The sequence below is a fragment of the Rhodobacteraceae bacterium D3-12 genome (assembly GCA_025916135.1).
Classification (GTDB): domain Bacteria; phylum Pseudomonadota; class Alphaproteobacteria; order Rhodobacterales; family Rhodobacteraceae; genus JAKGBX01.
In genome coordinates, this window is sequence record CP104793.1 from 2,633,049 (window position 1) to 2,689,911 (window position 56,863).

General features: G+C 60.8%; 60 protein-coding genes and 4 pseudogenes (2 of these 64 only partly in view). 8 read left to right on the plus strand and 56 right to left on the minus strand.

Annotated elements, in window-relative coordinates; genetic code table 11:
• From N4R57_12950 to N4R57_13160, 43 genes and pseudogenes are all read right to left on the minus strand, one after another.
• Positions 1–1,119: the 5' portion of a ribonuclease J gene (locus N4R57_12950; protein UYV35953.1), read on the minus strand. The gene continues 549 nt to the left of window position 1, outside the view; 1,119 of the gene's 1,668 nt are visible here — the first part of the coding sequence; it begins with the start codon at positions 1,117–1,119; its stop codon lies off the left edge, out of view.
• A complete protein-coding gene (locus N4R57_12955; protein UYV35954.1) occupies positions 1,116–1,895 on the minus strand; it encodes a type III pantothenate kinase in 780 nt (259 codons plus the stop codon). Before N4R57_12955 ends, N4R57_12950 begins: the two co-directional genes overlap by 4 nt.
• Positions 1,896–1,907: 12 nt before the next feature.
• Positions 1,908–2,651 (minus strand): biotin--[acetyl-CoA-carboxylase] ligase, encoded by a 744-nt coding sequence (locus N4R57_12960; GenBank protein ID UYV35955.1) that lies wholly within the window; start codon positions 2,649–2,651, stop codon positions 1,908–1,910.
• A gap of 109 nt (positions 2,652–2,760) precedes the next feature.
• Positions 2,761–4,200 carry an NADH-quinone oxidoreductase subunit NuoN gene (gene nuoN / locus N4R57_12965; GenBank protein UYV35956.1) on the minus strand — a complete coding sequence of 480 codons (1,440 nt, stop codon included), beginning with the start codon at positions 4,198–4,200 and terminating at the stop codon, positions 2,761–2,763.
• Between the two features lie 13 nt (positions 4,201–4,213).
• Positions 4,214–5,761: an NADH-quinone oxidoreductase subunit M gene (locus N4R57_12970; protein ID UYV35957.1), complete on the minus strand. Its 1,548-nt coding sequence runs from the start codon at positions 5,759–5,761 to the stop codon at positions 4,214–4,216.
• The gene (gene nuoL / locus N4R57_12975) at positions 5,761–7,908 is read right to left on the minus strand and encodes an NADH-quinone oxidoreductase subunit L (protein UYV35958.1); all 2,148 of its coding nucleotides are present in this window, start codon (positions 7,906–7,908) and stop codon (positions 5,761–5,763) included. The genes N4R57_12970 and nuoL overlap by 1 nt, the downstream gene beginning before the upstream one ends.
• 4 nt (positions 7,909–7,912) lie before the next feature.
• Positions 7,913–8,218 carry an NADH-quinone oxidoreductase subunit NuoK gene (gene nuoK / locus N4R57_12980; GenBank protein ID UYV35959.1) on the minus strand — a complete coding sequence of 102 codons (306 nt, stop codon included), beginning with the start codon at positions 8,216–8,218 and terminating at the stop codon, positions 7,913–7,915.
• A gap of 112 nt (positions 8,219–8,330) precedes the next feature.
• Positions 8,331–8,837 (minus strand): hypothetical protein, encoded by a 507-nt coding sequence (locus tag N4R57_12985; protein ID UYV35960.1) that lies wholly within the window; start codon positions 8,835–8,837, stop codon positions 8,331–8,333.
• Entirely contained in the window at positions 8,837–9,325 is a 489-nt protein-coding gene (locus tag N4R57_12990) for a hypothetical protein (GenBank protein ID UYV35961.1), read from the minus strand. The genes N4R57_12985 and N4R57_12990 overlap by 1 nt, the downstream gene beginning before the upstream one ends.
• Positions 9,322–9,930 carry an NADH-quinone oxidoreductase subunit J gene (locus N4R57_12995; protein ID UYV35962.1) on the minus strand — a complete coding sequence of 203 codons (609 nt, stop codon included), beginning with the start codon at positions 9,928–9,930 and terminating at the stop codon, positions 9,322–9,324. Before N4R57_12995 ends, N4R57_12990 begins: the two co-directional genes overlap by 4 nt.
• Positions 9,927–10,334 (minus strand): carboxymuconolactone decarboxylase family protein, encoded by a 408-nt coding sequence (locus tag N4R57_13000; GenBank protein UYV35963.1) that lies wholly within the window; start codon positions 10,332–10,334, stop codon positions 9,927–9,929. Before N4R57_13000 ends, N4R57_12995 begins: the two co-directional genes overlap by 4 nt.
• A gap of 69 nt (positions 10,335–10,403) precedes the next feature.
• A complete protein-coding gene (gene nuoI / locus N4R57_13005; protein ID UYV35964.1) occupies positions 10,404–10,898 on the minus strand; it encodes an NADH-quinone oxidoreductase subunit NuoI in 495 nt (164 codons plus the stop codon).
• 2 nt (positions 10,899–10,900) lie between these two features.
• Complete coding sequence (gene nuoH, locus N4R57_13010; protein ID UYV35965.1) at positions 10,901–11,941, minus strand: NADH-quinone oxidoreductase subunit NuoH; 1,041 nt, start codon at positions 11,939–11,941, stop codon at positions 10,901–10,903.
• A gap of 7 nt (positions 11,942–11,948) precedes the next feature.
• A complete protein-coding gene (locus tag N4R57_13015) occupies positions 11,949–12,308 on the minus strand; it encodes a hypothetical protein (GenBank protein ID UYV35966.1) in 360 nt (119 codons plus the stop codon).
• A 43-nt stretch (positions 12,309–12,351) separates the two neighbouring features.
• Entirely contained in the window at positions 12,352–14,379 is a 2,028-nt protein-coding gene (nuoG, locus tag N4R57_13020; protein ID UYV35967.1) for an NADH-quinone oxidoreductase subunit NuoG, read from the minus strand.
• Positions 14,380–14,385: 6 nt separating this feature from the next.
• Positions 14,386–14,796, minus strand: coding sequence for a DUF5333 domain-containing protein (locus N4R57_13025; GenBank protein ID UYV35968.1), 411 nt, complete (start codon positions 14,794–14,796; stop codon positions 14,386–14,388).
• A gap of 155 nt (positions 14,797–14,951) precedes the next feature.
• Positions 14,952–15,314, minus strand: coding sequence for a hypothetical protein (locus N4R57_13030; GenBank protein ID UYV35969.1), 363 nt, complete (start codon positions 15,312–15,314; stop codon positions 14,952–14,954).
• Positions 15,314–16,609, minus strand: a complete 1,296-nt coding sequence (nuoF, locus tag N4R57_13035; GenBank protein ID UYV35970.1) for an NADH-quinone oxidoreductase subunit NuoF — start codon at positions 16,607–16,609, stop codon at positions 15,314–15,316. Before nuoF ends, N4R57_13030 begins: the two co-directional genes overlap by 1 nt.
• 7 nt (positions 16,610–16,616) lie before the next feature.
• Positions 16,617–16,841, minus strand: coding sequence for a DUF5337 domain-containing protein (locus N4R57_13040; protein UYV35971.1), 225 nt, complete (start codon positions 16,839–16,841; stop codon positions 16,617–16,619).
• A 10-nt stretch (positions 16,842–16,851) separates the two neighbouring features.
• Positions 16,852–17,607, minus strand: a complete 756-nt coding sequence (locus N4R57_13045; GenBank protein ID UYV35972.1) for an NADH:ubiquinone oxidoreductase — start codon at positions 17,605–17,607, stop codon at positions 16,852–16,854.
• A 53-nt stretch (positions 17,608–17,660) separates the two neighbouring features.
• On the minus strand, positions 17,661–18,881 hold the full coding sequence (locus tag N4R57_13050; protein UYV35973.1) for an NADH-quinone oxidoreductase subunit E: 1,221 nt from the start codon (positions 18,879–18,881) through the stop codon (positions 17,661–17,663).
• Positions 18,881–19,165, minus strand: a complete 285-nt coding sequence (locus tag N4R57_13055) for a hypothetical protein (GenBank protein ID UYV35974.1) — start codon at positions 19,163–19,165, stop codon at positions 18,881–18,883. Before N4R57_13055 ends, N4R57_13050 begins: the two co-directional genes overlap by 1 nt.
• Positions 19,162–20,385 carry an NADH-quinone oxidoreductase subunit D gene (locus N4R57_13060; GenBank protein ID UYV39576.1) on the minus strand — a complete coding sequence of 408 codons (1,224 nt, stop codon included), beginning with the start codon at positions 20,383–20,385 and terminating at the stop codon, positions 19,162–19,164. Before N4R57_13060 ends, N4R57_13055 begins: the two co-directional genes overlap by 4 nt.
• Entirely contained in the window at positions 20,385–20,996 is a 612-nt protein-coding gene (locus N4R57_13065) for an NADH-quinone oxidoreductase subunit C (GenBank protein ID UYV35975.1), read from the minus strand. Before N4R57_13065 ends, N4R57_13060 begins: the two co-directional genes overlap by 1 nt.
• A gap of 51 nt (positions 20,997–21,047) precedes the next feature.
• Positions 21,048–21,572 (minus strand): NADH-quinone oxidoreductase subunit B, encoded by a 525-nt coding sequence (locus N4R57_13070; protein UYV39577.1) that lies wholly within the window; start codon positions 21,570–21,572, stop codon positions 21,048–21,050.
• Positions 21,569–21,934, minus strand: coding sequence for an NADH-quinone oxidoreductase subunit A (locus N4R57_13075; GenBank protein ID UYV35976.1), 366 nt, complete (start codon positions 21,932–21,934; stop codon positions 21,569–21,571). Before N4R57_13075 ends, N4R57_13070 begins: the two co-directional genes overlap by 4 nt.
• Positions 21,935–22,415: 481 nt before the next feature.
• Positions 22,416–24,083: a VWA domain-containing protein gene (locus N4R57_13080; GenBank protein UYV35977.1), complete on the minus strand. Its 1,668-nt coding sequence runs from the start codon at positions 24,081–24,083 to the stop codon at positions 22,416–22,418.
• Positions 24,084–24,312: 229 nt separating this feature from the next.
• A pseudogene (locus N4R57_13085) lies at positions 24,313–25,093 on the minus strand (crotonase/enoyl-CoA hydratase family protein).
• Positions 25,086–25,589: a hypothetical protein gene (locus N4R57_13090; GenBank protein UYV35978.1), complete on the minus strand. Its 504-nt coding sequence runs from the start codon at positions 25,587–25,589 to the stop codon at positions 25,086–25,088. Before N4R57_13090 ends, N4R57_13085 begins: the two are co-directional and overlap by 8 nt.
• On the minus strand, positions 25,586–26,449 hold the full coding sequence (locus tag N4R57_13095) for a hydroxymethylglutaryl-CoA lyase (protein ID UYV35979.1): 864 nt from the start codon (positions 26,447–26,449) through the stop codon (positions 25,586–25,588). Before N4R57_13095 ends, N4R57_13090 begins: the two co-directional genes overlap by 4 nt.
• A gap of 54 nt (positions 26,450–26,503) precedes the next feature.
• Complete coding sequence (locus N4R57_13100; GenBank protein ID UYV35980.1) at positions 26,504–27,175, minus strand: glutathione S-transferase family protein; 672 nt, start codon at positions 27,173–27,175, stop codon at positions 26,504–26,506.
• Between the two features lie 347 nt (positions 27,176–27,522).
• Positions 27,523–29,468, minus strand: a pseudogene (locus N4R57_13105) (biotin/lipoyl-binding protein).
• 141 nt (positions 29,469–29,609) lie between these two features.
• Positions 29,610–30,098 carry an O-acetyl-ADP-ribose deacetylase gene (locus N4R57_13110; protein ID UYV35981.1) on the minus strand — a complete coding sequence of 163 codons (489 nt, stop codon included), beginning with the start codon at positions 30,096–30,098 and terminating at the stop codon, positions 29,610–29,612.
• A 169-nt stretch (positions 30,099–30,267) separates the two neighbouring features.
• Entirely contained in the window at positions 30,268–30,729 is a 462-nt protein-coding gene (locus tag N4R57_13115; protein ID UYV35982.1) for a thermonuclease family protein, read from the minus strand.
• 18 nt (positions 30,730–30,747) lie between these two features.
• The gene (locus tag N4R57_13120) at positions 30,748–31,710 is read right to left on the minus strand and encodes a nitronate monooxygenase (GenBank protein ID UYV35983.1); all 963 of its coding nucleotides are present in this window, start codon (positions 31,708–31,710) and stop codon (positions 30,748–30,750) included.
• Complete coding sequence (locus tag N4R57_13125) at positions 31,707–32,522, minus strand: SDR family oxidoreductase (GenBank protein ID UYV35984.1); 816 nt, start codon at positions 32,520–32,522, stop codon at positions 31,707–31,709. The genes N4R57_13120 and N4R57_13125 overlap by 4 nt, the downstream gene beginning before the upstream one ends.
• The gene (locus N4R57_13130; protein ID UYV35985.1) at positions 32,515–32,883 is read right to left on the minus strand and encodes a nuclear transport factor 2 family protein; all 369 of its coding nucleotides are present in this window, start codon (positions 32,881–32,883) and stop codon (positions 32,515–32,517) included. The genes N4R57_13125 and N4R57_13130 overlap by 8 nt, the downstream gene beginning before the upstream one ends.
• An 11-nt stretch (positions 32,884–32,894) precedes the next feature.
• Positions 32,895–34,501, minus strand: a pseudogene (locus tag N4R57_13135) (methylcrotonoyl-CoA carboxylase).
• On the minus strand, positions 34,498–35,034 hold the full coding sequence (locus tag N4R57_13140) for a hypothetical protein (protein ID UYV35986.1): 537 nt from the start codon (positions 35,032–35,034) through the stop codon (positions 34,498–34,500). The pseudogene N4R57_13135 and the gene N4R57_13140 overlap by 4 nt, the downstream one beginning before the upstream one ends.
• 11 nt (positions 35,035–35,045) lie before the next feature.
• Positions 35,046–35,543, minus strand: coding sequence for a DUF1311 domain-containing protein (locus N4R57_13145; GenBank protein UYV35987.1), 498 nt, complete (start codon positions 35,541–35,543; stop codon positions 35,046–35,048).
• A complete protein-coding gene (locus N4R57_13150) occupies positions 35,540–36,703 on the minus strand; it encodes an isovaleryl-CoA dehydrogenase (GenBank protein UYV35988.1) in 1,164 nt (387 codons plus the stop codon). The genes N4R57_13145 and N4R57_13150 overlap by 4 nt, the downstream gene beginning before the upstream one ends.
• 344 nt (positions 36,704–37,047) lie before the next feature.
• Positions 37,048–37,416: a hypothetical protein gene (locus tag N4R57_13155; protein UYV35989.1), complete on the minus strand. Its 369-nt coding sequence runs from the start codon at positions 37,414–37,416 to the stop codon at positions 37,048–37,050.
• Between the two features lie 39 nt (positions 37,417–37,455).
• Positions 37,456–37,770: an arsenate reductase gene (locus N4R57_13160; protein ID UYV35990.1), complete on the minus strand. Its 315-nt coding sequence runs from the start codon at positions 37,768–37,770 to the stop codon at positions 37,456–37,458.
• A gap of 190 nt (positions 37,771–37,960) precedes the next feature.
• On the opposite strand from N4R57_13160, the gene N4R57_13165 reads away from it, so the two are divergent.
• On the plus strand, positions 37,961–38,167 hold the full coding sequence (locus tag N4R57_13165) for a cold-shock protein (GenBank protein UYV35991.1): 207 nt from the start codon (positions 37,961–37,963) through the stop codon (positions 38,165–38,167).
• Between the two features lie 367 nt (positions 38,168–38,534).
• Here N4R57_13165 and N4R57_13170 read toward each other — a convergent pair whose 3' ends face one another.
• From N4R57_13170 to thyX, 3 genes and pseudogenes are all read right to left on the minus strand, one after another.
• Complete coding sequence (locus N4R57_13170; GenBank protein UYV35992.1) at positions 38,535–38,813, minus strand: hypothetical protein; 279 nt, start codon at positions 38,811–38,813, stop codon at positions 38,535–38,537.
• 556 nt (positions 38,814–39,369) lie between these two features.
• On the minus strand, positions 39,370–39,717 hold the full coding sequence (locus tag N4R57_13175) for a hypothetical protein (GenBank protein UYV35993.1): 348 nt from the start codon (positions 39,715–39,717) through the stop codon (positions 39,370–39,372).
• Positions 39,714–40,642 (minus strand): annotated as a pseudogene (thyX, locus tag N4R57_13180) (FAD-dependent thymidylate synthase). The gene N4R57_13175 and the pseudogene thyX overlap by 4 nt, the downstream one beginning before the upstream one ends.
• Positions 40,643–40,844: 202 nt before the next feature.
• Here thyX and N4R57_13185 point away from each other — a divergent pair.
• The 3 genes from N4R57_13185 to N4R57_13195 all read left to right on the plus strand — a co-directional run bounded on the left by N4R57_13185 (position 40,845) and on the right by N4R57_13195 (position 43,787).
• On the plus strand, positions 40,845–41,852 hold the full coding sequence (locus N4R57_13185) for a thymidylate synthase (protein UYV35994.1): 1,008 nt from the start codon (positions 40,845–40,847) through the stop codon (positions 41,850–41,852).
• A 5-nt stretch (positions 41,853–41,857) separates the two neighbouring features.
• Positions 41,858–43,288, plus strand: coding sequence for a hypothetical protein (locus tag N4R57_13190; GenBank protein UYV35995.1), 1,431 nt, complete (start codon positions 41,858–41,860; stop codon positions 43,286–43,288).
• A 70-nt stretch (positions 43,289–43,358) separates the two neighbouring features.
• Positions 43,359–43,787, plus strand: coding sequence for a VOC family protein (locus N4R57_13195; protein ID UYV35996.1), 429 nt, complete (start codon positions 43,359–43,361; stop codon positions 43,785–43,787).
• Positions 43,788–44,307: 520 nt separating this feature from the next.
• Here the strand turns inward: N4R57_13195 and N4R57_13200 are convergent.
• The 3 genes from N4R57_13200 to N4R57_13210 all read right to left on the minus strand — a co-directional run bounded on the left by N4R57_13200 (position 44,308) and on the right by N4R57_13210 (position 45,635).
• The gene (locus tag N4R57_13200; GenBank protein UYV39578.1) at positions 44,308–44,760 is read right to left on the minus strand and encodes a winged helix DNA-binding protein; all 453 of its coding nucleotides are present in this window, start codon (positions 44,758–44,760) and stop codon (positions 44,308–44,310) included.
• A 199-nt stretch (positions 44,761–44,959) separates the two neighbouring features.
• Entirely contained in the window at positions 44,960–45,187 is a 228-nt protein-coding gene (locus N4R57_13205) for a succinate dehydrogenase assembly factor 2 (GenBank protein UYV39579.1), read from the minus strand.
• Positions 45,188–45,230: 43 nt separating this feature from the next.
• Complete coding sequence (locus N4R57_13210; protein UYV35997.1) at positions 45,231–45,635, minus strand: helix-turn-helix domain-containing protein; 405 nt, start codon at positions 45,633–45,635, stop codon at positions 45,231–45,233.
• Between the two features lie 102 nt (positions 45,636–45,737).
• On the opposite strand from N4R57_13210, the gene N4R57_13215 reads away from it, so the two are divergent.
• Positions 45,738–46,940 (plus strand): pyridoxal phosphate-dependent aminotransferase, encoded by a 1,203-nt coding sequence (locus N4R57_13215; GenBank protein UYV39580.1) that lies wholly within the window; start codon positions 45,738–45,740, stop codon positions 46,938–46,940.
• Between the two features lie 77 nt (positions 46,941–47,017).
• On the opposite strand, the gene N4R57_13220 is transcribed toward N4R57_13215, so the two are convergent.
• Positions 47,018–48,007: a hypothetical protein gene (locus tag N4R57_13220; protein UYV35998.1), complete on the minus strand. Its 990-nt coding sequence runs from the start codon at positions 48,005–48,007 to the stop codon at positions 47,018–47,020.
• 142 nt (positions 48,008–48,149) lie between these two features.
• Between N4R57_13220 and N4R57_13225 the strand changes: the two genes are divergently transcribed.
• Complete coding sequence (locus N4R57_13225; GenBank protein ID UYV35999.1) at positions 48,150–48,548, plus strand: hypothetical protein; 399 nt, start codon at positions 48,150–48,152, stop codon at positions 48,546–48,548.
• A gap of 299 nt (positions 48,549–48,847) precedes the next feature.
• On the opposite strand, the gene N4R57_13230 is transcribed toward N4R57_13225, so the two are convergent.
• The 3 genes from N4R57_13230 to N4R57_13240 form a co-directional block, all read right to left on the minus strand.
• On the minus strand, positions 48,848–50,209 hold the full coding sequence (locus N4R57_13230; protein ID UYV36000.1) for an MATE family efflux transporter: 1,362 nt from the start codon (positions 50,207–50,209) through the stop codon (positions 48,848–48,850).
• A gap of 228 nt (positions 50,210–50,437) precedes the next feature.
• Positions 50,438–51,430 (minus strand): hypothetical protein, encoded by a 993-nt coding sequence (locus N4R57_13235; protein ID UYV36001.1) that lies wholly within the window; start codon positions 51,428–51,430, stop codon positions 50,438–50,440.
• Positions 51,412–52,038, minus strand: a complete 627-nt coding sequence (locus tag N4R57_13240) for a DUF1007 family protein (protein ID UYV36002.1) — start codon at positions 52,036–52,038, stop codon at positions 51,412–51,414. Before N4R57_13240 ends, N4R57_13235 begins: the two co-directional genes overlap by 19 nt.
• Positions 52,039–52,286: 248 nt before the next feature.
• On the opposite strand from N4R57_13240, the gene N4R57_13245 reads away from it, so the two are divergent.
• Together N4R57_13245 and N4R57_13250 are read left to right on the plus strand one after the other, a co-directional pair.
• Positions 52,287–52,964 carry a nitroreductase gene (locus N4R57_13245; protein UYV36003.1) on the plus strand — a complete coding sequence of 226 codons (678 nt, stop codon included), beginning with the start codon at positions 52,287–52,289 and terminating at the stop codon, positions 52,962–52,964.
• 776 nt (positions 52,965–53,740) lie between these two features.
• Positions 53,741–55,114, plus strand: a complete 1,374-nt coding sequence (locus N4R57_13250; GenBank protein UYV36004.1) for an aspartate aminotransferase family protein — start codon at positions 53,741–53,743, stop codon at positions 55,112–55,114.
• A 200-nt stretch (positions 55,115–55,314) separates the two neighbouring features.
• Here the strand turns inward: N4R57_13250 and N4R57_13255 are convergent, their stop codons facing one another.
• From N4R57_13255 to ppk2, 3 genes are all read right to left on the minus strand, one after another.
• Entirely contained in the window at positions 55,315–56,178 is an 864-nt protein-coding gene (locus tag N4R57_13255) for a TerB family tellurite resistance protein (protein UYV36005.1), read from the minus strand.
• Position 56,179: 1 nt separating this feature from the next.
• Positions 56,180–56,659 (minus strand): hypothetical protein, encoded by a 480-nt coding sequence (locus N4R57_13260; protein UYV36006.1) that lies wholly within the window; start codon positions 56,657–56,659, stop codon positions 56,180–56,182.
• A 94-nt stretch (positions 56,660–56,753) separates the two neighbouring features.
• Positions 56,754–56,863, minus strand: the 3' end of a protein-coding gene (gene ppk2 / locus N4R57_13265; protein ID UYV36007.1) for a polyphosphate kinase 2. It continues 862 nt past the right edge of the window; only the last 110 of its 972 coding nucleotides appear in the window; the start codon falls outside the window, past its right edge — the gene reads right to left on this strand; its stop codon occupies positions 56,754–56,756.

Below are 56,863 nucleotides of genomic sequence, written 5' to 3' on the forward strand. Positions count from 1 at the left end.
CCGGTTGGCGTGGCCCGACACGTGATAGAAGCCGGCGTTTTCATCGACCACATCAACGCCCATCTCGGAAAACTGGTTCATGATGCGGATCACGCCACGTTCGTTCCCCGGAATGGTTTTTGATGAAAAGAGGAACATATCCCCTTCCTTCATCGTGATCCCGTTAAACTTGCCCCGCGCCAGTTGCGCGCTCGCCGCGCGCCGCTCCCCTTGCGAGCCGGTCACCAGCAAACACAGGTTCTCGCGTGGCACCGAAACGGCATCTTCCGGCGCAATCACCTTGGGAAAGCCGGTCAAAACGCCGGTTTCCACCGCCGCCTCGATCATCCGGCGCATCGCCCGCCCCAGCAAACAGATTGAGCGCCCAGCCCGCTCTGCCGCCTCTGCCAGCGTTTTCACCCGCGCCACGTTTGACGCGAATGTCGTCGCCACGACCATGCCCTTGGCGCTGGAAAACAGCGCCTCGATTTCGCCGGGTAATTCAGATTCCGAGCGCCCCTCTTTGGTTGAAAATACGTTGGTTGAATCACACACCAACGCCCGAACACCCGGCTTGGCAATCTCCTGCCACATCGCCTCGTCAAAGGGTTCGCCCACGATCGGCTCGTGATCGACCTTGAAGTCACCCGAATGCACGATCCGCCCGTCCGGGCTATCAATAACCAGCCCCGCACTCTCCGGGATCGAATGCGACACCGGCGCAAATGCAACCGTAAACGGCCCCGCCTGCACGGTTTCGGGCCATGGCGAAACGGTCTTGATCTTCTTGGGATCCTGCCCCGCCTCTTCCATCTTCAAACGCGCCAAATGCGCGGTAAAGGCGCGGGCATAGACCGGCACATCCAGCAGATCGGGAAAGCGCGACACCGCCCCGATGTGATCCTCATGTGCGTGGGTGATGAAAATCGCCTCAAGCCGATCCTTACGCTCAATCAGCCAACTCATGTCCGGCAGGATCAGATCAACCCCCGGCGTGCTGTCCATATCCGGGAAGGTGACCCCCAGATCGATAAGGATGAACCGCTCCTTCCCCTCTGGCCCATAGCCATAGACATAGGCGTTCATGCCAATTTCCCCGGCACCGCCAAGGGGAAGATAAATCAATCGGTCGCGGCTCATATATTGCCCTGCTCTTTGTTATAATTGTGGATCACGGTCAGCCCGTGCATGGTCAGATCATCTTCGAACGCATCGAACAGATCCTCGGATTGCTGGAACAATGGCGCCAGCCCGCCTGTTGCTATCACTTGCATGTCGCGGTCGCGCTCGGCTTTGATACGTCCGCATACCTCTTTGACAAGGCCGACATACCCCCAAAACACGCCGGATTGAATACACGCCACCGTGTTCGTGCCAATCACCGACTGCGGCTTGGCAATATCTACATGCGGCAGCGCAGCGGCGGCCATATGCAACGCCTCAAGGCTCAGGTTCACACCGGGAGAGATCACCCCACCGATATAGGCCCCGTCCTTTGCCACCACATCAAATGTTGTCGCCGTGCCGAAATCCACCACGATGATATCACCGCCATGCCGGTCAAACGCCGCCGCCGTGTTCACCAATCTGTCCGGCCCCACGATCGTGCCCTCATCCACCCGCGGCGCATGCGGCAACAGACAGTCGGGCTTGCCCACAACCAAGGGACGCGCGCCAAAAAACCGGTCGGCAAAAACCCGAAGGTTGAACACAACCCGCGGCACCGTGGACGAGATGATCACCTCGGTGATATCCACCTCCACCCCGTAATGTTTGACCAAGGTGGAATACCAGGTGAAATAGGCATCCGCCGTGCGGGCATGATGCGTCGATGTCCGCAAGGTGCAGAGAAACGTCTCGCCGTCCCAAATCGAAAACACCGTATTCGTGTTGCCGCAATCAATGCACAGAAGCATGCCCGCTCCCTTTCAAAAGAAAATATCCGCAGCAGCAATCGCCACCCGGCCCTTGGGCGTGGATAGAACAAGATTGCCCACCTCGTCCACCGTCTCAAAGGTGCCGGTCGTTTCATCCTTCGTGGTGCGCGCCGTGATCACTTCGCCCAACCGCGCCGCCCGCGACAGCCACGCCTCGCGGATCGGCTGAAAACCATAGGTCTGAAACGCCGCCTCACGCTTGGCAAATGCCGCTGCCAACTGGTCAAGAAACAGCTCCGGCGTGACCTCAACCCCCAACGCCTGCCTAAGCGAGACCGGCGGCACCGCGCCCTCGTCGACCGTTTCTGGCACATGCGACAGGTTCACACCGATCCCGATAAAAAGATGCGTTTGCCCGCCCATTTGCCCCGAACTTTCAAGCAATATCCCGGCCAGCTTGCCACCGTTCAACAGCACATCATTGGGCCACTTCAAGGCAAAGCTCTCGGCCCGACCGGTCACCGCAACGCAGGCATCAAACAACGCCAGCGCCGCCACAAAAGACCGCAATGCCAACTGCCCCGGCGGATCATCTCGCCGCAGTACCAACGTCGCTGCGAAATTCCCGCCCGGATCGCGCCACGCCCGGCCGCGCCGCCCCCGCGCTGCCACTTGCCGCCGCGCCAAAATCCACTCCGGCCCGCTAAGCTCCGATACAACCCGCGCGGCCACGGCCATGGTGCTGTCCACCTCGTCCAACACCCGCCGCCCATATCCGTCCGGCCAACCGTTCATACCCGCTCCTGCGCTTTCATCTTGCCCAAAATACTCAAATTCCACCGGTTCCAAAAGCAAAACGCCCGCCAATCAAAGCGGGCGTTCGCCTCTTTACACCTGTGCAAGATCAGTTAACCAGCGCCGCCGCCGCGCTCTGCGCCACAGCCTCGATGCCGAACAGGTTCACAACCCCCACCAGCATCGCCGCCGCGCTCGCCATCAACAGCACCCAGCTGACCGATGCGCGCCCCTTATCGAGCCCGTCACCCTCTTCGCCGAAATACATGTAATAGACGATGCGCAGGTAATAGAACGCGCCAATCACCGAGGCGACCACCCCGGCCACAGCCAGCCACGCCAAACCGCCCTCATAGGCCGCGCGCAGCACATAGAACTTGCCGAAAAAGCCCACCAACGGCGGCACACCCGCCAGCGAGAAGAGCAGGATCAGCATCGCCAAGGCCCGGCCCGGCTCGCGCTTGGCATATTGGTTGAGCGCAGCGATCTCCGTCACCGGCTGACCATCACGCTCCATCGACATGATAAAGGCAAAGGTGCCCACGTTCATGGTCACGTAAATCGCCATATAGATCAGCATCGCCTGAACGCCCAACGCCGTCCCCGCAGCCAGCCCCATCAGGGCAAACCCCATATGCGAGATCGACGAATAGGCCATCAGCCGTTTGATGTTGGTCTGCCCGATCGCCGCCACCGCGCCGACGAACATGCTCAGCACCGCCAACAGCGCCAGAACCTGGCTCCAATCGCCGCTCACGCCGCCAAAGGCGTCGTGCAACACGCGCGCAAACAACGCCATCGCCGCCATCTTCGGCGCTGTGGCAAAAAACGCAGTCACCGGCGTGGGCGAGCCTTCGTAAACATCCGGCGTCCACATGTGAAACGGCACTGCGCTCACTTTGAACGCCAGCCCGGTCATCACAAAGATCAGCCCCAGCAGCAATCCAATCGGTGCATGCCCCTCACCCGCCGCTTCGATGATCCCGCTAAACAGCGTGGTCCCGGCATAGCCATAGGTCAACGACGCGCCATAAAGCAGCAAGCCCGAAGACAGCGCGCCCAGCACAAAGTACTTCAGCCCGGCCTCGGTCGAGCGCACACTGTCGCGCCGCATCGCCGCCACCACATAGAGCGCCAGCGATTGCAACTCGAGCCCCATATAAAGCGCCATGAGGTCGCCCGCCGACACCATCATCATCATCCCGACCGAGGCCAAAGCCACAAGGACCGGATACTCAAACTTCATCATGCCACGCTTGGCCATGAAGTCTTGTCCCATGACCAAAACCGCCGCCGCGCTCAGCAAAATCGTGACCTTGGCAAACCGGGCAAAACCGTCGTCATTGAACATGCCGCCAAAGGCCGTTCTGGTCCCCGTTCCGGTCATCCCGATCCAGATACCAAGCACCGCCATCAACGCCGCCGTCGCCCAGATCAGCGGCGCGGCAAGCTTGTCCTTGCCAGTATAGACCGCCAGCAAAAGAGCGCCCATCGCATAAAGCGAAAGAACAATCTCGGGCAGGATAATGTTCAGATCAGCCTGGATCATCTCTCAAACTCCGTCAGTGCGAGGCCGCGGCGACTTTGGAGGATGCACCTGCATCCGCCAGCGCGGTTTCATAATTGCCAATCAACGCCTCGACCGAGGGGCTGATGATGTCTGTCACAAGCGCGGGATAGACCCCCAACAGCAACGTCATGGCGACAAGCGGCGCAAAGATCGCCTTCTCGCGCCCATTCATGTCTTTGATGGTTTTCAGGCTCTCTTTGATCAGATCGCCAAACACCACCCGACGATAGAGCCACAGCGCATAGGCCGCCGACAGGATCACGCCCGATGTCGCCACCGCCGCCGCCCAGGTGTTGACCTGGAAAATCCCCATCAACACAAGGAATTCACCAATGAACCCCGATGTGCCGGGCAAGCCGACGTTCGCCATGGTGAAGAACATGAAGATCAGCGCATAGGCCGGCATCCGGTTCACCAACCCGCCATAGGCATCAATCTCGCGGGTGTGCATCCGGTCATAGATCACACCAACACAGAGGAACAACGCCCCCGAGATAAACCCGTGGCTCAGCATCTGAAAGATCGCCCCGTCGATGCCCTGCTGGTTGGCCGCGAAAATCCCCATGGTGACATAGCCCATATGCGCAACCGAGGAGTAAGCGATCAGCTTTTTCATATCCTCCTGCACCAGCGCCACAAGCGACGTGTAAACAATCGCAATCGCGCTCATCCAGAACACCAGCGGTGCCAGAAGATCAGAGGCCACCGGAAACATCGGCAGACTAAAGCGCAGGAAGCCATAGCCGCCCATTTTGAGCAGGATCGCCGCCAGCACAACCGACCCTGCGGTCGGCGCCTGAACGTGCGCATCCGGCAGCCAAGTATGCACGGGCCACATCGGCATCTTCACCGCGAAGGAGGCAAAGAACGCCAGCCACAAAAGCGTCTGCATCCCGCCCACGATTTGGAAGCCAAACAGGTTAAAGCTCTCCGAGCCAAACTGATGCGTCAAAAGCTGCACCATATCTGTCGTGCCCGCGTCCGCGAACATGCCCACCATCGCCACCAGCATCAGCACCGATCCGAGGAAGGTATAGAGGAAGAACTTGAAGCTCGCGTAGATCCGCTCTTTGCCGCCCCAGATCCCGATAATCAGGAACATCGGGATAAGTCCGGCCTCAAAGAACAGGTAGAACAGCACCAGATCAAGCGCCATGAACACGCCAAGCATCAGCGTTTCCAGCACGAGGAAGGCAATCATGTATTCCTTCACGCGGCTTTTCACGCCCCAGCTGGCCCAAATGGTCAGCGGCATCATGAATGTGGTCAACATCACAAACAGAACGCTGATCCCATCAACGCCCATTTTGTATTTCATGCCCAACAGCCAGTCGCGCTCTTCGACCATCTGAAAGCCGGTATCGGCCGGATCGAACTGCGCCAGAATGAACAGCGACACGAGAAAGGTCAGCCCCGTCGCCAACAACGCCACCCACTTGGCATTGCTCTGCGCGGCCTCGTCCTCGCCGCGCAAGAACACACCCAAGATCAGCGCGGCAAGCGCCGGGATAAAGGTGACAATGGAAAGAAGATTGTCCATCAGTGGGCTCCCCCGGAAAGAACCATCCACGTGATCAGGACAACAACCCCGATCACCATGGCGAAGGCATAGGTAAAGATATAGCCAGACTGCGCCCGGCCCGCGAGCCGCGTAAACCACGGCACGACGCCCATGGCCACCCCGTTGATCGTCCCGTCAATCACATTGCCATCGCCACGCTTCCAAAAGAAACGGCCAATCGCCTTTGCCGGGCGGATAAAGATAAAGTCGTAAATCTCGTCGAAATACCACTTGTTGAGCAGGAAGAGGTAAAGCGGACGCTGGCTTTCCGCCAGCTTCGCCGGGATCGCCGGATTGACGATATAAAACCAAAAGGCCGTGGCGAACCCAATCAACATCGCAATGAACGGGCTGACCTTGACCCATGTCGGCGCGTGGTGCGCCTCGTCCATGACGTGGTTGTCAGGCGCCATAAAGATCGCCCCTTCCGGTGCCACACCGCCAGCAACCGGCGCATGTCCGGCATCCGCCGTCTGCACAGGTTTTGCATCTCCATGACCCTCCGCAGCCGGAGCAGCAGCACCATGCCCGTCCCCCGCGCCAGCGTCGCCGTGGCCAGCCGCTTCACCATGTCCAGCACCGGCTTCCGCGTGATGCGCCGGAATGCCAAAGAATTTGTTCACCTGGTCATGATCACCAAAGAACGAGCCATACCACAGCATCCCAGAGAACACCGCGCCAAGCGCCAGAACCCCAAGCGGCACCAGCATAACCTTCGGACTTTCATGGGCGTGATCGTGGGTATGTTTGTCGCCCCGCGCCTTGCCATAAAACGTCATGAACATAAGCCGCCAGCTATAGAAACTGGTGAACAAAGCCGCCACAACCAGCGCCCAGAAAGCAAAGCCGCCCTGCGTGCCCGCCCATGCGCTTTCGATCACCGCGTCTTTCGATAGGAACCCGGCAAACCCGAAATGCGTCAACGGAATACCAACCCCGGTGATCGCCAACGTGCCAATCATCATCGCCCAAAAGGTATAGGGGATCTTTTTGCGCAGGTTGCCATAGTTGCGCATGTCCTGCTCGTGGTGCATCGCATGGATCACCGAACCCGCCCCAAGGAACAGCATCGCCTTGAAGAACGCATGGGTAAACAGGTGGAACATTGCCACGCTGTAAACGCCCACACCCGCGGCCACGAACATATAGCCCAGCTGCGAACAGGTCGAATAGGCGATCACGCGCTTGATGTCGTTCTGAACCAACCCCACGGTCGCGGCGAAAAACGCCGTCATCCCGCCGATGTAAACGATGAACATCTTGGCTTCCGGCGCATATTCAAACAACGGCGACATCCGGCAGACAAGGAAAACCCCCGCCGTCACCATGGTCGCCGCGTGGATCAGAGCCGACACAGGCGTCGGGCCTTCCATCGCGTCCGGCAACCACGTGTGCAGGAACAGCTGCGCCGATTTCCCCATCGCCCCGATGAACAACAAGAACGCCAACAGGTTCGCGGCATTCCACTCGGTCCACAGGAACGCGATCTGCGTCTCGGCCAATCCGGGTGCGGCTGCGAAAATGTCGTCCATCTTGATGCTGTCCGTCAGATAGAACAGCCCGAAGATGCCCAGAGCGAAACCGAAATCGCCCACCCGGTTGACCACAAACGCCTTGATCGCGGCGGCATTGGCGCTCGGCTTCTTGTAATAGAACCCGATCAAAAGATAGGACGCCACGCCAACCCCTTCCCAGCCAAAGAACATCTGGACAAGGTTGTCTGCGGTGACCAGCATCAGCATCGCAAAGGTGAAAAAGCTGAGATACGCAAAGAAACGCGCCTTGTAAGGCTCGCTATCGCTCCAGTTCTCGTCATGCGCCATGTAGCCCATGGAATAGAGGTGAACCAGCGCCGATACCGATGTCACAACGATCAACATGATCGCCGTCAAACGGTCCAGCCGGATCCCCCAACTGGTGTCCAGACTCCCCGACTGGATCCAACGCAACACTTCGATATGCTGCGTGGTGCCATCATGGCCCAAAAACACGATCCAGCTCAGCAAGCAGGCAAGGAACAGCACGCCGGTGGTCAACCACTGCGCCGCCACTTCCCCCATCATCCGCCAGCCGAAACCGGCAATGATCGACGCAACCAATGGTGCGAAAAGGATAATCGTTTCCATCGGTTCAGCCTTTCATCACGTTGACGTCTTCAACGTAGATCGTGCCACGGTTACGGAAAAAGACGACAAGGATCGCAAGGCCAATCGCGGCCTCAGCAGCGGCAACCGTTAGCACGAACAGCGTGAACACCTGCCCCACCAGATCGCCTGAGAAACTCGAAAAAGCGACAAGGTTGATGTTTACCGCAAGCAGCATCAATTCGATGCTCATCAACAGGATGATCACGTTCTTCCGGTTCAGGAAAAGCCCGAAAATGCCGATGACAAACAGCACCGCTGCCACCGCAAGATAATGTTCAAGTCCGATCATGTCGTCCCTCGGTTCTCATTAGGGCGCATTGCCCCGTCGTCTGTCTCTGTCGTGTTCCGGGCTTTACCCGGAACCTCATTCTCATCTTTCCGAGCACTTGCCCGGGTCGGTCTTACTTCCACGCGCCGGGAAAGAACTCCCGACAGGCGCATGTTTCTTCGGTCTCACGCAACTTGATGATGCGCACATAATTGTTCTGCCCATAAAGCGCCTTGGCGGCCTTTTCGACATCACTCAATCGAACGCGTTTTTCGCCCTGCACCTTGCTGCGCAGGAACTCGGTCGCGCTCAATTCTTGTACCACCTGAAGCCCGACACCATGCAGCGCAACCATCCGCCCGCTGCGGCAATCCGTGATCCGCATGCCGCTGAAATTGTTCAGCGCGGGAACCGGCCCCGGCGCGCCGCCAACAATGTTACCCTTGTCCAGGTTGCTATAGCGTTCGACGACCAATCCGCTCTTGTAATGCCCGAAATCCTGGGCACCCGAAATGCGCATCCCGCCTTCCACGCCGCCACACGGCGGCAGCGGCGAAAGCGCCTGCACCGGCATCGCAACCGACCCCAGTGCAATGACCGCACCAAGCGTCCCAATCATCCTACGCAGCTTCGCCCGCATCAGGACCCACTCCCCGGATTGAAAGGCACTTTGTTCCCGCGCAGTTCCGGGAAATAGACCTTACAGGTACAGGTCTCGTCCGTGTCCCTGTACCGCTTTGTCGCCACCCCTGCGCGCTTCATCGCACGTTGAAAGCTGTTCAGGCTGATCTTCTCGCCCTGCTCCAACCGTTGCAGCACGCTCATCTGCTTGTCCGTCAGGTCGTATTTGTCGCCACCCTTCGCGCGCGACAGCAAAACAAACTTGCCAGACCGGCAATCAATCAACCGCATAATGGCGTCTGTTTTCCACTTGGCCGCAGGCGTCCCCGCCCCCTCCCAAACATAAGAGGTCAGCACATGGCCATTGGACCAGCCCGCGATTTTCGCCGCATTCATGCCGCCTGAATCGCGCTCGCATGGGGGCGAAATCGACAATGCTGCCGCATTGCCCGCCGCAAGAGCAAACACACCGCTCAAGGCAAAGGATATGATGCTTTTGGCGATCAAAGACCCTGCCCCGGTTTCACGTCCTTGATCTCCATCGCATCCGCCGGATCGCGCCACATCTGGGTCAGAACGTTCTGACGCTTGACGTTGTCACGGTGCCGGATGGTCAAAACAATCGCCCCGATCATCGCCACCAACAGGATCAAACCCGCCAGCTGGAACAACAGGAAGTACTGATCATAAAGCAACAGACCCAAGGCTGCGGTGTTTTGAATATCCGTCGGGGCCACAGCGGCGCGCGCTGCTTCCGCGCTCTCGGCCACGTGCCAATCACCAAAGGCAAGGCCAAGCTGCATCAACAGCACCACACCGATCGCCAGAGCAATCGGCATATACTGCGCCATCCCGGCCTTGAGCTCGGCAAAATCCACGTCCAGCATCATCACAACGAAGAGGAACAGCACCGCCACGGCGCCCACGTAAACGATAACCAGAAGCATCGCCACGAATTCCGCCCCGACCAACACGAACAGCCCCGCCGAAGACAGGAAGGCCAGGATCAGGAACAGCACCGAATGCACCGGGTTCCGGCTCAGAACGGTAAACAGGCCGCCAACAATGGCGGAGATCGCAAACAGGTAAAAGGCCAGGCTTGCTACGGTCATGTGTCGTCACCTTCTATGTCTGCCATCACGTCCTTGGCCAACTCCATGGCCTTGGTCATGGCGGGTATACCTGCGAACATCGACATCTGCGCGATGGTCTCGGCTATTTCTTCTTTCGACGCCCCCGCCTCGATGGCGTGGCGCACGGTCATGCGCAGCGGCGTTTCCGCCTGTGCGCCCTGCATTGTCAACCCGGCCAGCGTCAGCAAAAGGCGGGTCTTCGCATCCAACCCGTCCTTGCTCAACCCCTTGCCAAAGAACATCTCCATAACGTCCTTGGGCATGGTCGGCCACATGGTCTCGAACCCCTTGGGAGAAAAACTCTCCAACGCCGGATTGAACGCCTTCGCCATCTCCTGCGCCTGCGTCATCATCAGCTCGAAAGGGGTTTTCGTGTCAGACATCTCAGCTCTCTCCACCAAGAATTTTCGAAAATTCTTGGCAAAATTCTTCGAAGAATTTTGGCGCGCGTTTCATCGGTACGGGGCATCCAGCTCAAGGTTACGGGCAATCTCGGCTTCCCAACGCTCGCCATTCGCCAACAGCTTGTCCTTGTCGTAAAACAGCTCCTCGCGGGTTTCGGTGGCGAATTCGAAATTCGGCCCCTCGACAATCGCATCCACCGGGCAGGCCTCCTGACAGAAGCCGCAATAGATGCATTTGGTCATGTCGATGTCATAGCGCGTGGTGCGGCGGCTGCCATCGTCACGCGGCTCGGCGTCAATCGTGATCGCCTGCGCCGGGCAGATCGCCTCACAGAGCTTGCACGCAATGCAGCGTTCCTCGCCATTAGGATAGCGGCGCAGCGCGTGCTCACCCCGGAAACGCGGGCTCAGCGGCCCTTTCTCGTGCGGATAGTTCAACGTCGCCTTGGGCGAGACGAAATACTTCAGCCCCAGCCAGAACGCCTTGAGAAAATCCGTCAGCAGGAAATACCCGGCCGCGCGTTTATAGTCGATATTGGCCATGCTCAGCCTCCCACTGCCCAGCGCGCGTAAACGCCCCAGAACCATTCGAATTTTGCGGCAAACGCCACGAATACCACCCAGGCAAGGCTCAGCGGCAGGAACACTTTCCACCCCAGACGCATCAGCTGGTCATAGCGATAGCGCGGCGTGATCGCCTTCACCATCGAGAAGGTGAAGAACACGAGGAACATCTTGCCCAGCATCCACAGGATACCATCGGGCAGCCCCGGAATGGGCGACAGCCAGCCGCCAAAGAACAGCAGCGTGATCATCGCCGTCATCAGCATCATCGCAACCAATTCGCCCATGAAGAACAACACGAACGGGGTCGAGCTATATTCCACCTGATAGCCCGCAACCAATTCGCTTTCCGCTTCCGGAAGGTCAAACGGCGGGCGGTTGGTTTCGGCCAGCGCCGAGATATAAAACAACACCAGCATCGGGAAGTGCGGCAACCAATACCAGCTAAAGAAGCCGTAATCGCCGCTCTGCGCCCCTACGATCGCGCCGAAATTCATCGAGCCGGTGGACAAGATCACCCCGACGATGATCAAGCCAATGCTGACCTCGTAAGAAATCATCTGCGCGGCAGAGCGAAGCGAGCCAAGGAACGGATATTTCGAGTTCGAGGCCCAGCCCCCCATGATCACGCCGTAGACCTCCAAAGAGGACACCGCAAAGACATAGAGGATCGCGACGTTGATGTCCGAAATCACCCATCCATCGTTGAACGGGATCACCGCCCAAGCGATCAGAGCCATCACAACCGAAATCAGCGGTGCAAGAAAGAACACCGCCTTGTCGGCCCCCGCAGGCACAACAATCTCTTTCACCATGTATTTGATGAAATCGGCAAAGCTCTGCGCCAGCCCGAAAATACCCACCACGTTCGGGCCGCGCCGCATCTGCACGGCGGCCCAGATCTTGCGCTCACCATACATGATAAAGGCCAGCGACACCAAAAGCGGCACCGTGACCAGCAAAATCTGCCCGACGATGACAAGCAGGATGCCTAGGTTCGTGTTTTGAAAGAAATCAGCCATCAAGTCCTCACACCATCGGTATTCCGTTTGCCGCACAGTTGGAGGCCACGACTTCTGCGTCGATGGTCTTCAATCCACGTGGCAGGCTGGGCGAAATGGTATACACCGCATCCCCCTGCACCAAGTTCTTGTCCTGCTCTACGCTTGTGCGAACATGCCGCGCAAAGCCATATCCACGGATCAACGCATATTGCGCCGCCGCACATTCTGCATAATCGCTCACATCGTCCGGCCCGGCGCTCGCGCCCATGGCCACAACAAACTGCACCAGATCCCCATCCAGCAGGCGCGTCTCGACCCCGCGATAGTCAAGATCGGCAGGCGCAAGCCGCGTCACGGCCTGCTCCCCTTGCACATTGCAACCCATCACCACCGCGCCCAGCGCGAGGGGGATATGCGGCGCGTGATGCTCACTCTGCCGCCATCTTCACGCCAGAGCGCGCCTTGGCCGAAGCAGCAAGCTCCGCCATGACTTCGCTCGCCCGTGCAATCGGGTTGCTCAGGTAAAAGTCAGCCAAGGCATTGCGGAAGGTCGCACCGGCCTTGCCCAGCTTGCCGGGTTTGATCGGCTGCCATTCGTTCTCGGCCACTTGGTCAACCTTACCCAGATGCGGTGCAACGGTGACAAGGCTCTGACGCAACTGCGCAAGGCTGTCCCAAGGCAGCGCCTCACCTGTCTCCGCGCTCAGCGCGCGCAGGATGGCCCAGTTTTCCTTGGCCTCGCCCGGCGCAAACCCGGCGCGTAGCGCCAGCTGCGGACGTCCTTCGGTGTTCACGAACAAGCCCTGCTCTTCGGTATAGGCGGCCCCCGGCAGGATCACATCGGCGCGATGCGCGCCGCGATCCCCGTGCGAACCTTGATAGATCACAAAGGCCCCCGCCTCGATCTCGATCTCGTCGGCGCCAAGGTTGTAAATCACATCCGCACCCTCGGTCGCGGCTTTCATGCCACCCTCGGTCACGGCCCCCACATCCATCGCGCCCACGCGCGCCGCGGCGCTGTGCAGGATCAACAACTTCGAGTTGGTATCCTCGGCCAGCTTCATCGCCGCCGCCAGAACCGCCTCGCCGTCGGCTTCGCGGATGGCACCCTGCCCCACGATCACCACGCTTGGTGCATCCTTGACCGCGCCGTATTCCTTGCCGGTGATGCTGTCCAGCGCGGCACGATCCGTGCCGACATGCGCATAGCTATAAGTCAAATCAACGGCTTCACCAACCAGCCCCACGTCGGCCCCATTAGCCCAAGCCTTGCGGATACGCGCGTTCAGCACCGGCGCCTCGTCGCGTGGATTGGTGCCGATCAGCTGAATGAACTTCGCACCGTCAATGTCTTCGATGCTGGCCGTGCCCACATACCCCGACCGGTTCCCGGCGGGCAGCTTTGCACCATCCGTGCGGCACTCAACATTGCCGCCCAAACCTTCGACCAGCGATTTCAGCGAATAGGCCGCCTCAACCGACACCAGATCGCCAACCAAACCGGCCAGCTTGCTCGCGCCCTTCATCTTCTCGGCCGCAACGCCCAACGCCTCGCTCCAGCTTGCTTTGCGCAGCTTGCCGCCGTCGCGAATGTATGGCGTGTCCAGCCGCTGACGGCGCAAACCGTCCCAGATGAACCGCGTCTTGTCGGAAATCCATTCCTCGTTCACGCCGTCATGGTTACGCGGCAGGATGCGCATCACTTCGCGCCCCTTGGTATCCACCCGGATGTTCGAGCCCAAAGCATCCATCACGTCAATGCTCTCGGTCTTGGTCAATTCCCACGGACGGGCCGTAAACGCATAAGGTTTGCTGGTCAGCGCGCCAACCGGGCACAGATCAATGATGTTGCCCTGCAGGTTCGAATCCAGCGTCTGGTTGAGGTACGAGGTGATCTCGGCATCCTCGCCCCGCCCAGTCTGGCCCATCTGGGTGATCCCGGCCACTTCGGTGGTGAAGCGCACACATCGCGTGCAGGAAATACAGCGCGTCATGCAGGTGCCAACCAGCGGCCCAAGATCAAGATCATCGACCGCACGCTTCGGCTCATTGAACCGCGAATGCGCGCCGCCATAGGCCATCGCCTGATCCTGCAAGTCGCATTCGCCGCCCTGATCACAGATCGGGCAATCCAGCGGGTGGTTGATAAGCAGGAACTCCATCACCCCTTCACGCGCCTTCTTCACCATCGGTGAATTGGTCTTCACGACCGGCGGCTGCCCTTCCGGGCCGGGGCGCAAATCTTTGACCTGCATAGCGCAGGAGGCCGTCGGCTTGGGCGGCCCCCCGACAACTTCCACAAGACACATCCGGCAGTTACCGGCGATCGAAAGACGTTCGTGGTAGCAGAACCTCGGCACTTCGATCCCGGCCTCTTCACAAGCCTGGATCAGAGTCATGGCACCGTCTACCTCGACCTCCTTGTCATCAATGATGATCTTGCGTGCGTCGCTCATCTCATCTCACTTTGCTTTCAACAGGGCTCCGATCTGGCTGCCCTTAGCAATCTCGGCATGGCCGAACTTGCATAGGTCAGACGGATCTTTCGGGTTAAACCCCTTGGATTTCACTAGTTTTTCACCACGCGCCCGGATACGCGCTTTTTCTTTTTCACTCTTGCGATAGGCGTTGATCTCATCGTCGGAATAGCCAAGCGAATTGGCTTTCTTCTTCAGCGAGAACAGGAAGTTCAGCCCCTTAACCTTGCGGGCATTGATCGTGCCGCACTTCTTGCTGACCTCCAGCGCCAAAGCAACCGTCAACATGCTGTCGTCAATCGCCTTCACATTGCGCAGCGGGGTTTTCGCATCGACCACGCTCACGCTGGCAAAGCTCAGGCCAAGGCCCAAAATCAGGGTGTTCACAAAACGCATGGGTTTCACTCCTCTCATGCAGCATTCAAGGCGGCTCAAACCGCCCCCATTGCTGCGAGAGATGGGTGCCCACGCGCCTGATATGCAATAACAGGACGCATCACCGCCTGTTCTGGCGGCTTTCTGCCCATTCGGGCCGGGATATGCGACCTGCGTCACCATCCTTGACAGCGCCCCCTCAGAGTCAGCTTGTCATCGGCAATCCGCGTCGCGATGTTGTCGTCATCCGGGCCAAGACCGGCGGCCCAGTCAATGTCCGACTTGCCGTAGTTCTTGATGCAATACCCATTGGCCTCATGGCGCCCGGCCTCGCGCGCGCCTTCCGCACTCTGGCTGGCACGCGACACGGTTACGATAAACTCATGTCGGTCGTCCTCGACCTTCTGCGCTTTCGCGCGGAACTGATGGCCGTCAAAGAACAAGCCTTTCTTAGGCTTGAGCCGGTCCACCGCCCCACAAGACGCAAGCAGCATCGCCGCCGCGCCAAGCCCTATGATCAACTTGCCCCGCACGTCCATCACTCCGCCGCCATCGCGCCCATACGGCCCGTTTTCTGCGCTTTGATCCGGTCTTCAATCTCCTCGCGGAAATTCTTGATCAACCCCTGGATCGGCCAGGCCGCCGCATCGCCCAACGCGCAAATCGTGTGGCCCTCGACCTGCTTGGTCACATCAAACAGCATGTCGATCTCTTCGATCTCGGCCTCGCCGCGCACCAGCCGGTCCATGACCCGCATCATCCAACCCGTGCCCTCGCGACAAGGCGTGCACTGTCCACAGCTTTCGTGCTTGTAAAACTTGGACAGCCGCCAGATCGCCTTGATGATGTCGGTCTGCTTGTCCATCACGATCACAGCAGCAGTCCCAAGGCTCGAGCCAACTTCGCGCAGCGCGTCGAAATCCATCACCGCATCGCGCATGTTCTCACCGCGCACACATGGCACCGAAGAGCCGCCGGGGATCACCGCCAACAGGTTGTCCCAACCGCCGCGAATACCGCCGCAATGCTTTTCGATCAGCTCTTCAAAGCTGATCGACATGGCATCTTCGACCACGCATGGGTTGTTCACATGGCCCGAAATCCCGAAAATCTTGGTGCCGGCGTTGTTGGGCCGACCGAAACCGGCAAACCACTCCGCGCCCCGGCGCAGGATCGTTGGCACAACGGCAATCGACTCCACATTGTTCACCGTAGTCGGACAGCCATAAAGCCCCGCGCCCGCCGGGAACGGCGGCTTCATCCGCGGCATCCCCTTCTTGCCCTCAAGGCTTTCCAACAGCGCGGTTTCCTCACCGCAAATATAGGCCCCGGCCCCGTGATGCAGATAAAGATCAAAGTCCCAACCCGACCCGGCGGCATTCGGCCCCAAAAGACCGTTGTCATACGCCTCGTCAATCGCGTTCTGAAGCGCCTCTTTCTCGCGGATATATTCGCCGCGAATATAGATGTAACAGGCATGCGCCTGCATCGCGAAGCTGGCGATCAAACAACCTTCGATCAACGTATGCGGATCGTGGCGCATGATCTCGCGGTCTTTACAGGTGCCCGGCTCGGATTCATCCGCGTTCACAACCAGATACGCCGGCCGACCGTCGCTCTCTTTCGGCATGAACGACCACTTCAAACCGGTCGGAAAGCCCGCCCCGCCGCGCCCGCGCAAGCCGCTGGCCTTCATCTCGTCGATGATCCAGTCACGGCCCTTTTGAATAAGGTTCGCCGTGCCGTCCCAATGGCCGCGCGCCTTGGCACCGGCAAGGGTGCGCTCGTGCATACCATAAAGGTTGGTAAAGATCCGGTCCTGGTCTTTCAGCATACCCGTCTCATCCTTCGTCTCGCTGGCGAGCCCGCCAGATTTGCCAAACAAGCGCGACCGCCCAGATAAACCCGGCCCCCGCGATCATTGTCGGCAAAGCGCGCAATCGCGTGCTCCACCCCATTTGTGCTCCGATAAGCTCCGCCAAGATCCAGAACACCGCCGCGCCCGCAATCAACAGCGCCGCCAAGCGCTGCTTGCGTGCCAACCGTGCTTCTGTGTCCGCGTTCATTCATCGGTCCTCAGTAAACTCCGCCCTTGCCCACACGGGTCGAAAACTCGGTCTCGCCCCCCGCGGCCAGGATCTTTGCCTGCTCAATCCAGTTGTCGCGCGTCACCCGGCCCTTGAACCCTTTCAGGTTGGCATTGACCCAAGCAATCTCGTCTGCGCTCCACCCGGCAATCTGGTCAAAGTGATAGAAGCCAAGCTCGTTACACATGATCTCAAGCTTTGGGCCGATCCCTTTGATTTCCTTCAGGTTATCGGCTTTGCCATCGCGCGGCCCGCTGAGCGCTTCGGGGCGTGTGCCCTCATTCGCGCCTTCCAAGACACCGTCCCCGTCGTAATCCGGCGTCGCCGCTACGGGCTCCGCAGTCGCAACAGGCGCGGCCACCGGTTCAGGTTCGGGCGCAGGTTCGGGCTCGACCACAGGCTCGACCACGGGCTCAGGCTCAACAACAGGCTCCGCCTTTGCCTCCGCCGCAACCGGCGTGGGCGTTGCAACGGCGTCATCTATTGCCGCCGCGGTCGCATTCTCTGCCGTCACCGCATCAATCTCGGCCTGCATCCCGGCCACGGCCTCGCCCTGATCGGCACTGCTGCCACAGACAAGGTTGTCCAACACAAGCGCCACGAACGCCGCAACCGCCAAGCCAACCAGAAGCGCGGGGAACCAGGTCACCGATTCGACGGAAAGCCAATAGGCAACCACACCCGCCACCAGCCCAATCAGCCAGCAAACGATATTGCACAAACTTACCTTTGCCTTGTCAGACATCCGTCACCCCCAAAAACAGGCTCATATGATGCGTTGCACCGCTCATATCAGCGTTACTTACCCTTCTTCTTCGAACGGGTCGAAAACTCGGTCTCGCCCCCCGCGGCCAGCGTCTTGGCCTGTTCCATCCAATTGTCGCGCGCGATCCGGCCTTTGAACCGCAACCGCGAGTCAACCCAGGCAATCTCGCCCTCGCCCCACTTAGCAATCTGATCGAAATGCCAAAACCCAAGCTCATTGAGCGTCTGTTCCAGCTTCGGACCAACGCCGCTGATCAGCTTGAGATCATCGGCACCGCCTTCACGCGCCGCGCTCAATGTTTCGGGCTTGGCCTCTTGCGCCGGTGCTGCGGTTGCCGCCCCTGTCGCTGCAGGCTTCGCTGCGGGTTTGCCTTTCGACGTGGCACGCGCCTCTTGCTTGGTCACGCCCGTGTCGTCTGCCGTCGCCTTGGCTGCGGGTTTGGGCTCTTCAACCTCCGCTTTCGCGGCTTTCGCCTTGGCGGCTGGTTTTGCCTTGGTCGTTTTGGCGGCTGGCTTCGCCTTCACCGGCTTGCCACCACGCTCTTTCGCGTCCAGCCATGGCGTGCGGATCGGCACTTCGGTGCCGTCGATCCGCTTCACCGTCTCGCCAATATCCACCGCCAATTGCACGCTGGCGTTATACTGCGTCTTGCCGCTGTCATACTCGGTCAGCGTGGTCAGCCCGCTCAGCGGTTCACTGGCATAGCGGCCATTCTGCGGGCCTGGCGTGGGCACTTTACCCTCGGCCAGCTCGTCAATCAGCTCACCCATGCGCTCGGCGCTCAGGTTCTCGTAATAATCCTTGCCGATCTGTGCCATCGGCGCATTGGTGCACGCGCCCAGACACTCGACCTCTTCCCAAGAAAATTTGCCATCCTCAGAAAGCTCATGCGGCTTCGCGGCCACCTTCTCTTTCAGCACACCGATCAAATCCTCGGCGCCGCAAATCATACAGGACGTCGTGCCGCAAATCTGGAAATGCGCAACCGTGCCAACCGGTTGCAGTTGGAACATAAAGTAGAAAGACGCCACTTCCAGCGCCCGGATATAGGCCATTCCCAACATATCCGCGACATATTCAATGGCAGGCTTCGAAAGCCAGCCCTCCTGCTCCTGCGCCCGCCACAACAGCGGAATGATCGCGCTGGCCTGACGGCCTTCGGGGTATTTGCTGATCTGCCCCTCCGCCCACGTCTTGTTCGCGGGCGTAAACGCAAAACTTTCGGGTTGTTCGATATGAAGACGCCGCAGCATCAGGCACAGCCCCCCGTCATCAGCTTCACACCCTTGTCACCGTCCAGCTTCACAGCGGTGCCACGGGCAATGTGATATTCCGTCAACTGGATCGCCTGCTCACGGGTCAAACCGGCTTGCAATTCCACGGGCTGATAATCGCTCTCATCGCGCATCACACAGCCGATCGACTGCACCGCAGTGACATAATCCGCCCGCATCTCTGGCGTGATCCCCTTCGGCGGAACGGCGAGACAACCCGCAAGGGCCGAAGAGCAAAGCGCAAAACATACAAATTTCTTCACCGGTCAATCTCCCCAAACACAACATCAAGTGATCCGATAATCGCGGCCACATCGGCCAGCTGATGCCCGGTCGTAATGTGATCCATCGACTGCAAATGCAAATAGCCCGGCGCGCGGATCTTGGCGCGATACGGCTTGTTGCTGCCATCCGCCACAAGGTAAACACCAAATTCACCCTTGGGCGCTTCCACAGCGGCATAAACCTCGCCCTCAGGCACGTGGAACCCTTCGGTATAGAGCTTGAAGTGGTGGATCAGCGCCTCCATCGAGGTCTTCATCTCACCACGCTTCGGCGGGGTCAGCTTGCCACGCGCCATCACGTCGCCCTGCCCTTCCGGCTCACGCAGCTTGGCAATCGCCTGCAACATGATGTGGGCCGATTGGCGCATCTCTTCCATCCGCATCAGGTAACGGTCATAGCAGTCGCCGTTCTTGCCGACAGGGATCTGAAACTCGAACTCGTCATAGCATTCATACGGCTGGGCGCGGCGCAAATCCCACGCCATCCCGACCGAACGCGCCATCACACCCGAATACCCATATTCCAGAACGGTCTGCTCATCGACCACGCCGATATCGACGTTGCGCATCTTAAAGATGCGGTTCTCGGTCAACAGCGTGTTGATGTCCTTCATGAATTTCGGGAAATCGACGCTGGCCCATTCCTCGATATCATCCAAAAGCTCGGGCGGCAGGTCCTGATGCACACCACCGGGCCGGAAATAGGCCGCGTGCAACCGCGCACCGCAAGCCCGCTCATAGAACACCATCAGCTTTTCGCGCTCTTCAAAGCCCCACAGCGGCGGGGTCAGCGCGCCCACGTCCATCGCCTGTGTGGTCACGTTCAAGAGGTGGTTCAAAATTCGGCCGATCTCGGAATACAAGACCCGGATCAGGCTGGCGCGGCGTGGCACAACCACCCCGGTCAGCTTCTCGATCGCCAAACACCAGGCATGTTCCTGGTTCATCGTGCCGACATAATCCAGCCGGTCGAAATACGGCAGACATTGCAAATATGTCCGGCTTTCCATCAGCTTCTCGGTGCCGCGATGAAGCAGGCCGATATGCGGGTCACACCGCTCGACAATCTCACCGTCCAGCTCAAGAACAAGCCGCAAAACCCCGTGCGCCGCAGGGTGCTGCGGGCCGAAGTTGATATTGAAATTGCGGATCTTCTGCTCGCCGGTCAGCGTGTCATCAAACCCTTTGGAGCCGTCCATCATTTGTCTGCCCCTTCACCTTTCTCGTCCCCCGGAAGGATGTATTCGGCACCCTCCCATGGCGACATGAAATCAAACTGTCGATATTCCTGAACCAGCGTAACCGGCTCATAAACCACCCGCTTTTGCGCTTCGTCGTAACGCACTTCGGTATAGCCCGTGGTCGGAAAGTCCTTGCGCAGCGGATGGCCGCGAAAGCCATAGTCGGTCAGAATCCGGCGCAAATCCGGGTGGCCGGTGAAAATGATACCGAACATGTCGAACACTTCGCGCTCAAACCAATTGGCGCTCGGATGCACGTCGATGATCGACGGCACCATCTCCTCTTCGCGAATGCTCACCCGAAGGCGGATGCGCTGGTTCTGATACATGCTGAGGAAGTGGTAAACCACGTCGTAACGCTTGGCCCGCTCCGGGTAATCCACCGCCGTCACATCGACCAGCGTCGAGAACTTGCAATTCCCGTCCGATTTCAGGAACTCAACCAGCCCGACAATATTGGACGGCGTCACATCGACGTTCAACTCGCCATAGGCCACGTCCCAGCCCAACACGCAATCGGGCCGCTTGGCCTCGATCAATGCGCCCAACTCGGTGAGTGCTTCACTCATGGTTTTGCCCTTTCCCGCGCCCGTCCCGGCGCAGCCTGATCATGCTTGCGCTTATCGCGCGATTGTCCCGGTCCGTCGGATTTTCCGTGCCAGCTGCAAAATACCGTAAACCAAGGCTTCCGCCGTCGGCGGGCAACCCGGAACATAGATATCCACCGGCACAACCCGGTCGCATCCGCGCACCACGGAATAGCTGTAATGATAATAGCCACCGCCATTGGCGCAGGATCCCATCGAGATCACATAGCGCGGCTCGGGCATCTGGTCGTAAACCTTGCGCAACGCCGGAGCCATCTTATTGGTCAGCGTGCCGGCCACGATCATCACATCAGACTGTCGCGGGCTCGCCCGCGGGGCCACACCGAACCGGTCAAGGTCATAGCGCGGCATCGACGCGTGCATCATTTCCACGGCGCAACACGCCAGCCCGAACGTCATCCAGTGGAGCGAGCCCGTCCGGGCCCAATTGATCAGATCCTCTGTCGAGGTCAGCAGAAACCCCTTGTCCTGAAGCTCTGCATTAAGTGCCTGGGTGGCTACTTCGCGGTCACTGCCCGCGGTGTTGGCTCCCGTCATGACCATTCAAGCGCCCCTTTCTTCCATTCGTAAGCAAAGCCGATGGTGAGAACGGCCAAGAACACCATCATCGACCAGAAGCCCACCATGCTGACATCCTTGAACGCCACGGCCCAAGGGAAAAGCATCGCGATTTCAAGGTCAAAGATGATGAACAGGATCGACACGAGGTAGAACCGCACATCGAATTTCATCCGCGCATCATCAAAGGCGTTAAAGCCGCACTCATAGGCGCTCACCTTCTCCGCATCCGGGTTGCGCACGGCCAAAACCACCGCCGCAAGAATGAGAACGACACCAATCGCAACCGCAACTGCAATGAAAATTAGTATGGGAAGGTATTCCCGAAGCATCCCGTCCACGATCAAGACCCCTTCCTGCGCTGTCTTACCGCGCCAAATAGCAGCGAAATCTTGCCTTTGGGTTTACTAGCGCCCCTTGGCAGGGTCAACCAACACAGAAATATATTCTGAATCGCGCAGGTGACGCTCAGAGCCCGGCAAAGAACCCCATTCAACCCCAAGAAAACAGGGGTTTTGAGCATGGCGCGCGCGGCACTGGCGCTCCGGGGCGCTTGGGGCGCACTTAAACATGCGCAAAACTTATGCCTTTCTGGGCCGGAATCGAGCACTCTCAACCCGACTCAACAGACAAATTGTCCGCAAGTTTGTCCGCGCACTGGTGAAGCCGCGCAAAGCCGCCCTGAAACAATCGACCGGGGCGGCGCAACTGCCCCACCCCGGTCTCTTTTTGCCCAAGTTCGGCGCACGGCGGCCACCATCGCCGCCGCGCCCTCTGGCCGGTTACAGCCTGTTGCCCGGCTATTGCCTGACTATTGCTCGGCTATTGCAGAGTCACCTCGGCGCGCTCCCCTGCGACCACGGTGACCTCCTGCTCAATCGCGGCCTTGTCGCTCTCATATTCGACCCGCACAAGATAGCTCCCCGCCGTCAGCGTCAGGCTCAACGCCTCGCCATATTTGCTGGACAGCTCCTTGCGTTCGCCCTGAAGGTTCTTCTTGCCAAGGATCCGGATACGATAGCCCCCCGGCGCGGTGATCGCCGCAACCCCGGCATTCAGCACCAGCTGCACATCGGTGCGCTGCCCCGCCTCCACCTTGATCGGCTGGCTCTGCACCTCGGCCTTGTCGAGCCGCGCAGTCACAATATACTCCCCAACAGGAAGCTCGATCGGTTTGCTGCCATAAGTGCCGCCAAGCTCCTTGCGCTTGCCCTTCAGATCCGCTTTCGCTGACAAGACCCGATAGCGGATACCGTTGGTCTCCACGGCCGGGCCACCCTCTGAATAAAGCGCTGTGGCCATCACCACGCCAGACCCGACAACAATATCCGTCGTCAACAGCTCACCCGCCGCCAGAACCATGTCCTTGCTGGCTTCTGCTTTGGCCAGACGCCCGGTTACCTTGATATTACCTGCAGGTACGTAAAACCGTGCCTTGCCATAGGCGCCATTTTCAAACTTGCCGTTAAACACCTTGATCCGGATGGCTTTTTCAACCTCCCCATCGGGGGTGCGCTTGGGCGTGATCTCGACGATCCCCGCGTTCAGAACCACCTCGACGGGCGTTTGCTCCGTCTCGCTCAACGTGATCTCGCGCTGCATCTCGATCTTCTCCAGCCGCGTGATCAACAGGTATTTCCCGGCCGGAACCGAGGCTTGGAACTCCACGGCGTATTTGCTGGCAGCGGGTTTGTTGATGACTTTGCCATTCTCGTCAATCGGGCGCAGAATCCAGCGGACCGACTTGTCGTCCAACACCGGCCCCCCTTCGCTCAGCGATGCGGTGCCGACGATGTTGAACTCCGGCTTGGCCGGCTCCGGCGGGGTCACTGGCGCGGGTGCCGGGGTCGGCACAACGGCTGGGGCGGGCACGGCCTCTACAACAACCGTCTGTTCCAAGGCCTTGCCAAGCGTATCGGCGCTCGACGCCTCAATATACTGACCGCCCGTGGCTTTCGCCAGACACGACACCTGCGCGCCCTCTTCCTTGGACAGGCCAAAGCCCACCACATGCGCGGTGAAATCCACGCCCGCCGCTTCCAGCTCTCGGCCCAGCGCGCAAGGGTCCATGTCACAGGTCTCAAGCCCGTCAGTCACCAAAATCACGGTCGCCTTGTCTTCGGTAAACCGCAGCGCCTCGGCCGCCATTTTCACCGCTGCACTCAACGGGGTCTTGCCCTTGGGGCTGATGCCCTTGGCGAAATTGGCAATCGCGCCGCCCGTGCCTTTGCCCGCCTTCACGGCCAGCTCGATATCTTTGCAATCGCCCTTGCGCCGGTGGCCGTAAACGATCAGGCCCAGCTCATTGCCTTCCGGCACCGCGCCCAGCACATCGCCCAGCGTGTCGCGCGCGATCTCGATCTTGGCCTTGCCGTCAATCTGCCCCCACATAGAGCCCGACGCGTCCAGAACGATCATCGCCCGCTCCTGCGAACTCACCGGCGAAATCGCCGCCATCATCATCGCCGCGCACCAAATAAAAAGCCGCATCTCGGCCTCCTCTCCTTAAATCAATCGTTTTCAATCACTCAAAGTCTACCACCCGTTGATCCAAAGACCATCTGGTGGAAAACCCTACTTTAACCTGCGTTGATGGGTGCACCAAAAAGAACCAAGGCGCAATCCACATCCGCCACCCGAAACGCCTCCTGCCCATAGGGCCGATCAACCGGAGCGCGCCGCCGAACCTAGCGGCCCCGGCTTTCGTGCCAAACCGCCTTCACACCACCCAAGGCGCCTTGCGTTTCTCGAAGAACGCGGCAATGCCGGCCTTGGCTTCGTCGCCTTCCCATGTCTCAACCAGCCGGTTGATGGTCTCGTCCACAATCTCGGGCGTGATCGACGGTCCCAACATCCGCGCCAGCCGCTTGCTCTCGGCCACGGCCCCCGGTGCAGCGCTCAGGTATGGCACCACCTCGGCCTCAACCGCCGCGTCCAACTCCGCCTCGCGCACCACCCGCGCCAACAGGTTCAATTCGCGCGCCTCCTCGGCCCCGAACAAACGCGCCGACATAAACACGCGCCGCGCCTTGTCCTCTCCCATCCGCGCCAGAACATAGGGCGAAATCGTCGCCGGGATCAGCCCCAGCTTGACCTCGGTCAGACCAAACTTGGCGCTGTCCACCCCGATCGCCACATCCGCCACCGACATCATGCCGATACCGCCGCCAAAGGCATTGCCCTGCACCCGCGCAATCAGCGGCTTTGGCAGGGTGTTCAGCGCATAAAGCGCCATCGCCAGCTTGCGCGCTTCGGCATGGCGCTCGCTCGCGCTCGCGGCCATCTGATCCTGCATCCAGCGCAAATCCCCCCGCACAAAAGCTTTTGCCCCGCGCGGCCAGCACAACAACCCGCACCGCCGCGTCGTCGCTCAGCGCCTTCACCGCTTTGGGCAACTCCTCGATCATCGCGCCCGACATGGCATTGTGCTTTTCGGCCCGGTCCAGCCAAAGCGTGGCCACACCGCGCGCGTCCACCTCAATACTTAGCGTTTCATACATCACCCAACTCCTTGTTCGCTTCATCCAGCCAATCGGCATAAAGCCAGTTCATTCTGTCCATAAACCACAGCTTCGGCAGCATCGACGCCACGACCCCGCCAATCACCCCTTGCAGATCAAGCCGCCATAGCGCCCAGATCATCCAGACCAACCCCGGCACGGCGGCCATGCCCAACCCCATGGCCCAAGCCCGGTGATGCGCTGGCACCTCGCCGCGCCTGCCAAGGAACACCTGCTCCCCCATCACCCCGCGTGAGGCCCAATTGTCCAAATCACGCGGCGGCGCGAAAAAACGCGGGTTAAGCCAAACCCAAAGCAAAACCACAACCACCGGGAGCAAAGCCCAAACCCCGATCCAAACCCGCGACCAAACAGCCAGCGCCAGCGCAGGCAGGATCACCATACGCGAGTAAACCGAAAGCGGGTTGGCATGGCGCTGCCACACTCGGGCATCCATCCCCATCACCCGCTCAATCGGCGTTTTGCCGGTTTTCATGCGTCGCCTTGCCCGCGCATCGCCTGCGCCATGACCGCCGCCTCGGCCAGAATGCTCCGGTCCAATCCGGTCTCATAGCCCAAGGCGCTCAAATGATCATGCACCGCCTCTGTTGCGACATTCCCGGCAGCACCCGGCGCATAAGGGCAGCCGCCCAAACCGCCAACGGCGGCATCAAACACCCGCAGTCCACGCGCCAGAGAGGCCTCGATATTGGCCAAGGCCCGCCCGGCGGTGTCGTGGTAATGCCCGGCCAGCTTACCCGCCGGCACCACCTCCAACACCGCGGCCAACATGGCATCTATTGTCTCCGGCCTGCCCTGCCCGATCGTGTCGCCCAGCGAAATCTCGTAAACGCCCCGCGCCCAGAGGATCTCGGCCACCCGCGCCACATCTGCCGGCGCAGTCGGCCCGTCATACGGGCAATCCGTCACACAAGAGATATAACCCCGCACCGGCAACCCAATCTCGCGCGCCGCTGCCAAGACCGGATCAAACCGCGCGATGCTCTCTTCTATGGTGGCGTTGATATTAGCCTTGGAAAACCCTTCCGATGCCGAGCCGAAAATCGCGATCTCATCCGCCTTGGCCGCGACCGCGCCCTCAAACCCGCGCATGTTCGGCGTCAACGCGGCATAGCTCACCCCGTCGCTCCGTTTGATCCCCGCCAGAACCTCTGCGCTGTCGGCCATCTGCGGCACCCACTTCGGGCTGACAAAACTCGCCACTTCAATGCGCGAAAACCCGGCGCGGCTCAACAAATCCACCAACGCAATCTTCTCCTGCGTCGGGATCTGACGCTTTTCATTCTGAAGACCGTCTCTCGGCCCCATCTCGAAAATCTCTACCCGCTCTGGCATGGCCGCTTCCCCCATTTCATCTTACCAAAAATACTCAAAAGCACCGGCGCGAGCTTACGCCTCTGGCACGTCGTAAAACTCACGGTCGTAAAACGCCTGCAGCCCTTCCGCCTTCAGCGCTCGCTGATAGGCCGGTCGCGCCTCAATGCGCTCTTGATATCTCTCCAGATTGGGAAACCGGTCAAAACGCACATAATGGCGCGCACTTTCCAGCGTGAAGCCCATCATCATGTCCGCCGCGGAAATCCCCCGCCTGAGCATATAGTCCTGCTCCGCAAACAACCGCTCCAAAGGTTTCAACGTAATCGCCAACCGCTTGACCTCGATCCCGATCACCGTGGGTGAGCGCATCTCGGGCTTGGGCAAAAACACCTGTTGCAGGTTGAGGTTCTGGATAAGCGTGCCCACGGTCTCGGCATAGTGCAACCATACCAGAAACTGCGCCCGCTCCTCTTCGCCCACGCCCGGTGCAAACCCGTGCTCGGGGCGGGTCTCGCAGAGATATTGCACGATCGCCCCGCTCTCAAACAAAACCTGCCCGTCAATTTCAAGAACCGGAACCCGCCCGGCCGGTGAAATCGCCTGAAACTCCGGGCTGCGCAAATCGCCACTGCGGATGTCATATGACAAAATGTCCGGCTCAAGGCCCATTTCGTACAGCACCCACAAGACCCGGAACGACCGGCTTCCTGCGACACTGTGCAGACGGATTGGCGTTTCAGTCATGGGGTATCCTTTCATTTCAGGTTTTGCGCCGCGCGTTGCGCGTCGCGAGGGGGCGCCTCACTTCGTTCGGCGCCATATGCGGCAAGGGGCGCGCAACAATTGTCATCGTTGTCCATCTGGCGACGCCGTGCAATTGGGTATTTTTACCATTAAAGAGACGCCTCGGCGTCGCGGCTTCCTTCTTGGGTCAAATACTCATTTTTACCTCTGCCCCGCTCAACCCGCCTTGAGCTGACCCGCAGTTTGCAATCACCAATGGCCCCCGCAAGGCGACAGGGTCTGTTTTCTTACAGAAAACTGACCCGGGGTGGGCGGGTGGGTCGGCTTGCGGGGGCCATTGAGCGGGATCACGCAGCGTCGGCGGCCTCCTCTTCCAACCGGATCAATGCGGCACCGGCTTCGACCTGCGCGCCGGCGGTGCAAAGCACATCGGCCACCACCCCGTCGCGCGCAGCCAACAAGGCGTGTTCCATTTTCATGGCCTCCAAAATAGCGAGCCGGTCGCCCGCCGACACCTTCTGCCCGGCGCTTGCAAAGACCGCTTTGACCAGCCCCGGCATTGGCGCTTCGATCAGGTTGCCATCGCCCCCCGCGCCGCTCGCCCGTTCAAGCGGATCGACAAGCCTGACAGCGATGCCATAGCCCGAGAAAATCGTGATCTCGTCACCGGCCAGAGCCCAGGCCGCCACCGGCGTGCCGTTGATCCGCCAACCATCATTCCAGCTGGCTGTCACCTCCGCCTCCCCGACCCGGATCACCACCTGCGTCGCCGTTTCGCTTTTCAGCCGGACCTCTTCGATCTCGCCCGCAACCTCAAGCCAGACGCTGCGCCATTCCGCCTGCCAAAGCGCGAAGCCCTGATCCCACCGCGGCGCCTGCAACAGCCCCGCCGCCGCCATCGCCGCCTGGGCCACCACCTCGGCACTGGCCAGTGGCGCAACCACGAGCATATCAAGGTCGCGGGCGATCAGCCCGGTATCAACCTCGCCCGCGGCAAAGCCCGCATGATCGCAAAGCGCACCCAGAAAGCCGAGGTTGGTCACCGTTCCGCCAACCTCGGTCTCGCGCAGCGCCTGCGCCATCTGCTTCAGCGCGACCTCACGCGTTGGCCCGTGGGTGATCAGCTTGGCAATCATCGGATCATAAAACGGCGAAATCGTATCGCCCGCCCGCACGCCGCTGTCCGCCCGCGCGGCGGGTGCAAATTTCAGATGGGTCAGCGTCCCGGTCGCGGGCAGAAACCCCTTTGGCACATCCTCGGCGTAAAGGCGGCTCTCAAACGCGTGCCCGGTGATGCTCAGCTCCTCCTGACGCATCGGCAGGGCCTCACCGCTGGCCACCCGCAACTGCCATTCGACCAAATCGACACCGGTGATCGCCTCGGTCACCGGATGCTCGACCTGCAAGCGCGTGTTCATCTCCATGAACCAGAACCCATCCGGGCGCAGCCCGTCAGAGCCGTCAACGATGAATTCGACCGTGCCCGCCCCCTTGTATCCGATCGCCTCGGCGGCGCGCACGGCGGCGTGCCCCATGGCGGCGCGCATCTCGTCGGTCATACCGGGCGCCGGGGCTTCCTCGATCACCTTCTGGTGGCGGCGCTGCAGCGAACAATCGCGCTCAAACAGATGCACCGCCGATGCGCCATCGCCAAACACCTGCACCTCGATGTGGCGCGGCTGGGTGACGAATTTCTCGATCAACACATCCTCGTTGCCAAAGGCCGTGCGCGCCTCGCTCCGGGCCGAGTCGAGCGCATCGCCAAACGCATCTGCCGCCTCGACCAAACGCATCCCCTTGCCGCCGCCGCCAGCAACCGCCTTGATCAGCACCGGATAGCCGATCTCGCCAGCCTCACGCGCCAATACCGCCGGCCCTGATCCTTGCCGTGATAGCCCGGCACAACCGGCACCCCGGCCTCCTCCATCAAGACCTTGGCCGCGTCCTTCAAACCCATCGCGTTGATCGCCCGCGCCGATGGCCCGATAAAGACCAGCCCCGCCGCCTCGACCGCCTCAACAAAACCGGGGTTTTCGGACAGGAAACCATAACCGGGATGGATCGCCTGCGCGCCTGTTTTCAGCGCCGCCTCGATAATCACATCCCCGCGCAGATAGCTCTCCGCCGGGGCGCTCGCCCCGATGTGAACCGACTCATCGGCGGCGGCCACATGGGCCGCGCCCGCATCGGCGTCGGAGTATACCGCCACCACTTTCACCCCCAGCGCCCGTGCGGACTTTGCCACACGACAGGCGATCTCACCCCGGTTGGCTATCAGGATCTTGTCAAACATCTCGGCTCTCCTTCGCATTCGTCCCAAGACACGGCTTGCGCCCGTCATCTGTTAATTTCTCGCCAAAGTGCTGGCCACAACGCCGCCCCAAACCCGGCGCCACATCGCACCCGCCAAAGCGCGCAACCGCGATCACACTGTTCATCCCGCCTCCTCCAGCGCAGAGCGCAGCGCCGTCTCGCTGGTCGCATCAAACGCCACCAGCACAACGCGCTCCGGCGCATCCTTCAACGCCCGCACCGCAATCCGCGCTGCGGCATCGCTGGGATAGCCATACACCCCGGTGGAAATCGCCGGAAAGGCAAGGCTCTCCAAGCCCTCCTGCCGCGCCACCTGCAAACACGCGCGATAGCATGACGCCAACAAATCCGCCTCGCCCTGCGTCCCGCCGCGCCAAACCGGCCCGACGGTGTGGATCACCCGGCGCGCGGGCAACCCATAGGCCGCCGTCACCTTGGCCTCACCAACTTCACACCCGCCAAGCCCGCGACACTCCGCCAATAACTCCGGCCCCGCCGCGCGATGGATCGCGCCGTCCACGCCACCACCGCCAAGCAATGTGGAGTTGGCCGCATTCACAATCGCATCCACGGCAAGCGTGGTTATGTCTCCGCGCCAAACCTCGATCACCGCAGACCACCCCGTGCTCTTACTCGACACACATACCCAAAGTCCCGACACGCGCCAAAGCCACGACCATTGGCCCCCTGCCCCCCGGCGCGGCGGGGTGGGTGGGCGGGCGCCGTGCCGGGGGGCAGGCCACAACCGTTCATCCGGCCTCCTCGAGGACAACACGCCATCACGCCGCCTCCAACTTGTGACACCAATCAATCCGTGTGCCGGCGGAATACGCCACTGCATAATCTTCGCGGATCATAGTCTCGGCCACATCCACGCCGCCAACGCTCAACCGGATCAGCGAGCGACCGTATTTATCGGTCCCGTGGCGCGTAAACGCCACGCCACCTTTGGCGATCAAGGCGCGCAGCCGCTCGGTTGCATCTTTGCCCGCCACGGCCTCGGCCTCGCAGCGGGCATTGCGGGTTTCGGGCGTATCAAACCCGACAAGCCGCGCCCGCTCTTCCCGCCCGTCACAGCTCAGCGCGACGGTATCACCGTCGTAAACATAGCTCACAACGCAGCCGACCTCTGCCGTGGGGCCCGGTTGCTCTTCCATCCGCACAACAAACAGCCACGCCGCCACGCTCGCCCCCGTTAGCAACAGCGCCCGCCCGATGGTCTTCATACCCGCCCGCATCATCTCTGCATCACCACCGCTTCACCGCTGCCACCGGCGCAACGCCTGACGCGCCTCTTGCATCACACCCGCCACAATCTCCCCGGCCGGGCGCACCGAACCGATCATGCCGATGCCCTCCCCCACAATCGCCGGCGCACCCGTGGCATCCCCGGCGGCAAGCGCCTCGGCATAGGCCGCTCGCGCCGCATCATCGCGCAGCCCCTCGCTGTCCCCTTCCCAACGCTCCACCCATGCGTTGCGCAGCGTGCGAATGTTGAACCCGCCGGGCCAGTCATAGCCGCGTGCAATATCGGGCAATGAGGTGCGCACCGTGGCATCCCCATCCGCGCCCATCGCCGCGCTGTGGAACCCTTCGGCCACCTGCGCCTCGCGTGCGGCCCAAAACCGCGTGCCCATCACCACGCCATCCGCGCCCAACATCAATGCCGCCGCCAATCCGCGCCCGTCAGCAATCCCGCCCGCCGCCAGAACCAGCGCCCGGTCGGCACAAGCATCCACCACTTCCGGGACAAGGCTCATCGTGCCGCGCGTGGCCCCATGGCCGCCCGCTTCCGCGCCTTGCGCCACGATCACATCCGCCCCCGCCGCCACAGCCTCGCGCGCCATGGCCAGCGTCTGAACCTGCGCAATCACCGGCACACCGGCCGCGCGGATCGTCGCGGCATAAGGCGCGATATCGCCAAACGATAGAAACACCGCCGCCGGGTCACGCGCCAGCATCGCCTCCAGCACGCCCTCGCGCCCCGCCAGCCGCCAGGTGATAAGCCCCGCCCCAACCCGCGTGTTTCCCGCCGCTGTAAACTCCTGTTCCAGCCACGCCGCGTCGCCATATCCGCCGCCAATCAACCCCAGCCCCCCGGCCCGGCTCACCGCCGCCGCCAGCTTGCCCCCGGCGGCAAAAGCCATCGGCGCGCTGACGATCGGCGCTTCCAGCCCGAACCGCTCGGTCAGGCGGGTGTTGATCGGGTCATATCCGCTCATTCGCCCATCCCCCACTTCGCCCGCTCGGCCCAATCAGGATGCCAGCGTGACAAGGGCGGGCGGTTCTCGGTCACATCGCCCGCGCCCCATTGAATACGGGCGCGGTCCATGTCTTCGCTGACCTCGCCATCCGGGCAGATGACATAGAAATCCCCCCGCTCCAGCGCCGCCATAAGATGCGCCACCACCTGCGTGGGCAACCACGCGCCCGGCTTATGCTCGGCCCGCCCCGTGGTGGTCCAACCCGGCACCAGAAGATGCACGCTCACCGCGCCGCCTTTGCTGCGCAACTCATGTTCCAAACTTTCGGAATAACTCTTCACCGCCGCCTTAGTCAGGTTGTAAACCGGATGCCCCGGCGGGTTGGTGATCCCCTGTTTCGAGCCAAGGTTGACGATCATCGCCTCGCCCATCTCCGGCAAAAATGCCCTGACCCCGTTGATCACGCCAAACAGGTTTACATCCACCGCCTGCCGCCATTCTTCCAACGGCGCATCAAACCCGCGACCGGCCCGCGTCACGGCGTTGTTCACCAACAGGCTCACCGGCCCGACCTCTTCTGCCAAAGCGCGCAGAGCCGCCGCATCGGACACATCACAGACCACCGTGCGCACATCTCCGCCAGCGTGCGCCTCGGCCTCCCCGGCGCATTCTGCCAGCGCCGCCGCATCCACATCAACCGCAACAACCCGCATCCCGCGCGCCGCCAACTCGCCCACCAATGCCCGCCCGATGCCCAGCGCCGCTCCGGTCACAACCGCAACGCGGCCCGGCGCAATCACCCGTTCAAACCGTTCCGCCTGCTCAGACATCGCTCTCTCCTCCACCGTAACCTGCGACCATGCGCTTGATCAGCCCCGCGTCATCAAGCTCGTTTGCATCCGCCACACGCATCCCGTTTTCCCGCCGATACAGCACGATCACCGCGTTCACGCCCAGCCGCACTTCCTCAAACGCGAACCGCAGGTCCGGATTGGCCATACCACGGGCAAAATACGCGCGAACCTCGCCCTTGCCGCGCAACCAGCCATCGGTGCGACCAAACCGTTCGACCACCAAGGGCGAGCATAGCTCAACACCCTCGGCGTAATGCGCCATCACCGCGTCAAGATCGCGCGCGTTCCACGCGGCGCACCAATCGCGCGCGCGGGTTTCGGCTTCTGTCCGCGACATCTCCACCGCCACTACATCCGGAACACGCCAAACCGCGTTTCCTCAATCGGGGCGTTCAACGCCGCCCGCAGGCTCAGCGCCAGAACCTCACGCGTTTTGCGCGGATCAACCACCCCATCATCCCAAAGCCGCGCCGAGGCATAAAGCGGATGCGCCTGCTCCTCGAACATCTCAATGGTCGGGCGCTTGAATTCGGCCTCCTCCTCGGCGCTCCACTCTTCGCCCGCCCGCTCAATCGCGTCGCGTTTGACTGTGGCCAAAACGCCCGCCGCCTGCTCGCCCCCCATCACGCTGATCCGGCTGTTGGGCCAACTCCACAAGAACCGCGGGCTATAGGCCCGCCCGGACATGCCGTAATTGCCCGCCCCGAACGAGCCGCCAACCAGAATGGTCACCTTCGGCACCTTGGTCGTCGCCACTGCGGTGACCAACTTGGCCCCGTGGCGCGCAATGCCCTCGTTCTCATACTTGCGGCCCACCATAAAGCCGGTGATGTTTTGCAGGAAAACCAACGGAATTTTGCGCTGCGAACACAGCTCGACAAAATGCGCACCCTTCACGGCGCTCTCGCTGAACAGCACACCGTTGTTGGCAATAATCCCCACTGGCATACCCTTCACATGCGCAAAGCCACAGACCAGGGTCTCGCCGAACCGCGCCTTGAACTCGTCAAACCGGCTGCCATCGACCACCCGCGCGATCACCTCGCGGATGTCATAGGGCGTGCGCAAATCTCCCGGCACCACGCCCAATATCTCCGCCGGGTCATAGGCCGGCTCATCCCAGCTTTCGCTTTGTGGGGTGTGGGCGCTGCTCGCCCCGCCCAATGAGCCAACAGCCCGCCGCGCCAACGCCAGCGCATGCGCGTCATCCTCGGCCAGATAATCCGCCACGCCGGACAGGCGCGTGTGCACATCGCCACCGCCCAAATCCTCAGCCGACACAACCTCGCCTGTTGCCGCCTTCACCAACGGCGGACCAGCAAGGAAAATCGTCCCCTGCTCCTTGACGATAATCGACACATCCGACATCGCCGGCACATAAGCGCCCCCGGCGGTGCAAGAGCCCATCACCACGGCAATCTGTGGAATGCCCTTGGCGCTCATATTGGCCTGATTGTAAAAAATCCGCCCGAAATGGTCGCGGTCGGGGAACACCTCGTCCTGATTGGGAAGGTTCGCACCGCCACTGTCGACAAGGTAAATGCACGGCAAATGGTTCTGCTCGGCAATCTCCTGTGCGCGCAGGTGCTTCTTGACCGTCATGGGGTAATAGGTGCCCCCCTTAACGGTGGCGTCATTGCACACCACCATGACCTCGCGGCCCATGACCAAACCGATGCCCGCAACCATGCCCGCTGCGGGCGCGGCCCCGCCATACATGCCATGCGCTGCCGTCGCGCCGATCTCAAGAAAGGGCGAGCCCGCATCAAGCAGGTTCATCACCCGCTCGCGTGGCAACATCTTGCCCCGGCTCACATGGCGCGCGCGGCTTTTTCGCCGCCGCCCGCCGCCGCCTTCTCTGCCGCCTCGCGGATCACGCTCAACGCGTCCTCATGCGCCGCGACATTGGCCTTGAAGGCCTCTGATGTTGGCAATGCCTGTGATTGCAGTTTCATTTCTCTCGCTCCGCTTTGTCTATCGCGCGTTCCAGCGCCCGCCATTCTGTCCAGTTGATGCCCAGTCGCGCCGCGCGGCATTGCACCGGGGCCACCTCTTTGGGGCAATCGGCCTGCGTCCCCCCGGCCAACAGCTTCCTATGTGCGCTGCGCCACATCCGGTTGCGCCAGTCGCTGTTCAAATCAAACCCCTCGACCGCCGTTGCGATCCGCCGGTTCGCCGCGTCAAAATGCTGGCCCAGCGCCGCGATACAGGCCCGCTTGCCCGCTGCGTCAAGCCCATATCGGCAATATTGCAGCGCCCTTTTGACGCAGCCCACATCCATGATCTCTCCGGCTTCGGGCTGGGTCAGCTTGGCACAGCCGTCAAACCACCCTATCACGTCGATCCGCGCCGCGCCCTCCTGCGCTGCGGCCCCTGTCGCGGTCACTGGCCCAGCCCCGATCCCAGCTCCGAATCCGGCCCCGATCCCGATCATCACCACCACGGCCAAACCCCCGCGCCATGTTCCGAACACTCCGCACCGGCCCATCGTTTCAGCCCTCAGCCCAAGCCCAAAGACGCATTCAGATACAATGTTTGGCTCGCTGTCTCCTCCAGCAAACAGCTCACCCCCGCAGGCCCTGCCCCCGTGCCGCCACCCCATTCCGAGCGGGCAAAAGCGCATTTCGCATCGCGGTAAGGGATCCACGCCCGCTGCATCGCGCGCAAAGCCTCAACCCGGCTCGGCGCATAGTCTGGCTTGCCGCGGTCCATCTCCTTGGCCGCCGCCATGACCTCGCCATAGGTCTGGTTCAACTTGCGGTCCCACCATTGCGCCTCCGCATCCAGACAACCAACCATCCCGGCGGTAGAATACCCACCCTCGGTGGCCTCCATACAGGCCGCGGCCGCCTTGCCCACGCAATGCAGCATCTCCTTGCTCGGATCACTTGTCAGCCCAAGACAGCTCTCCAGCTTCGCGGTGCTGAACTGCATATCCTGCGCGGCGGCAAAACTGGCCGGCGCGCAGAAAACCAACGCGATCAACGCGTGTTTCACGCCATAAGCCCCATCAATTCGCGGCCCACCAGCATTCGGCGAATTTCGCTTGTCCCCGCGCCGATCTCCATCAGCTTGGCATCGCGGAAAATCCGCCCCACCGGGTTGTCGCTAAGATAGCCAGAGCCGCCAAACGCCTGCACCGCCTGATGCGCGACCTTCATCGCCTCTTCGCTGGCATAAAGCACACAAGCCGCCGCATCCTGTCGCGTCACCTCGCCCCGGTCGCACGCCTTGGCGACTTCGTAAACATAGGCCCGCGCCGAATTCATCGAGGTATACATGTCGGCGATCTTGCCCTGCATCAGCTGGAATTCCCCGATCGGGCGGCCAAACTGCTTGCGCTCGACCATATAGGGCATAACCTCATCAAGGCACGCCGCCATGATCCCGGTGCCGATCCCGCTCAGCACCACGCGCTCGTAATCCAGCCCCGACATCAGAACGGCAACGCCCTTGCCCTCTTCGCCAAGGATGTTCTCGAACGGCACTTCCACATCGTCAAAGATCAGCTCGGCCGTGTTCGATCCGCGCATCCCAAGCTTGTCAAAATGGTTGCTGGTCGAAAAGCCGACCATGTCCTTTTCGATCAGAAACGCGGTGATCCCCTTGGGGCCTGCGTCCATATCGGTCTTGGCATAGACCACCAGAACATCGGCATCCGGCCCGTTGGTGATCCAGTATTTGTTGCCGTTCAGCACAAAACGGTCGTTCTTCTTGTCGGCCCGCAACTGCATGCTCACCACGTCCGACCCGGCATTCGGCTCGCTCATCGCCAACGCGCCGACATGCTCACCGCTGATCAGCTTGGGCAGATATTTCATCTTCTGCTCATGGGTCGCGTTGCGCCGGATCTGGTTGACGCAAAGGTTGGAATGCGCGCCATAGCTCAGGCTGACACTGGCGCTGGCCCGCGCGATTTCCTCGACCGCGATCACATGCGCAAGATAGCTCATCTCGGCGCCGCCATATTCCTCTGGCGTGGTCACCCCCAACAGGCCCAGATCGCCAAACTCTTTCCACAGCTCGTTGGGAAATTCGTTTTTCGTGTCGATCTCTGCCGCCATCGGCTTGATCCGCTCCTGTGCCCAGCGATGCACCATCTCCTGCATCGCCATCACATCTTCGCCCAGATCGAATTTCATCGCGCCCAGGAACATGTCCGGCCCCTCCCGTTTATTGAACACTTGTTCATTTACTACGGGAAGCGTCGATTCGGATCAAGCGTTGTCATCCGGAATCGCGGCACAAGCCGGGTGGGCGCACTCCCTCGGGTGGGCGCTCGCAACATCTGTGGCTCGCAATTTATCCCGGCCAAACCCGCAAAAGCCAAACGCAATGCGCAACATTTGCGCAAGCGCCCTCCCAAGGGGGAGGGAGTGCGCTCGCCCGGCGGCCTTCGGCCTTGTTCCGGGCGCAACCCTTATTCGCAAGGGTTCAAGCCCGCAGGGCGACATGCGGCGCCTGCGCCTGCCCTCGCCCTTCAGCCCTCAGCCCTCAGCCCTCAAAAATGCGATTTCGCCTCATCCGGTTTGCCCGCGGCCAGCGCCAATACGCCGCCCGCAATGCAAAACCCGATCGGGAACATGGTGAACGCCCCAAAGCCAAAGGCGTAAAACATCAGCCCCCCGGCAATCAGCATCAACACCCCGCCCCACAACGCGCGCATCTTGGCCATCGCCCCGCCGACAAGCGCCAGCAACGGCGCAAGGAAACTCGCAACCCGGATCAACGGCACATTGCTTACCTGCTGCACCACACCGTCCAACTCGCCATGGTTCTCCACCACGACCGTATACCCATAGCTGAAAAAACCGATCACCATCGCGATCAGCCCGGCAATCACGCCCAAAATCATCGCTGCATTGCGCATCCCATGTCCTCCTGATCCTCACCCGCCCATAGGCGCGCCTTATCCAAGCAACGCCGCCTGAACCGCCTTGTCCCACCCCAGATAAAGCACCCCGTCCGCCTCGATCAAAGGCCGCTTCATCAAGCTCGGATGCCGCTCCAACAGCAAAACAGGCGCCTCTTCACGCTCGTTTTCGCTCAAATTCCGCCAAGTTGTTGAGCGCCGGTTCACCAGACTGTCACCAAATTTGTCCAACGCCCGCGCCATCACATCGCTCGGAACGCCGTCGCTGCGGACATCTCTAAACTCAACTTCGTCTAGCGATTTCAACGCCTTGCGACAGGTATCGCAAGTCTTCAACCCATACAGAACCATCCCGAACCCCTTCCATTTCGCCCCACTCCATAGCCTAGCGCAAAACCCGCTTCACCCCTGTTTTGCTTGATTTTTGCAAATCACCTGCAATCATTCACCGCATGACCCTGCGTCAACATAGGCTTGGCGCGGTGCATAAACCTGCAAGACCGACCCCGCAGGGGTCAAGACAAGACGAAGGAGAGGCGGCATGCCAAATGGCACCGTGAAGTGGTTTAACCAAACCAAAGGGTACGGGTTCATCGAACCCGAAGGCGGCGGCAATGATGTGTTTGTTCACATCTCAGCCGTGGAACGCTCAGGCCTTCAAGGCCTGAATGACGACCAGAAAGTCAGCTACGATTTGATCGAAGGCCGCGATGGCCGCGAAATGGCAGGCGACATAAAACTGCTCTGACGCCCTCGCCAAAAGGCCCGCCTAAACGGCAAAGGGCGCCCCGTAGGCGCCCAATCCAGTGCTGTGCAGATGTGTGCAGAGCCGTCTTTTTGCAGTGCAATTTTCTGCCGCACCCTGCTTTGTGCGCGCAGCGTCCTGCATCGGCGAATTTTACACCGCCTAATTTTCACAGTGCGGCTCTAGTGAAGCGCAGCACGGACGAATTCAACACATCAAAAGTGCCGTGCAAATCTATGCCACGCCCTCTATGCCACGCCCTCTATGCGACGCCCCATGTTTGTGCAGATCAAAGTGACTGCGCCGACCAAAATGACTGGCCGATCAAACTGCCCCAATCAAATGGACTGCGCCGACCAACAAGATCGGCTTACTGCCCGCCACACCCTTTCATGCCTTCGGGACAAACGGTCGACGCGACCCGCTTCACCCGCTTCGTTACCCGGCGCACCGGATGGGCATTGGCCTGCTGATACGACATCTTCTGGTTCGGAACCCCGCAACAAATCACGCCACCCGCCACAATCGGCTGCATCCCCGCCGGACAATAATTCGGCGCGCCCGCATAGCCATAAACCGGCCGGTCCGCCGCCGCTGGCACGGCCCAAAGTGCGGCCATCGCGGCCCCAATGATCAGCTTACTCTTCATCATGTTCCCCTAACTCTACTCGCCATTGACTAACTTACTGTTAACGCAAAACTTAACCAGCATTTCCCGACCGGTCAAACGTTTTGCCCCAAGATATTGTTTCCAAGCTAGCAACAGACCCCATGACTGGACTCCACGCGGTGCTTTCAATTCAGCCTACGCGCCCGCCCATGAGGCGTATCGGGCGTGCGCAGAGCAGAGCCACACTGGCTTTACCTTTGAACCGCTCACAAATCGAACCGAGCCCTGAACGTATCTTCGACGCCAACGAGAATGTCTAAACATGTCTTTCTTTGAGCCGCGGAATCGACCTCTTTGAAATTGGAAAAAGCGACGACTTTTAGCCCCTCTTTTTTTACCTCCAAAAAGCGCCGCTTCAAGGCGGCTAATGAGCCGTGCGCATCATCGCACAATTTGTGATACAACCCTAAATAGGCGTCAGTCTCTCTAGCAGCAGAGAACTTTTTTCGAATTACTGCTGCCTGAGCACCACCAGCACGCAGCTTATCAACTTCGTTTGCTGTCTCTTCTAACCAAGTGTCAAAATTTGGTGCTTTCAGAATTTCTTGAAAAAACGGATTCCGTCTTTCGCCCGTTTAAGTGTGGTCAAGTGCATCACTTGCTCTTCGAGCCGCAGGTTTTCTATCCACTGCTCATCTTTGCAAACGAGTGTGAACTTAATGTGCTGCTCCAGCGCATGCCGAAGAAGCAAATTTACTTGATTCTCAAACCCTGCCTTGCCGACCAAACAAGTCGTCCAAACACCTTCTAAGACACTAAGAAACAATAAGACGGGCGCTAAATCGTTCCAGTCCTTAGCGTTGAACCTGACCTTGCAAGCAAGCTGCGATAAATCTTGCTCAACCCGCTTTTCCAACTCAAGAAAGGAAGGCGGCTCACTCACCCCTTCAAAACCCCCTCGAACTCCCGCCATTCCCGCTTCGACATGCCGCTCGTCTCCGCCGTCACCTCTTCGCCCGCCAGCATCCGGCGCAGCGCGTCCATCATCTGGGCGCTCATCGTCACCGCGCCCATCCGGTAATCCTCGAACGCTTTGAACGCGAAGGGCACCCAATCGGCCACCACGTTGCAGATCGCATCCGCATAGACCCGGATCTCGTATTGCGCATGGGCGTCCGCACGCAGCCGCAGGAAATGCAGCAAATTGTGCAGATCGACCTTCCAATACCATTGGGTATAGATATTCGCCGGCAGGTTCATCCGCGCCAATTCCCGCGCAAGGCCAATCCCGTCCTCGTCGATCATCGACTGGTAATTGTCATAGCACCGCGCCGAATCCGCCTTCAGCATTTCCAGCACCCGGTTGGTATCCTCAGGCGAAAGCAACTCCCCCGCCCCTGATTGTTCACCACCGATTGCGCATTCATATGCGCCGGATCGGGGATATAAAACTCCCGGTCCAAAATCGAATACCGCGCGGAATACTCGTTTACATTCGCCGTCCGGTGGCGAATCCACTGCCGCGCTACGAAAACCGGCAACTTCACATGCAGCTTCACTTCGCACATCTCGAAGGGCGTCGAATGCCAATGCCGCATGAGATAGCGGATCAACCCCTCGTCATTCTGAACGCTTTTCGTGCCCTTGCCATAGCTCACCCGCGCCGCCTGACAGATCGCCGCATCGTCGCCCATATAGTCGATGACGCGCACAAACCCATGATCCAAAACGGGAATCGCCGAATAGAGGTGCTTTTCCATCCCCTCGCTCACCGCTCGCAGGGTCTGCCCCGGATTGGCGCGTTGCGCGTCGATTTCGGCCTGCTGCTCTGGCGTCACTGTTGGCGTCACTGGGGGCGTCACTGTCATATCGGTCTCTCTTACGGCATGAGTCGTTGGGAATCCGGCTTACCATATATTGAGGATACCGCACTAGAAATACCTATATCCGGTCGTGCATTGCGGCAACGCGGCGCGGCCAATTCTCCATTTGCGGGTTAATCATATTGACAACGAGCGCCCCAACCCGGATTTTGCTGCAAAAGGTCATAGAGCCGAGGGCAGTGATACCATGAAACATTCCGTCTTACTCGGCGCCAGCCTTGCGTTACTCGTCGCTTGCGGCAGCACCAACCCCTTCATGGAGGTGGGCGACGGCACTGATGCTGGCGGCGACATCGTATCAGCCAACCAGCTGCCCGAAATCGTGCGCGGCGATGTGCATCGTATTATTTACGCGCCGGGCGACGGGACAATCACGATCGAAGGTATCGCGCTCGATGAAAGCCAAATCTCGAGCATTTATACCCGCAACGCCGCCTTTGACCGCCCCGGATATCAGGCTTACGTCGCTCAGGATGACCAACTTGATCGTCAGTCCATCGCCTTCCTGCGCCAAACCGGAAATTCAGGCGCGGTGCGTGGCGGTGTTGTTGTCACCGGCGGACAGTTCAATCGCGTCATTGCCGGCAACTTCGTAGAACGTGACGGCAATTACACACCACCATCGGCCGACTTAGTTCAGGATGGCTCACCTGATACAGGTCTCGTTTCCTATGCCGGCACCTATGTCGGGCTGACCAATGGCGGACCGGAACTGCCTGTAACCGACCCCACCATTCCGACAGAGATCAGGCCAAACCAGCCCAGGGTCGTGACGGGCAATGTGTTTATCAACGCCGACTTCGCTCAAAACAGAATTAACGGTGCAATCACCGACAGGACTAGAACTTTGGCTAGCGGCGGCGGCGATCTCAGCCTCCCCTCAATCGCATTGATCGTGACAGATATTGCTGCAGACGGAACATTCGAAGGATCAGTCGAATACTCGATCAAACAAGCGCCAGGAACTCCGGGCGATTATTCGGGAGTCGTAGATTCCAGCATAGGTGACTATGGCGGCATTCTTGGCGGCCCCAATGCCGAAGGTATCGGCGGGGCAGTCGTTCTGAAGGAATATGACGGTCCGAACGATGCCCTCGGAATAAAAGGCGAACTGGAATGGGGCGCCTTCGTTCTGGATCAATGCGGAACCCCTGCCAACACGGGCGGAAATTGCACCACAGTCGACCCCCAGTGACGCCAATGTCTATCGGCGCTCGTTTAGGCTCTGCTTGCCTGCTCGCGGCACTATGGACCTCGCCGTCTGCCAAGGCTGAGCAAGCGACCAACCTCACCCTCCCCCAAGCCCGCGCCGTGGCGATCTCGGCGCTCCGCGAAGGGCGGCCGCAACTCGCCTATTCCCTCTCCAAGGCCCTGCTCAAGGCCAACCCGCGCGACGCCTCCGCCTATTTTGTGATCGCCCGCTCGCTTGAGCAAATGCGCGACCCGAAACTTGGCCGCCGCGCCGCCGGTTATGCCTTTCGCTACTCCAAAACGCCCAATGACCGGTTTCTTGCCGCGCAAATGGCTGCGCGCCTGTCCTATCAAGCCAAGCAATACAACTATGCGCAATACTGGCTGCGCCGCTCCATTGACAGCGCCCCGGATGACCGTCTACGCCAGCAAACCATCAATGATTTCAAACGTGTATCGCGTGAAAATCCGCTGCGGTTCAATATCCAGTTTTCGCTCGCCCCCTCCGATAACGTCAATTCCGGCACCGACAATGACTATTCTACCGCCGATGGGTTGATCGGCGGCGGGGTGATCTCGGATGATGGGCAACCGCTCAGCGGTGTGGTGGCCAAGGCCGGGTTAACCGGGCCCTACCGCCTGCACCTCTCCAAAACCGCCGAAACCCGCCTCACCGCGAAACTGCAAACCCGGCAGGTGTTCCTTACCTCCGAGGCGCGCGCGAAACTGCAATCCAGCCCCTTCCCGTCTGTGCAAAACAAAACCGGGCGGGATTTTTCAAGCACCACGCTGGAAATGGGCGTCGCCCACAGCTTTGTGCTCGGCCAAACCGCCGACCGGCCCCGTGGCAACGGGTTTGGCCGCGTGTCGTTCAGCCTTGGTCAGCAATGGTATGCCCAAGACCCCTATTCGCGCTACGCCAAGGTCGGGCTTGAGCGTGGCTTTACTCTCGCCCCCGGGCGCAGCCTGCGCTTTGGCGCGTTTTTCACCCGGCGCGACTATGGCGATCCGTTTCCGTCCAACCGGGTCGAACTGCGCGTCGATTACGCCCATGCCTTTGAAAACGGGGCACAATTGGGCACCGGCGTTATGCTCGCCCGCACAAGCGCCGATGGCAACAACCGCAACAATGACCTCGCCAATCTCTATGTCACCTACAGGCCGGCCAAGCGGATCGGCCCGGCCAAGGCCACCTTCACCCTTGCTGCCGTTCGCTCGGATTATCCCGGCTACCTGCTGCTCAACCCGTTTCCCACCGCCGTTCCCGGCGGGCGGCGCGACAACACGCTTTACGGAGCGGCCGCGTTTCAGTTTGACCAGTTCGAATTTGCCGGATTCTCCCCGGAATTGCTGCTCAGCACCCGCCAAACCACCTCGAACGTAAGTCGCTTTGACACCAGCGAAGTTACCCTGTCTATTGGCATCAAATCCAGCTTCTAGGCCCCGCCTTCGCGCAAGGGCCCGAACACTCAGGACGCCGGATCAACGCCAAACCAACAGGAGCGCGCATATGCATCTGAAATATCTGCACACTATGGTCCGGGTCAAAGACCTCGACAAAACCATCGCCTTTTTCGAACTGCTCGGCATGGTGAAAACCCGCCACTACGACAGCGAAGAAGGGCGTTTTTCACTCATTTTCATGGCGCCGCCGGATCAGCCTGACTGCCCGGTTGAACTCACCTATAACTGGGATGGCGACGACGAGCTGCCCTCCGACAGCCGCCATTTCGGACATCTCGCCTATGAGGTCGGCAATATCTACGACATGTGCCAACACCTTGCGGACAATGGTGTTGTCATCAACCGCCCACCGCGCGACGGGCGCATGGCGTTCATCCGCTCGCCCGACAATATCTCGATCGAACTGCTGCAAGAGGGCGACGCCCTGCCTCCGGCAGAACCTTGGGCTAGCATGGGCAATACCGGCCACTGGTAAACGCGCATCTTGCGGCGCTTGTCATGCCGCACACCCCACGCCGCGCTCCTTCGGGGCGCGGCGTGGGGTGAAAATCAACAAACCTCTAGCGCCTGATTTTGATCTGACCGATTAATCTGTCTGGCCCTGCCATTCACGGCAAACATGCACAGGATTGGCGGGCTTGCCGGAATTGGCGGGCGCCCCGGACGAATGCACATGTCGAATTGTTCAAATGGGTTGCGCCTCGCGCCGCGCACCGACTGTTCTAAGGGATTGCGCCGCGCTGCGCGCGTCAACTGTTCAAAGAGATTGCGCCGCGCTGCGCGCGTCGCTGGGGGGGGCCTCGCTCCGCTCGGCCCCATCCAAGCGGCAAAGACAGTGAGACATCACAGCCCTAAGCGCGTTCTGACAGGTTGGAAATGGGTATTTCCACCATTAAAGAAACCCAACATGCGCCTCTTTCATGGGACAAACACCCACAATCCCACCCCTGCCCCAAGCGGCGCCAGCTCACAAAGACGCACCGCTGAACAGCCGCTCAATAGATATAGCGGATCTGATCGGTCCAATACCGCTCAACCCGGCGCAAGGCCGTGGTGATATCATCCAGCCCCTCATGGCTCAGCACGCCTTTACGGATCAGCCCTTCGGCATGGCGGCCGAACAATTTACCAACCGTCTCGCAAATCTCGCGCCCGCTCGCCGTAAGCCTGACGCGCACGGACCGGCGGTCAACCTCGCATCGCTGATGGTGCATATACCCCATCTCGACCAGCTTTTTGAGATTATAGCTGACGTTGGAGCCCTGGTAATAGCCGCGCGATTTCAATTCGCCCGCCGTCACCTCGTTATCGCCGATGTTGAAGAGCAAAAGCGCCTGTACGGCGTTGATTTCCAACACCCCGACCCGCTCGAACTCATCCTTGATCACATCCAGCAAAAGCCGGTGCAATCGTTCCACCAGAGACAGCGCCTCAAGGTAGCCGGTCATGAAACCGGCCTCGGAGCCGTCGTTCAGCCCGTTGTTCAATGTGACGTCGCCTTCAGGCTCGTCCTTCATCGGCATGTGAATACTCATTCTGATCTCCGTCGATACCGCTCGGAGGACAGAAATGAGCTATAAACCCGAAAAAACGGTTAAACGCGTGACGAGATTGCCTAAAAATCGCTCTATCTCGGGGCTGCCACGCCTATCTTGCGTCGATCACGGCCTGTATCTCGCTGATCAAAGGGGCCACATGTGCCGGCGCTTTTGCCTGTCCGCTGACCCAACGATAGAGGCCCTGATCGTTCTCGTTCAACAGATCGTCATAGGCATCAAGCCCGGCCTCATCCATCCCGTCCAGCCGCGCCGCAACAAAGCGCATCAGGATCAGGTCCATCTCCTTGGTGCCGCGCCGCATCGAGCGCATCTGCATCCGTTTCAGCCGCGCTTCGCGGCTTTCTCCCGCCGGTCGATGCTCACCCAAGGCCTTGCTCCCGCAACACAGCGGCAAGGCGTTTTTCCAACCCGCCCAGACGGTTCGCCGTTTTGTTCGCCGCCACCTTCATGGCGCGAATCTCAGTCAAAAGCGCCAATGCGTCCTCGGTCAGAGGCACGCCCTCGTCCGGGGCGCTCACCCCTTCGCCCTCGCCTTCCAACAGCCAGCGCATCGACACATTCAACAGGCCCGCCAGCATCGAAAGCTTGTTGGCGCGCGGCTCGGACATGTCGTTTTCCCAACTGCGGATCGTGGTCAGCTTCACGCCCAACCGCTTGGCCAGCTCTTTTTGGGTCATCCCCGCCGCTTCACGCGCGCCGGTGATCCGGTCGCCCAGAGTGGCGCTTTCATTGTCAAACCAGCCGTCAGCGTCTTGTTCGGTCATTCCATTTGCCTCATATCTGTTGCGCTGCCCGTTCCCGCTTGAACGGCCCTTGCGGGCAACCTATGACAGGTAACAGTGAAACTCAAACAAGGCGACGACACTATGGCCTTTCTCTCCGACACGCTCGCCCGTGTAAAACCCTCTCCCACCATCGCCGTCTCCAACCTTGCTGCCGAGCTTAAGGCCGCCGGACAAGACGTGATCGGCCTCGGCGCGGGGGAACCTGATTTCGACACGCCCGACCATATCAAGGCCGCAGGCATTGCCGCGATCAATGCGGGCAAAACGAAATACACCGCCGTCGATGGCATCGCCGAGCTTAAGGCCGCGATCTGTGCCAAGTTCAAACGCGACAACGGCCTGACGTATGAGCCCGCGCAAGTCAGCGTTGGCACCGGCGGCAAGCAGATCCTCTATAATGCGCTGATGGCCACACTGAACCCCGGCGACGAGGTGGTGATCCCCGCGCCCTATTGGGTCAGCTACCCGGATATGGTCCTGCTCGCTGGCGGCACGCCGGTCACGGTTGCCGCGACGCTTGAAAACAATTTCAAACTCACAGCCGAGCAGTTGGAAAGCGCGATCACGCCGAAAACCAAGTGGTTCATCTTCAACTCGCCCTCCAACCCGACCGGTGCGGGCTATACCCGCGATGAGCTCAAGGCGCTGACTGATGTGTTGATGCGTCACCCGCATGTCTGGGTGATGACCGACGACATGTACGAGCACCTCGCCTATGACGATTTCACCTTCTGCACTCCGGCCGAAGTGGAACCGGGGCTCTATGATCGCACGCTGACCTGTAATGGCGTGTCCAAAGCCTATGCCATGACCGGCTGGCGCATCGGCTATGCCGCCGGCCCGAAAGAGCTGATCGCGGCGATGCGCAAGATCCAGTCGCAAAGCACCTCGAACCCCTCGTCTGTGTCGCAATGGGCGGCGGTCGAGGCGCTGAACGGTCCGCAGGACTTTCTCAAGGAATGGTGCGTGGTGTTCCAACGGCGGCGCGACCTTGTGCTGTCGATGCTGCGCGAGATCGACGGCATGACCTGCCCCACCCCCGAGGGCGCGTTCTATGTCTATCCGTCGATCACCGGGCTGATCGGGAAAACCTCGCCCAAGGGCGTGAAAATCACCGATGACGAGAGCTTTTCCAAAGCTCTGCTTGAAGAAAGCGGCGTTGCGGTGGTGTTCGGCGCGGCCTTTGGCCTCAGCCCGAATTTCCGGATCAGCTATGCCACTTCGGACGAGGCGCTGACGGAAGCCTGCACGCGGATCCAGAGCTTCTGTGCGTCGTTGACGTAATCAAGGCGGGCGCGCGACCCAATCGGCGCGCGCCCCCTTCCCCATCTGCCCTGTAAGCCGACCCCGTAAGCCTGCGCCTACGTCAGACGAAACCGGCGCAGCGCCTCCATCATGGCGCTGTGATGCTGGTCAAGCAGGCCGATCATCGCCTCGAAACTCTCGGCCAGAGGGAGAAGCGCCTCAGGCTCCATGATCTCCCAGAAGGCGCCGTCGCGCTGGCTGCGGATCGCCTCTTTCACCTCTTCGACCATCCCGAAATGGTATTCGTGATCAAGGAAATAGACCTTGCCGCGGCGCGCACCGCTTAGCGCCTGCACGATCAGGTTGCCACCGGCATCGACGCCGACAGGCACCACATGGGCGAGGTATTCGGGGGCAAAGAAGTTAAAGGCGCCGGGGTCTTCGGGATAGCCGATATGCGGATGGCCGGAACGAAAGCCGAAGATCGTATGGATGTCGCGCATCAGCCCGAGCTTTTCCTCATGGGCCTCTTCGTAATCCGCCAACGCGGTATAAAACGCGGTGGCGCGTGACCAGTCCGGCGCTTGCCACCAGACATAGCTCTGCCCGTTGACCCGCCGTAGATAGGCGAGGTGATCGTCGCAGAGCGGCAGCGGCAGCTGTTGCGCGAAGGCGGCGATCAGCGTCTCGTCGGCGGGAGCTGCGGCGCCGGGGCGTCCAAAAGCACCCTGTTCGGCGGAATAGACCTCGACCCAGAGCGCGGCGCGGTTTTCCGGATTGCCCTGCTCGCTCAGAATGATCTGTCGCCGTTCCAGCCTTGGCGGATCGGTGAAGGTCAGCGCGAAATCGTAAACCGCCCCCTGCCCGGGGCTGAAGGTGACGGTGCTGCCGTTGGCCTGTTTGCTGCCATCCTCGCGCAGGCAGGCGATCTCGATCGTGACGGGGCGCGGGGCCTCGCCCGCGTCCAGCTCGAGCGCGATGGCCACCCCGACATGCTGTCCGTGGTAGAGCGGCATGGGACGCCCCATCCAATGGCCCGTGAGGTGGTAGAAGCCGTCGTCTTTCTTGCGGGCCGGGCTGGCGCTTCTGAATACCGGTCTTGGCATGCTGATCCCTTTCACCTCACGCGTCACCGTAAGCAGCGTGGCGCGGCAGCGCAGAGGGTTCAAGCCTAAACGCCGCTTGAAAACCCCTGACCCGCACGGCATTGTCACGACGCGATACAGCACAGGCGAAAGCACGTCCCTCATGTCCGATCTACCAGAATATTACTTCCGCGTGCGCGAGAACGGCGCCTTTGTGTTCCGCGTCGATACAGAAAACCGCCAGCGGCGGATCGAGATGGACCAGATCGCCGTGATTAACATGCGCAACGGCGAGGTGAAGCCGCATGGCCAGCGCGCGTTGAGCGAGGCTGATGTCGAGGCGATCCGCGTCTGGATGGAAGAGCGCGCGGCAACGCTCGCCGCGCGGGATATCGACGATATCCACCGGGCGGTAGATTACCTGAACCTCACCACCCATTGGGCGCAGTCACGCGCCACCGAAGAACAGCTTGAGCATGTCACCGATGCGCTGTTGCTGGCGATGCACGACCTGCGCTCGGTTCTGGTGCGCAAGAAAGCGGATCGTCTGCTGAAAGACTAACCTTTGATCGGCTGCGCTGCGCTTCGACCAGTCTAAAGGGTTTGCGCCGCGCTTCGCGCGTCAACCGGCCTGAAGGGATTGCGCCACGCTTCGCGCGTCAACGGGTCAGAAGGAATTGCGCCGCGCTTCGCGCGTCAACAGGCCTAAAGGGTTTGCGCCGCGCTTCGCGCGTCGCCAGGGGGGCCTCGCTCCGCTCGGCCCCCCATCCAGTCGCCACCACAAGACCCCGCTTTTAATTGTTGGCGTCTGCTGCGGCGTTGGAAATGGGTATTTTTCAATGAAAAGAAACGCCGGGGCGCTTACGCCTCAGGCAGGGCACGCGCAAGGCTGACGCGCCAGAAGCGCCACATCAAAAGCGCGGCCGCCACGGCAAGGCCAATGGCCAGACCAAGCCAGATGCCAACCCCGCCATAGCCCAGCGGGAAGCCGAGCGCATAGCTTGTCGGGACGCCGATCACCCAATAGGCCAGCACCGCCATCATCATCGGCACGCGCGTGTCCATCACCCCGCGCAGCAGGCCCAGCGCCATGACCTGCGCCGCATCAACCAGCTGAAACAGCGCCGCCGCCGCCATCAGAGCCACGCCAATCGCCAGCACCGCGCCGCGTGCCGGATCGTCGGGCGCAAGGAACAACCCGACCAGCCAGCCCGGCACCGTCAGGAACAAAACGACCGACGCCAACGCCGCCAGCATCGAAACCGCCACCACTACGATGCCGCCGCGTTTAAGCCCTTCGGGATCGCGCCGCCCCAAGGCGCGCCCCGCGCGCACCGTCGCCGCGCTTGACAGCGCCAGATGCACCATGAACGTCGCCGAGGAGATTTGCAGCGCAATCCCATGCGCCGCCAATTGCGCCGTCCCGAGCCAGCCCATCATCACCGAACTTGCGGCGAACAGGCTCACCTCGGCCAACGAGGTCAAACCGATCGGCAAGCCCAAGCGCACCACGAGACCCATCGCCTCGCCGTCGATTTTCCACAGCCGCTGGAACAGGTGATGCTGCGGAACAACCCGCAGGATATAGGCCAGCAGGATCACGAGCAGCAGCACCTGAACCACGAAAGACGCCACCGCCGCGCCGCGAATGCCAAGCTCGGGCGCGCCCCAGTTGCCAAAGATCAACGCATAGTTCAGCACCGCGTTCAGCACCGCCGCCGCCACTGTGGCCCAAAGCACGACCAGCGTGTGCTCCAAGGCCGACAGGTAGGATTTAAGCACCATCCCCGCGAGGGCAAACACAATCGCAAAGCCCGCAATCTCAAGGTATTGCGCCGCAAGCTCGACCATCACCGGCGCCTGCCCCAAGGCCTCAAGCAGCGCGCGCGCGAAAATGAACGCCGGGAAACAGGCCAAGGCAAAGGCAACCGAGGCCCAAAGCCCCATGCGCGTGACCCGGCGCACGCGGGTCGCATCACCCGTCGCCTCGGCTTCGGCAACCGCTGGCATCACCGCCAGAGCAAGCCCCGAGCCAAAGATGAAGAGCACGAAAAACACCATCCCGCCAAGGACTTGCGCGGCCAGCGCCTCGACATCATACCAGCCGAGCATCACCGTATCGGTGATCGTGATCCCAAATTGCGCGAGATTGCCCCCGACGAGCGGAACGCCAAGCTTCAGCACCGCGCGCAAATGCCCGCTATATGTCATCCTCTCGCTCATGGCGAAAAGCCTTACGCCCGGTCGCAGATGGGGGCAAGAGCGGGCAGAACCGGCGCTCTGACCTTTGCCACCCCGACGCGGGGCGGCACCGTCGGATTTAGGTATTTTCTCAACAAGAGAAACACACGCGCCCGGCTTCTGTCGTGGGGACCATACGCGGTGCACTGGCCCGTGGCATCCTGCGCCCACTTGGCCGCGCGGTTGGCACATCAATCGCACCAGCACCGCTCAGAGCGCGCCAAGTGCCCCCAAGGCGAGCCGCGCTGCAACCATGGCGACAAGCGCCCCTGCCAGCATCTCGATCAGAGAGGCGGCGCGCGCGGCGCCATTGCCGCTCATGGCTTGGGCCAAGGTGCTCTCGCGCAAGGCAACGGCGGCGATGGCCACAACCACGGTCACGCTGGCCGTGCCAAGACCCATCGCCAAAGCGCCCGCGATCCCGGCTGCACCGATGCCCATCTGCCATGTCAGGATCAACAGAAAGACGGCCCCCGTGCAGGGACGTAGCGCGACCGAGCCGATCAACACCACCGCATCGCGAAGCGAGCGGACGTTCGCGGCTTCTTCCGGCGTTACGCCGTGTTTGTGGCCGCAGGTCTCGCATATGCCATTTTCATCGTGGCTGTGGGTATGGCTATGAGCATGGTGGTGATCGCCAAGATCGTGCTGGGCGTGATGAAGCGCATGGTGATCCTCGCCATGCCCCGCCTCTGTCCGCAGCTCCCGCATCCGCCACAAGCGCCGCGCACCGCGGATCAAAAGCCACAGCCCGACCAAGGCAATCGCGCCGTAGCTCACCGGCTCAAGCAAGCGATCCGCTACATCCGTCACCTGCTGGCGGCCCCAGTTGAACAGGCCAACCCCGGCATAGACCAACACAATCGCCGTGCCCGCCTGCGCCAGACTCGCCCCCAGCGCCAACAGCGACAGCCGCAGCGTTGCGACCTTGCGCCCGACGCCATAGCCGCCAATCACCAGCTTGCCGTGACCCGGCCCCGCCGCATGGAAAAACCCGTAAGCAAAGCACAGGCCCATCAACCCGCCCCAAGCCGCGCCATCACCGCCGCGCAGCCGCCGCAGCATCCCGGCCATAGCGTTCTGCACATCGCGTTGCTCGGCTGCGGCCCAAATCTCGACCCGCGTCATCCCGCCCATCGCCCAGAGCCAGACCGCCAGCGCCCCCGCCGCGACAATCGGCAGGATCAGGAGCCAACGTCGCATATCATCTCGACTTTTTCGGCAAACGCCTCGCCCACTTCGGGGAAATTGCCCTCGGGATCGGCGGGCGTCGCATACAGCGCCTCTTCCACCATCGAATAGGCCCGGTCGAGATCGGGCTTGGTCACGCTCACCTTGCAATTCGCCGGGGCCTTGACCCCTAACCCAAGGTCATAGGCGGTGTAATAGGTCTTGTCATAGGCCTGAAGCAGCCACGCATGTCGGCTCGTCGCGCCGCTCACCGGGCGGAAATGGCGGGTGGTGATCTTGCCATCCTTGAACGTCGTGCCGCGCGGATCGGGCTTGCCCAAAGACAAAATCTTGGCGCCCTGATGAATGGTCAGATCGCCGTTATACCCCTCGACCCACTGCATATCAAAGCCGGACAGCCGTTTAAGCTCGGCCTCGGTCAGCTTGCCATCGAAATCGCCGTCAAGCTCAAGATCTTCGAGCACCAGAAGCGAGTAAAACTCGTCATAGCGCCACGTCACCTCAACCCCGACAAGCGCGCCGCTGTCGTCCAGAACGGGCATCAAGCCGGTTTCGACAAACACATGCGGATGCGCCACCGCAACAGACGGCAGGCTTAACCCTGCCACCGTGGCCAACACCGATAGAAATTTTCGCGCCCTATGTCTCATACCCCAAAGATTTACCCCGCCCGTCAGCCCCCGGCAATCGCAGATATGCAAACTGCGCGGAAATGCGCGCGGCGGGGCGGCAGCGTGCCAAACGCGCCCCTCCCTCATGAGACCGCGCCCAAGCCATGCCTGCCGCCAATGACGCCGCGTCCCTCCTTGACGCCGCCGCGCGTGTCTCCAACGGTGCGGCTGCGCACAACACCCCGAGGAGACGCCGCATGAAACTCGACCAAGCCATTGAGGAACGCCGCTCTATTCGCGGGTTCAAACCCGACCCGATCCCCCGCGCCACGCTGGAAGAGATCATTGCCCTCGCCAACCGCGCGCCCTCGTCGATGAACACCCAGCCGTGGCATTTCCATGTGGTCACCGGCACACCGCTCGAAAACATCCGCGAAGGCAATTCCTCGCGGATGCTGTCGGGCATCCCACCCCAGCGTGAAATCCCCGATCACGGGGCCTATGACGGTGTCCACCGCGAGCGCCAGATCGAAATCGCCATCCAGCTGTTCGAGGCGATGGGGATCGAGCGGAACGACAAGGAAAAACGCCAGGATTGGGTGATGCGCGGCTTTCGCCAGTTCGACGCGCCGGTCTCGGTGGTGGTGACCTATGACCGCGCACTACAGGACAACGGCACGATTGCGCATTTCGACCTTGGCTCGGCCACCTACGGGCTGGTGCTGGCGGCTTGGTCGCGCGGCATCGGCGCGGTGATCAACGGCCAAGGCATCATGCAATCGCCGGTGGTGCGCGAACACGCCGGCATCCCCGACGATCAGGTCATCCTCACCTGCGTCGCGCTCGGCTATCCGGATGAAAGCTTTGCCGCCAACACCGTCAAATCACGCCGCCGCCCGGTTGAAAACGCGGCCCGCTTCGTGGGGTTTGACTGACCCGCACCGCATCGCAGAGCCTCGGGGTGGCGTCAGCCCCCCGGGGAGGCGATCCGACATAAGAAACAAGGCGCTTTATCCCCGCCAAATCTCCCCACAGCATCTATCTCGCGCTCCCCTCACCCAAACGCCAGCCCCTTCCGAGGGGCTGACGATGGCCCGGGGCCCTGCGGGCCTGTTAACCGGGCAAACATGCTCCCGCGCCCCAACTCGTCAAACCCGCGCGCGGTTTAAAGCGCCCTCCACCAAAACCACCCCATAAGAAGGGCCACCGTCAGCCCCCGGGGTGGCGATCCGACACAGGAAACATAGCGCTTTATCCCCGCAAAACCTCCCCACAGCACTTATCTCGCGCTGTCCTCACCCAATCGCCAGCCCCTTCCGGGGGGCTGACGATGGTCCGGGGCCCTGTGGGCCTGTTAACCGGACAGACATGCTCGCGCGACCCACCCCGCCAAACCCCCGCACGGTTTGAAGCCCCCCACAAAAACCAACCCATAAGAAGGGCCAGCGTCAGCCCCCGGGCTGGCGATCCGACATAGGAAACATGGCGCTTTATCCCCGCAAAACCTCCCCACAGCATCTATCTCGCGCTGTCCTCACCCAATCGCCAGCCCCATCCGGGAGGCTGGCGATGGCCCGGGCCCTGCGGGCCTGTTAACCGGGCGATGCCGCTCGCACACCGCCGCCCCATCACTCCCCCTAGAACCCGCGCGCAATATCCCCTAGGTCTGGGCGCAACACATGATCAAACCAACCTAGGGGAGCGACCAACAATGCTGCGCAACGACCAACTCGACCAATGGGACCGCGAGAATTTCTTCCACCCCTCGACCCACCTTGCCCAGCATGCCCGCGGCGAAAGCCCCAACCGCGTGATCAAAACCGCCAGCGGCGTGCATATCGAAGACCGCGATGGCACCCGCCTGCTCGATGCCTTCGCCGGGCTCTACTGTGTCAACGTCGGCTATGGCCGCACAGAGATCGCCGACGCCATCGCGGCACAGGCTTCTGAGCTGGCCTATTACCACTCCTACGTCGGCCATGGCACCGAAGCCTCGATCACCCTCGCCAAAATGGTGCTCGACCGTGCGCCTGATCACATGTCCAAGGTCTACTTCGGCCTCGGCGGCTCGGACGCCAATGAAACCAACGTCAAGCTGATCTGGTATATGAACAACATCCTCGGCCGCCCCGAGAAGAAAAAGATCATCTCGCGCTGGCGCGGCTATCACGGCTCGGGCCTTGTCACCGGCTCGCTCACCGGGCTTGAGCTGTTTCACAAGAAATTCGACCTGCCGCTGGCGCAAGTCATCCACACCGACGCGCCGTTCTACTTCCACCGCGACGACCTCTCGCAATCGGAAGAGGCGTTTACCGCCCAATGCGTCGCCTCCCTCGAAGAGCTGATCGAACGCGAAGGCGCCGACACCATCGCCGCCTTCATCGGCGAACCCGTGCTTGGCACCGGCGGCATCGTGCCCCCGCCCGCGGGCTATTGGGACGCGATCCAAGCGGTCCTGACCAAACACGACATCCTCTTGGTGGCGGATGAAGTCGTCACCGGCTTTGGCCGCCTCGGCACCATGTTCGGCTCCGAGCACTACGGCATGAAACCCGACATCATCACCATCGCCAAAGGGCTCACCTCGGCCTATGCGCCGCTCTCCGGCTCGATCGTGTCTGACAAGGTGTGGAAAGTGCTCGAACAAGGCACCGATGAAAACGGCCCCATCGGCCACGGCTGGACCTATTCGGCCCACCCCATCGGCGCGGCGGCGGGGGTGGCGAACCTCAAGCTGATTGATGAGCTGAACCTCGTGACCAACGCGGGCGAGGTCGGCGCCTACCTCAACGCCGGCCTGCGCGACGCCCTCGCAGCACACCCCAACGTCGGCGACGTGCGCGGCGAAGGGATGCTGGCAGCGGTCGAATTCGTGCAAGACAAAGACAGCCGCAGCTTCTTTGATCCGGCGGACAAGATCGGCGCGCAAATCTCGGCGGCGCTGCTCTCCCAAGACCAGATCATCGCCCGCGCCATGCCCCAAGGCGACATCCTCGGCTTCGCCCCGCCCTTCTGCCTTAGCAAAGCCGAAGCCGACACGATTGTCGACGCCACGGCACGGGCCGTCAAAACGGTTCTGGGGTAACCCCCAAGCCTCACGCCCCTCGGGTCGAGACCTCGGCACGCGCCCCTACCGGCGCGTGCCCGCCGGGTTGGCTGGCGCTGCGCGGCCCGTGAAAACAGGTCCGGGTTAAACGCCAAGATCGGACTTTGGCCTCCGGCACATCTCCGGGGGCCAAATGTGGGCAAACGCCCCTGCAAATCCAGCGATACGCCAAACCCGCCTCACGTGTCCTCTTCGTTGCGCCGCCACGGCTTGCGCACCAATGACCCAATGCCCGATGCCACGCTCCCGACCGCAGCCGCCACCTTGCCAACGGGCGCGACAGTGCGCGAGATCGAAAAGCTCATTTCCTCGGCAAACACCTTTTCAACCCGCTCGATTGCCATTTCCTCACGCTCGTCAATCCGGCCATCGGCCTCCATCACTTCGTGTAAGAAGGCAATCATATCCGCAAGCATCTTGCTGGCATTGCAGTCGGGATTGTCGCGCGTGAACGCCCCCAGCGTCGCCGCCGCCGTCTTGATGTCGTAATCGTCAAGGTTCTCGGACACAAATTCGAGCCCGCTTTCCACAAACAGCTCTGAAAACCCCCAGCGCTGCACAAAGCATTGCTTGATCAACTCGTGCTCGCTTGGGTGAATCTCACCGTCCACAGCCGCTACCCGCATCGCCAACGGCGCCAAAAGGTCAAACAACGCAAGCCCCAGCACATCCAGAGGAGTGTTGATGAACTCGGGGATGACCGTCACCTTGCCGTTGTCCCCTTTCAGGTATCGCGTGATACCGAGCCACGCACCACCAGACACAACGCTGGCCGCCACAACCCAACCGATCGGCGTGGCCGCAGACGACCCGATCCCGATCGACGCCAAAATGCCAGGCGCGCTAAAGAACTTTTGCGCCACAAAAGCCGACTGTGCCAACTGCGCACCGGTGCTCGCAACGCCCGCAACATCCCAAGCGTCGAAAACCACATTTTTGAGCCGCGTCGAAAGATACGCGTCTTCCCCAATGCTCAACCTGGCCTTGAACCTCAATTCGTCGTGGACCACGTCCTCGACGCCATCAAACCACGCAGCAGCCATCTCACGCCTTCGTTTTCAATGCATCAAAATTGGCAACCGCCGACATGATCCGGCGTTCTAACGCCTTGTTTTTAAAATCGCTAATCGCGCCTATCGCAAACCCGAAAGCAATCGCAAGCGACGAAACAAACGGCCCGAAAAGCAGCCCGAGCAACGGTATGGATTTCACCATCTCGCCAAACACCGCGCCGAACACCACGCCGGTTATCGCCATCGGGTATTCCGTCAATATGGTGATTACAACATCCAGAACCTTGCGCCCGATTTTAACCACCATAGCGCCAACCCGGATCGTCTGCTTCGAGATCGTAAACAGAATGGACTTCGCATCTGCGGAAATCGCCAACTTGTTGATCCGCTTCTTTAGCGCGTCTTCCGAAAGGTCAAAACTCAGCAAATCTCGGATTTCATCTTGGGTCGACGCGGCACATTCCATTTTAACGGATTTGCCGGTTTGCGGGTCTACGGCTTCGACAATCACAAATGCTTCCTCACAATCACTTGGAAGCCAGAATGCACATCACCCCCTAAGCCCGCAACCATAATTACCCCACATTACGCGCCGCCCGGTTTCCTCACCCGCGCCGCTGATCCGGGTGCAACGCCGTGCCTAAGATATGATCCGCCCGATGGATCACATGGTTCGCCCCCGACACCAGCAACGGATCGGGCCGCCCGACCACTT

Bases quoted from the DNA above. Each gene is read 5' to 3' on its own strand.
- N4R57_13150 (UYV35988.1), bottom strand. From the start codon at position 36,703: ATGTTCCTGGGCGCGATGAAATTCGATCTGGGCGAAGATGTGATGGCG.
- N4R57_12960 (UYV35955.1), bottom strand. From the start codon at position 2,651: ATGAACGGTTGGCCGGACGGATATGGGCGGCGGGTGTTGGACGAGGTG.
- N4R57_13165 (UYV35991.1), top strand. From the start codon at position 37,961: ATGCCAAATGGCACCGTGAAGTGGTTTAACCAAACCAAAGGGTACGGG.
- nuoL (UYV35958.1), bottom strand. From the start codon at position 7,908: ATGGAAACGATTATCCTTTTCGCACCATTGGTTGCGTCGATCATTGCC.
- N4R57_13255 (UYV36005.1), bottom strand. From the start codon at position 56,178: ATGGCTGCTGCGTGGTTTGATGGCGTCGAGGACGTGGTCCACGACGAA.
- nuoI (UYV35964.1), bottom strand. From the start codon at position 10,898: ATGGCCAATATCGACTATAAACGCGCGGCCGGGTATTTCCTGCTGACG.
- N4R57_13015 (UYV35966.1), bottom strand. From the start codon at position 12,308: ATGGGTTGCAATGTGCAAGGGGAGCAGGCCGTGACGCGGCTTGCGCCT.
- N4R57_13215 (UYV39580.1), top strand. From the start codon at position 45,738: ATGGCCTTTCTCTCCGACACGCTCGCCCGTGTAAAACCCTCTCCCACC.
- N4R57_13160 (UYV35990.1), bottom strand. From the start codon at position 37,770: ATGGTTCTGTATGGGTTGAAGACTTGCGATACCTGTCGCAAGGCGTTG.
- N4R57_13200 (UYV39578.1), bottom strand. From the start codon at position 44,760: ATGACCGGCTACCTTGAGGCGCTGTCTCTGGTGGAACGATTGCACCGG.
- N4R57_13080 (UYV35977.1), bottom strand. From the start codon at position 24,083: ATGCGGCTTTTTATTTGGTGCGCGGCGATGATGATGGCGGCGATTTCG.
- nuoN (UYV35956.1), bottom strand. From the start codon at position 4,200: ATGATCCAGGCTGATCTGAACATTATCCTGCCCGAGATTGTTCTTTCG.
- N4R57_13140 (UYV35986.1), bottom strand. From the start codon at position 35,034: ATGGGCCGGTGCGGAGTGTTCGGAACATGGCGCGGGGGTTTGGCCGTG.
- N4R57_13185 (UYV35994.1), top strand. From the start codon at position 40,845: ATGAAACATTCCGTCTTACTCGGCGCCAGCCTTGCGTTACTCGTCGCT.
- N4R57_13225 (UYV35999.1), top strand. From the start codon at position 48,150: ATGTCCGATCTACCAGAATATTACTTCCGCGTGCGCGAGAACGGCGCC.
- N4R57_13115 (UYV35982.1), bottom strand. From the start codon at position 30,729: ATGATGCGGGCGGGTATGAAGACCATCGGGCGGGCGCTGTTGCTAACG.
- N4R57_12955 (UYV35954.1), bottom strand. From the start codon at position 1,895: ATGCTTCTGTGCATTGATTGCGGCAACACGAATACGGTGTTTTCGATT.
- N4R57_13100 (UYV35980.1), bottom strand. From the start codon at position 27,175: ATGACTGAAACGCCAATCCGTCTGCACAGTGTCGCAGGAAGCCGGTCG.
- nuoF (UYV35970.1), bottom strand. From the start codon at position 16,609: ATGCTGAAAGACCAGGACCGGATCTTTACCAACCTTTATGGTATGCAC.
- N4R57_13210 (UYV35997.1), bottom strand. From the start codon at position 45,635: ATGACCGAACAAGACGCTGACGGCTGGTTTGACAATGAAAGCGCCACT.
- N4R57_13025 (UYV35968.1), bottom strand. From the start codon at position 14,796: ATGCGTTTTGTGAACACCCTGATTTTGGGCCTTGGCCTGAGCTTTGCC.
- N4R57_13065 (UYV35975.1), bottom strand. From the start codon at position 20,996: ATGAGTGAAGCACTCACCGAGTTGGGCGCATTGATCGAGGCCAAGCGG.
- N4R57_13190 (UYV35995.1), top strand. From the start codon at position 41,858: ATGTCTATCGGCGCTCGTTTAGGCTCTGCTTGCCTGCTCGCGGCACTA.
- N4R57_13000 (UYV35963.1), bottom strand. From the start codon at position 10,334: ATGTCTGACACGAAAACCCCTTTCGAGCTGATGATGACGCAGGCGCAG.
- N4R57_13095 (UYV35979.1), bottom strand. From the start codon at position 26,449: ATGCCAGAGCGGGTAGAGATTTTCGAGATGGGGCCGAGAGACGGTCTT.
- N4R57_13220 (UYV35998.1), bottom strand. From the start codon at position 48,007: ATGCCAAGACCGGTATTCAGAAGCGCCAGCCCGGCCCGCAAGAAAGAC.
- N4R57_13125 (UYV35984.1), bottom strand. From the start codon at position 32,522: ATGTCTGAGCAGGCGGAACGGTTTGAACGGGTGATTGCGCCGGGCCGC.
- N4R57_13235 (UYV36001.1), bottom strand. From the start codon at position 51,430: ATGCGACGTTGGCTCCTGATCCTGCCGATTGTCGCGGCGGGGGCGCTG.
- nuoG (UYV35967.1), bottom strand. From the start codon at position 14,379: ATGAGCGACGCACGCAAGATCATCATTGATGACAAGGAGGTCGAGGTA.
- N4R57_12995 (UYV35962.1), bottom strand. From the start codon at position 9,930: ATGACCGTAGCAAGCCTGGCCTTTTACCTGTTTGCGATCTCCGCCATT.
- N4R57_13130 (UYV35985.1), bottom strand. From the start codon at position 32,883: ATGTCGCGGACAGAAGCCGAAACCCGCGCGCGCGATTGGTGCGCCGCG.
- N4R57_13245 (UYV36003.1), top strand. From the start codon at position 52,287: ATGAAACTCGACCAAGCCATTGAGGAACGCCGCTCTATTCGCGGGTTC.
- N4R57_13060 (UYV39576.1), bottom strand. From the start codon at position 20,385: ATGGACGGCTCCAAAGGGTTTGATGACACGCTGACCGGCGAGCAGAAG.
- N4R57_13070 (UYV39577.1), bottom strand. From the start codon at position 21,572: ATGACGGGAGCCAACACCGCGGGCAGTGACCGCGAAGTAGCCACCCAG.
- N4R57_13030 (UYV35969.1), bottom strand. From the start codon at position 15,314: ATGGACGTGCGGGGCAAGTTGATCATAGGGCTTGGCGCGGCGGCGATG.
- nuoK (UYV35959.1), bottom strand. From the start codon at position 8,218: ATGATCGGACTTGAACATTATCTTGCGGTGGCAGCGGTGCTGTTTGTC.
- N4R57_13205 (UYV39579.1), bottom strand. From the start codon at position 45,187: ATGCAGATGCGCTCGATGCGGCGCGGCACCAAGGAGATGGACCTGATC.
- N4R57_13090 (UYV35978.1), bottom strand. From the start codon at position 25,589: ATGAAAACCGGCAAAACGCCGATTGAGCGGGTGATGGGGATGGATGCC.
- nuoH (UYV35965.1), bottom strand. From the start codon at position 11,941: ATGGCTGATTTCTTTCAAAACACGAACCTAGGCATCCTGCTTGTCATC.
- N4R57_13050 (UYV35973.1), bottom strand. From the start codon at position 18,881: ATGCTGCGGCGTCTTCATATCGAACAACCCGAAAGTTTTGCGTTTACG.
- N4R57_13250 (UYV36004.1), top strand. From the start codon at position 53,741: ATGCTGCGCAACGACCAACTCGACCAATGGGACCGCGAGAATTTCTTC.
- N4R57_13155 (UYV35989.1), bottom strand. From the start codon at position 37,416: ATGCGCAATGCAGCGATGATTTTGGGCGTGATTGCCGGGCTGATCGCG.
- N4R57_13195 (UYV35996.1), top strand. From the start codon at position 43,359: ATGCATCTGAAATATCTGCACACTATGGTCCGGGTCAAAGACCTCGAC.
- N4R57_13120 (UYV35983.1), bottom strand. From the start codon at position 31,710: ATGAGCGGATATGACCCGATCAACACCCGCCTGACCGAGCGGTTCGGG.
- N4R57_13230 (UYV36000.1), bottom strand. From the start codon at position 50,209: ATGAGCGAGAGGATGACATATAGCGGGCATTTGCGCGCGGTGCTGAAG.
- N4R57_13040 (UYV35971.1), bottom strand. From the start codon at position 16,841: ATGAACGCGGACACAGAAGCACGGTTGGCACGCAAGCAGCGCTTGGCG.
- N4R57_13045 (UYV35972.1), bottom strand. From the start codon at position 17,607: ATGTCTGACAAGGCAAAGGTAAGTTTGTGCAATATCGTTTGCTGGCTG.
- N4R57_12985 (UYV35960.1), bottom strand. From the start codon at position 8,837: ATGCGGGCGAAGCTGCGTAGGATGATTGGGACGCTTGGTGCGGTCATT.
- N4R57_13170 (UYV35992.1), bottom strand. From the start codon at position 38,813: ATGAAGAGTAAGCTGATCATTGGGGCCGCGATGGCCGCACTTTGGGCC.
- N4R57_12970 (UYV35957.1), bottom strand. From the start codon at position 5,761: ATGGACAATCTTCTTTCCATTGTCACCTTTATCCCGGCGCTTGCCGCG.